This is a genomic window from Alsobacter sp. P4_H11, assembly GCF_056400925.1.
Genome location: NZ_JBFUKI010000002.1, coordinates 57,031 through 112,869, shown reverse-complemented (window position 1 = coordinate 112,869; position 55,839 = coordinate 57,031). Strand labels below are relative to the sequence as shown.

Annotated in this window: 53 protein-coding genes (2 of these 53 cut by a window edge); 25 read left to right on the top strand and 28 right to left on the bottom strand. The window is 69.0% G+C overall.

The features are described from left to right. Together AC1DSZ_RS03965 and AC1DSZ_RS03960 are read right to left on the bottom strand one after the other, a co-directional pair. A protein-coding gene (locus AC1DSZ_RS03965) for an XcyI family restriction endonuclease (protein WP_476837089.1) crosses the window boundary here: on the bottom strand, positions 1-431 show its start. Its footprint begins 529 nt before the window's first position; 431 of the gene's 960 nt are visible here — the first part of the coding sequence; it begins with the start codon at positions 429-431; the stop codon falls past the left edge of the window. 3 nt (positions 432-434) lie between these two features. Beyond that, positions 435-1,274, bottom strand: coding sequence for a DNA-methyltransferase (locus tag AC1DSZ_RS03960; protein WP_476837088.1), 840 nt, complete (start codon positions 1,272-1,274; stop codon positions 435-437). A 495-nt stretch (positions 1,275-1,769) separates the two neighbouring features. Here AC1DSZ_RS03960 and AC1DSZ_RS03955 point away from each other — a divergent pair, with 495 nt between their 5' ends. The 5 genes from AC1DSZ_RS03955 (at position 1,770) to AC1DSZ_RS03935 (ending at position 7,823) form a co-directional block, all read left to right on the top strand. Beyond that, positions 1,770-3,080: an MFS transporter gene (locus AC1DSZ_RS03955; RefSeq protein ID WP_476837087.1), complete on the top strand. Its 1,311-nt coding sequence runs from the start codon at positions 1,770-1,772 to the stop codon at positions 3,078-3,080. 83 nt (positions 3,081-3,163) lie between these two features. Continuing rightward, on the top strand, positions 3,164-5,884 hold the full coding sequence (mutS, locus tag AC1DSZ_RS03950; protein WP_476837086.1) for a DNA mismatch repair protein MutS: 2,721 nt from the start codon (positions 3,164-3,166) through the stop codon (positions 5,882-5,884). A gap of 80 nt (positions 5,885-5,964) precedes the next feature. Further along, positions 5,965-6,435, top strand: a complete 471-nt coding sequence (locus AC1DSZ_RS03945; RefSeq protein WP_476837085.1) for a pilus assembly protein N-terminal domain-containing protein — start codon at positions 5,965-5,967, stop codon at positions 6,433-6,435. A 156-nt stretch (positions 6,436-6,591) separates the two neighbouring features. Then, positions 6,592-7,176, top strand: coding sequence for a TadE/TadG family type IV pilus assembly protein (locus AC1DSZ_RS03940; RefSeq protein ID WP_476837084.1), 585 nt, complete (start codon positions 6,592-6,594; stop codon positions 7,174-7,176). Between the two features lie 11 nt (positions 7,177-7,187). Continuing rightward, positions 7,188-7,823 carry a TadE/TadG family type IV pilus assembly protein gene (locus AC1DSZ_RS03935; protein WP_476837083.1) on the top strand — a complete coding sequence of 212 codons (636 nt, stop codon included), beginning with the start codon at positions 7,188-7,190 and terminating at the stop codon, positions 7,821-7,823. Between the two features lie 707 nt (positions 7,824-8,530). Here the strand turns inward: AC1DSZ_RS03935 and AC1DSZ_RS03930 are convergent. The 6 genes from AC1DSZ_RS03930 to AC1DSZ_RS03905 form a co-directional block, all read right to left on the bottom strand. Then, the gene (locus AC1DSZ_RS03930; protein ID WP_476837082.1) at positions 8,531-10,030 is read right to left on the bottom strand and encodes a phosphomannomutase/phosphoglucomutase; all 1,500 of its coding nucleotides are present in this window, start codon (positions 10,028-10,030) and stop codon (positions 8,531-8,533) included. A gap of 87 nt (positions 10,031-10,117) precedes the next feature. Beyond that, positions 10,118-10,657 (bottom strand): retropepsin-like aspartic protease family protein, encoded by a 540-nt coding sequence (locus tag AC1DSZ_RS03925; RefSeq protein WP_476837081.1) that lies wholly within the window; start codon positions 10,655-10,657, stop codon positions 10,118-10,120. 104 nt (positions 10,658-10,761) lie between these two features. Continuing rightward, positions 10,762-11,667: a ribokinase gene (locus AC1DSZ_RS03920; RefSeq protein ID WP_476837080.1), complete on the bottom strand. Its 906-nt coding sequence runs from the start codon at positions 11,665-11,667 to the stop codon at positions 10,762-10,764. After that, complete coding sequence (locus AC1DSZ_RS03915; protein ID WP_476837079.1) at positions 11,664-12,311, bottom strand: 2-dehydro-3-deoxy-6-phosphogalactonate aldolase; 648 nt, start codon at positions 12,309-12,311, stop codon at positions 11,664-11,666. Before AC1DSZ_RS03915 ends, AC1DSZ_RS03920 begins: the two co-directional genes overlap by 4 nt. A gap of 22 nt (positions 12,312-12,333) precedes the next feature. Then, the gene (locus AC1DSZ_RS03910; protein ID WP_476837078.1) at positions 12,334-13,227 is read right to left on the bottom strand and encodes a 2-dehydro-3-deoxygalactonokinase; all 894 of its coding nucleotides are present in this window, start codon (positions 13,225-13,227) and stop codon (positions 12,334-12,336) included. Positions 13,228-13,294: 67 nt separating this feature from the next. Continuing rightward, complete coding sequence (locus tag AC1DSZ_RS03905; RefSeq protein WP_476837077.1) at positions 13,295-14,311, bottom strand: glucokinase; 1,017 nt, start codon at positions 14,309-14,311, stop codon at positions 13,295-13,297. Between the two features lie 345 nt (positions 14,312-14,656). Here AC1DSZ_RS03905 and AC1DSZ_RS03900 point away from each other — a divergent pair, with 345 nt between their 5' ends. Beyond that, complete coding sequence (locus AC1DSZ_RS03900) at positions 14,657-16,273, top strand: fumarate hydratase (RefSeq protein WP_476837076.1); 1,617 nt, start codon at positions 14,657-14,659, stop codon at positions 16,271-16,273. Beyond that, a complete protein-coding gene (locus tag AC1DSZ_RS03895) occupies positions 16,270-16,605 on the top strand; it encodes a hypothetical protein (protein WP_476837075.1) in 336 nt (111 codons plus the stop codon). The genes AC1DSZ_RS03900 and AC1DSZ_RS03895 overlap by 4 nt, the downstream gene beginning before the upstream one ends. Positions 16,606-16,885: 280 nt before the next feature. Here AC1DSZ_RS03895 and AC1DSZ_RS03890 read toward each other — a convergent pair whose 3' ends face one another. The 3 genes from AC1DSZ_RS03890 to AC1DSZ_RS03880 all read right to left on the bottom strand — a co-directional run bounded on the left by AC1DSZ_RS03890 (position 16,886) and on the right by AC1DSZ_RS03880 (position 20,627). Continuing rightward, a complete protein-coding gene (locus AC1DSZ_RS03890; RefSeq protein ID WP_476837074.1) occupies positions 16,886-18,082 on the bottom strand; it encodes a multidrug effflux MFS transporter in 1,197 nt (398 codons plus the stop codon). A 388-nt stretch (positions 18,083-18,470) separates the two neighbouring features. Further along, complete coding sequence (locus AC1DSZ_RS03885) at positions 18,471-19,184, bottom strand: M48 family metallopeptidase (protein ID WP_476837073.1); 714 nt, start codon at positions 19,182-19,184, stop codon at positions 18,471-18,473. A 126-nt stretch (positions 19,185-19,310) separates the two neighbouring features. After that, a complete protein-coding gene (locus AC1DSZ_RS03880; protein WP_476837072.1) occupies positions 19,311-20,627 on the bottom strand; it encodes a polyhydroxyalkanoate depolymerase in 1,317 nt (438 codons plus the stop codon). A 282-nt stretch (positions 20,628-20,909) separates the two neighbouring features. Here AC1DSZ_RS03880 and AC1DSZ_RS03875 point away from each other — a divergent pair, with 282 nt between their 5' ends. Together AC1DSZ_RS03875 and AC1DSZ_RS03870 are read left to right on the top strand one after the other, a co-directional pair. Beyond that, positions 20,910-22,262, top strand: a complete 1,353-nt coding sequence (locus AC1DSZ_RS03875; protein ID WP_476837071.1) for an ActS/PrrB/RegB family redox-sensitive histidine kinase — start codon at positions 20,910-20,912, stop codon at positions 22,260-22,262. Between the two features lie 73 nt (positions 22,263-22,335). Beyond that, entirely contained in the window at positions 22,336-22,908 is a 573-nt protein-coding gene (locus AC1DSZ_RS03870) for an ActR/PrrA/RegA family redox response regulator transcription factor (protein WP_476837070.1), read from the top strand. A 371-nt stretch (positions 22,909-23,279) separates the two neighbouring features. Here the strand turns inward: AC1DSZ_RS03870 and AC1DSZ_RS03865 are convergent, their stop codons facing one another. From AC1DSZ_RS03865 to AC1DSZ_RS03845, 5 genes are all read right to left on the bottom strand, one after another. Continuing rightward, positions 23,280-23,900, bottom strand: a complete 621-nt coding sequence (locus AC1DSZ_RS03865; RefSeq protein WP_476837069.1) for a 2,3-bisphosphoglycerate-dependent phosphoglycerate mutase — start codon at positions 23,898-23,900, stop codon at positions 23,280-23,282. Between the two features lie 24 nt (positions 23,901-23,924). Beyond that, positions 23,925-24,731 (bottom strand): 4-hydroxy-tetrahydrodipicolinate reductase, encoded by an 807-nt coding sequence (gene dapB, locus AC1DSZ_RS03860; RefSeq protein WP_476837409.1) that lies wholly within the window; start codon positions 24,729-24,731, stop codon positions 23,925-23,927. A 417-nt stretch (positions 24,732-25,148) separates the two neighbouring features. Continuing rightward, on the bottom strand, positions 25,149-25,601 hold the full coding sequence (locus AC1DSZ_RS03855; RefSeq protein ID WP_476837068.1) for a GNAT family N-acetyltransferase: 453 nt from the start codon (positions 25,599-25,601) through the stop codon (positions 25,149-25,151). Between the two features lie 5 nt (positions 25,602-25,606). After that, positions 25,607-25,924, bottom strand: a complete 318-nt coding sequence (locus tag AC1DSZ_RS03850) for a DUF1330 domain-containing protein (RefSeq protein WP_476837067.1) — start codon at positions 25,922-25,924, stop codon at positions 25,607-25,609. Further along, positions 25,921-26,223, bottom strand: a complete 303-nt coding sequence (locus AC1DSZ_RS03845; protein WP_476837066.1) for a DUF1330 domain-containing protein — start codon at positions 26,221-26,223, stop codon at positions 25,921-25,923. The genes AC1DSZ_RS03850 and AC1DSZ_RS03845 overlap by 4 nt, the downstream gene beginning before the upstream one ends. Before the next feature lie 344 nt (positions 26,224-26,567). On the opposite strand from AC1DSZ_RS03845, the gene AC1DSZ_RS03840 reads away from it, so the two are divergent. The 9 genes from AC1DSZ_RS03840 (at position 26,568) to AC1DSZ_RS03800 (ending at position 35,376) form a co-directional block, all read left to right on the top strand. Next, the gene (locus AC1DSZ_RS03840; protein ID WP_188516062.1) at positions 26,568-26,741 is read left to right on the top strand and encodes a Flp family type IVb pilin; all 174 of its coding nucleotides are present in this window, start codon (positions 26,568-26,570) and stop codon (positions 26,739-26,741) included. Positions 26,742-26,887: 146 nt separating this feature from the next. Beyond that, the gene (locus AC1DSZ_RS03835) at positions 26,888-27,397 is read left to right on the top strand and encodes an A24 family peptidase (RefSeq protein ID WP_476837065.1); all 510 of its coding nucleotides are present in this window, start codon (positions 26,888-26,890) and stop codon (positions 27,395-27,397) included. Between the two features lie 134 nt (positions 27,398-27,531). Further along, positions 27,532-28,317, top strand: coding sequence for a Flp pilus assembly protein CpaB (gene cpaB, locus AC1DSZ_RS03830; protein WP_476837064.1), 786 nt, complete (start codon positions 27,532-27,534; stop codon positions 28,315-28,317). Between the two features lie 26 nt (positions 28,318-28,343). After that, positions 28,344-29,789, top strand: coding sequence for a type II and III secretion system protein family protein (locus AC1DSZ_RS03825; RefSeq protein WP_476837063.1), 1,446 nt, complete (start codon positions 28,344-28,346; stop codon positions 29,787-29,789). An 11-nt stretch (positions 29,790-29,800) separates the two neighbouring features. After that, positions 29,801-30,577 (top strand): CpaD family pilus assembly protein, encoded by a 777-nt coding sequence (locus AC1DSZ_RS03820; RefSeq protein WP_476837062.1) that lies wholly within the window; start codon positions 29,801-29,803, stop codon positions 30,575-30,577. After that, positions 30,577-31,842 (top strand): CpaE/TadZ family protein, encoded by a 1,266-nt coding sequence (locus AC1DSZ_RS03815; RefSeq protein ID WP_476837061.1) that lies wholly within the window; start codon positions 30,577-30,579, stop codon positions 31,840-31,842. The genes AC1DSZ_RS03820 and AC1DSZ_RS03815 overlap by 1 nt, the downstream gene beginning before the upstream one ends. Before the next feature lie 68 nt (positions 31,843-31,910). Continuing rightward, positions 31,911-33,371, top strand: a complete 1,461-nt coding sequence (locus AC1DSZ_RS03810; protein WP_476837060.1) for a CpaF family protein — start codon at positions 31,911-31,913, stop codon at positions 33,369-33,371. 21 nt (positions 33,372-33,392) lie between these two features. Continuing rightward, a complete protein-coding gene (locus tag AC1DSZ_RS03805; protein ID WP_476837059.1) occupies positions 33,393-34,379 on the top strand; it encodes a type II secretion system F family protein in 987 nt (328 codons plus the stop codon). A gap of 13 nt (positions 34,380-34,392) precedes the next feature. Then, positions 34,393-35,376, top strand: a complete 984-nt coding sequence (locus AC1DSZ_RS03800; protein ID WP_476837058.1) for a type II secretion system F family protein — start codon at positions 34,393-34,395, stop codon at positions 35,374-35,376. Positions 35,377-35,524: 148 nt separating this feature from the next. Here the strand turns inward: AC1DSZ_RS03800 and AC1DSZ_RS03795 are convergent, their stop codons facing one another. Continuing rightward, positions 35,525-36,436, bottom strand: a complete 912-nt coding sequence (locus tag AC1DSZ_RS03795; protein WP_476837057.1) for a tetratricopeptide repeat protein — start codon at positions 36,434-36,436, stop codon at positions 35,525-35,527. A gap of 108 nt (positions 36,437-36,544) precedes the next feature. Here AC1DSZ_RS03795 and AC1DSZ_RS03790 point away from each other — a divergent pair, with 108 nt between their 5' ends. The 4 genes from AC1DSZ_RS03790 to AC1DSZ_RS03775 all read left to right on the top strand — a co-directional run bounded on the left by AC1DSZ_RS03790 (position 36,545) and on the right by AC1DSZ_RS03775 (position 39,512). Next, positions 36,545-36,736, top strand: a complete 192-nt coding sequence (locus AC1DSZ_RS03790) for a hypothetical protein (RefSeq protein WP_476837056.1) — start codon at positions 36,545-36,547, stop codon at positions 36,734-36,736. A gap of 117 nt (positions 36,737-36,853) precedes the next feature. Continuing rightward, complete coding sequence (locus tag AC1DSZ_RS03785) at positions 36,854-38,233, top strand: leucyl aminopeptidase family protein (RefSeq protein ID WP_476837055.1); 1,380 nt, start codon at positions 36,854-36,856, stop codon at positions 38,231-38,233. 74 nt (positions 38,234-38,307) lie between these two features. Next, entirely contained in the window at positions 38,308-38,658 is a 351-nt protein-coding gene (locus AC1DSZ_RS03780; protein WP_188516074.1) for a MarR family transcriptional regulator, read from the top strand. After that, a complete protein-coding gene (locus tag AC1DSZ_RS03775; RefSeq protein WP_476837054.1) occupies positions 38,655-39,512 on the top strand; it encodes a C40 family peptidase in 858 nt (285 codons plus the stop codon). Before AC1DSZ_RS03780 ends, AC1DSZ_RS03775 begins: the two co-directional genes overlap by 4 nt. Positions 39,513-40,154: 642 nt before the next feature. Here AC1DSZ_RS03775 and AC1DSZ_RS03770 read toward each other — a convergent pair. From AC1DSZ_RS03770 to AC1DSZ_RS03730, 9 genes are all read right to left on the bottom strand, one after another. Then, on the bottom strand, positions 40,155-41,099 hold the full coding sequence (locus AC1DSZ_RS03770) for a 2-hydroxyacid dehydrogenase (RefSeq protein ID WP_476837053.1): 945 nt from the start codon (positions 41,097-41,099) through the stop codon (positions 40,155-40,157). A gap of 76 nt (positions 41,100-41,175) precedes the next feature. Next, entirely contained in the window at positions 41,176-42,504 is a 1,329-nt protein-coding gene (gene deoA, locus AC1DSZ_RS03765; protein WP_476837052.1) for a thymidine phosphorylase, read from the bottom strand. A 10-nt stretch (positions 42,505-42,514) separates the two neighbouring features. Next, positions 42,515-43,282, bottom strand: coding sequence for a deoxyribose-phosphate aldolase (gene deoC / locus AC1DSZ_RS03760; protein WP_476837051.1), 768 nt, complete (start codon positions 43,280-43,282; stop codon positions 42,515-42,517). Further along, a complete protein-coding gene (locus AC1DSZ_RS03755; RefSeq protein WP_476837050.1) occupies positions 43,275-44,081 on the bottom strand; it encodes a purine-nucleoside phosphorylase in 807 nt (268 codons plus the stop codon). Before AC1DSZ_RS03755 ends, deoC begins: the two co-directional genes overlap by 8 nt. Positions 44,082-44,097: 16 nt before the next feature. After that, on the bottom strand, positions 44,098-44,532 hold the full coding sequence (locus tag AC1DSZ_RS03750) for a cytidine deaminase (protein WP_476837049.1): 435 nt from the start codon (positions 44,530-44,532) through the stop codon (positions 44,098-44,100). Further along, positions 44,532-45,503, bottom strand: a complete 972-nt coding sequence (locus AC1DSZ_RS03745; protein WP_476837048.1) for an ABC transporter permease — start codon at positions 45,501-45,503, stop codon at positions 44,532-44,534. The genes AC1DSZ_RS03750 and AC1DSZ_RS03745 overlap by 1 nt, the downstream gene beginning before the upstream one ends. 2 nt (positions 45,504-45,505) lie before the next feature. Next, entirely contained in the window at positions 45,506-46,612 is a 1,107-nt protein-coding gene (locus AC1DSZ_RS03740; RefSeq protein WP_476837047.1) for an ABC transporter permease, read from the bottom strand. Beyond that, positions 46,609-48,150 carry an ABC transporter ATP-binding protein gene (locus AC1DSZ_RS03735; protein ID WP_476837046.1) on the bottom strand — a complete coding sequence of 514 codons (1,542 nt, stop codon included), beginning with the start codon at positions 48,148-48,150 and terminating at the stop codon, positions 46,609-46,611. Before AC1DSZ_RS03735 ends, AC1DSZ_RS03740 begins: the two co-directional genes overlap by 4 nt. 359 nt (positions 48,151-48,509) lie before the next feature. Beyond that, a complete protein-coding gene (locus tag AC1DSZ_RS03730; RefSeq protein ID WP_188516084.1) occupies positions 48,510-49,505 on the bottom strand; it encodes a BMP family lipoprotein in 996 nt (331 codons plus the stop codon). 172 nt (positions 49,506-49,677) lie between these two features. On the opposite strand from AC1DSZ_RS03730, the gene AC1DSZ_RS03725 reads away from it, so the two are divergent. Both AC1DSZ_RS03725 and AC1DSZ_RS03720 read left to right on the top strand, forming a co-directional pair. After that, on the top strand, positions 49,678-50,577 hold the full coding sequence (locus AC1DSZ_RS03725) for a DUF1194 domain-containing protein (protein WP_476837045.1): 900 nt from the start codon (positions 49,678-49,680) through the stop codon (positions 50,575-50,577). A gap of 50 nt (positions 50,578-50,627) precedes the next feature. Next, a complete protein-coding gene (locus AC1DSZ_RS03720; RefSeq protein WP_476837044.1) occupies positions 50,628-51,026 on the top strand; it encodes a methylglyoxal synthase in 399 nt (132 codons plus the stop codon). A gap of 547 nt (positions 51,027-51,573) precedes the next feature. On the opposite strand, the gene hrpB is transcribed toward AC1DSZ_RS03720, so the two are convergent. Continuing rightward, the gene (gene hrpB, locus AC1DSZ_RS03715; protein WP_476837043.1) at positions 51,574-54,051 is read right to left on the bottom strand and encodes an ATP-dependent helicase HrpB; all 2,478 of its coding nucleotides are present in this window, start codon (positions 54,049-54,051) and stop codon (positions 51,574-51,576) included. Between the two features lie 508 nt (positions 54,052-54,559). Between hrpB and AC1DSZ_RS03710 the strand changes: the two genes are divergently transcribed. Further along, positions 54,560-55,216 (top strand): helix-turn-helix transcriptional regulator, encoded by a 657-nt coding sequence (locus AC1DSZ_RS03710; RefSeq protein WP_476837042.1) that lies wholly within the window; start codon positions 54,560-54,562, stop codon positions 55,214-55,216. Positions 55,217-55,222: 6 nt separating this feature from the next. Here the strand turns inward: AC1DSZ_RS03710 and AC1DSZ_RS03705 are convergent, their stop codons facing one another. Then, a protein-coding gene (locus tag AC1DSZ_RS03705) for an HAD family hydrolase (RefSeq protein WP_476837041.1) crosses the window boundary here: on the bottom strand, positions 55,223-55,839 show its 3' portion. It continues 1 nt past the right edge of the window; 617 of the gene's 618 nt are visible here — the last part of the coding sequence; the start codon is cut by the window's right edge — 2 of its three bases fall inside, at positions 55,838-55,839; it ends in the stop codon at positions 55,223-55,225.

The following is a 55,839-nucleotide window of genomic DNA, read 5'->3' as shown; positions in this document are numbered from 1 at the left end:
ATAATCTGCTCGTCCAACCCGTCCACCAGAGTGACGCCCGCCTTTGCCATTTCCTGGCAGAACACTATACAATCAGCATCCGTTACTCCTCTCCGATCACCTTTATCTTCCAGCCGTGCGAAACGGGCTAATGCTGTTCTCTTATGATAAAATTCCTTGCGACTAAAGCCGTACAGCAAGCGATAATATCCTAGCGTTTGAGGAGACGCAGACAAAACGATGGGGGTAGGAAAAACCAACTCACCACGAAGCCCAATCGACGCAAGTTTTGCAATTGCCTGCATGGGGACGATTTCGGCGAGTTGATTGTCGAGCTCCCGAATGTCCATGTCTTTGATTGAGCGCATAAGATTAGGTTGCAGGTAGAGGCTCTTAGCTCTTACTAGCGCCTGAGCGAAGCGAAGCTGTAAATTGGGAAATGGAATGTGCATTGTTTAAAGCCTCAGGAGATTAGGCGGGTTATCGACCAATCGACGTAATGAAATATCGATGTAATCAGGATTAAGTTCTATCCCAACATACCGACGACCCAACTTATTAGCAACAAGACCAACTGTGCCGGATCCAAAAAACGGATCGAGTATCAGGTCGTTGGCGCACGTTGAAGCTTTGATGCATGGCTCAACCAAAGCGCTTGGAAACGTGGCAAAGTGCGCCCCTTTGAAGGGCTGCGTGTTCACGTCCCAAACAGACCGCATGTTGCGTCCATTGCTGTCAAGCGTATCCACTTTATTATAAATATATCGTTCTGATTTCGACATCATGAATAAATATTCATGGGATCTAGTAGGCCTGTCGGCAACACTTTCGGGCATTGCATTCGGCTTATTCCAGACGATATCGGACCTTAGGTACCATCCGTTCCTCTGAAGGGCGAATGCGAGACGCCACGGAACGCCTATTAGGTCTTTGGACTTCAATCCAGCTGGTGTTGCAGGTCTCGTAGACATCGCTCTAGCGGGATTTTTTCTATCCGGCGCGCGCCAGGTACGATTACCACTAGTATAGCTATCACCGATGTTGAGCCAGAGGAGCCCGTCAGAACGGAGAACTCTCTTTGCTTGCTCAAAAACTTCTACAAGTGCGTCGATAAATTTGTCCAATTCTGCTTCAAGGCCAATCTGGCCATCGATTCCGTAATCACGCAATCCCCAGTATGGCGGAGACGTTATTATGCATTGGACCGAAGAGTCCGGTAGTTTTGAGATTGTTCGAAGTACATCGCCATTGATGACGATAGATTTACCCAATGAAATCAGGTCACTAATCAGCATAGTTTGTTCGGTCGGGAATCAGCATCGATAAAAAATATCCGACAATGCAAAAACGTCTACGAACCTGAGGTTGCATTGTCTGAAGCTCACCCATCCATCGCCGTGCGAGAACAATGTGCGTTGCTTTGTGATGGTGTAGCGCAGCTACGAAGCATTCGCAGGCGCTTGTTTCAGCGTTGCTGTACATCAACTCAGATTAGCGTACGGCTGTCCCAATGATTTGGGGGCAAGCGTTAGCGGAGAAGACGATTTCGGACTGAGGCCCGTCTGAGACACCAACCCACCCGCTCCGTCCCCGCTAGCCCCTCATCCGGTCCTTCGGACCACCTTCTCCCGGGGGGAGAAGGCGCCAGTCCAGCCCCGCGTGGCGCGCTCCGGTCAGTCTCCTTAACCCAGTCGCCCGCCCGGCGAGAACCGTTCGCCCGCCAGCGCATTCTCCATCCCGACCCACGCCAGATCCGGTCGCGGGCTGGCGCTGGCGTGGGATGAAACGGCATGACGGTGGTGGAAGGCGGCGCGCCCGGGATCGCGGGCGGCGGGTCTCGGGGGGTGGCGCGCGACAAGTCGTCTCGCGCCGGGCGGGCGCTGGACGCCGTGAACTTCACGCTCGCGGACGTGCGCGATGGGCTCGGGCCCTATCTGGCGATCTATCTCCTGGCGGTGCGCGGCCCGCAGGGCGGGTGGGACGAGGCCACCATCGGCCTCGTGATGACGGTGGCGGGGATCGCCGGGCTGGTCGCGCAGGCGCCGGCCGGGGCCTTGATCGACCGGACAACGGCCAAGCGCGCCGTCGTGATCGCGGCCGCGCTGGCCGTGACGCTGAGCTCGCTGGCGCTGCCCTTCATCAGCTCATTCGCGGCCGTGGCGGCGACGCAGTCGCTCGCGGCCGTGGCCGGGGCGGTGTTTCCGCCGGCGCTGGCCGCCATCACGCTCGGCATCGTGGGGCCGCGCAACTTCGCCCGGCGCATCGGCCGCAACGAGGCGTTCAACCATGCGGGCAATGCGGCTTCGGCTGCGGTCGCGGCCGGCTGCGCGGCGTTGTTTGGTCCCATCGTGGTGTTCTGGCTCATGGCGCTCCTGGCCGTGCTCAGCATCGGGGCGACGCTCACCATCCCGGCCGACGCCGTGGACGACGCCGTGGCGCGCGGGCTGGACCACGAAGCCGGCGAGCCGGCGGGCGCGCCATCGGGCTGGCGGACCTTGCTGGAGAACCGGCCGCTGCTGCTGTTCGCCGTGCTGGCCGCGCTGTTCCACCTCGCCAACGCGGCCATGCTGACCTCCGTGAGCCAGCTGTTGTCGCGCGTGGCCGGCAAGGAGAGCGCCACCTCGATGGTGGCGATCTGCATCGTGGCTGCCCAGGTGGTGATGGTTCCGGTCGCCATGCTGGTGGGGGCCAAGGCCGACCCGTGGGGCCGCAAGCCGCTGTTTCTGGCCGCCTTCGGCGTGCTGGCGGTGCGCGGCGCGCTGTATACGGCGTCGGACGACCCCTATTGGCTCGTCGCCGTGCAGTGCCTCGACGGGGTGGGGGCGGGCGTCTACGGGGCGCTGTTTCCCGTGGTGGTGGCGGATCTCACGCGCGGCGCCGGCCGCTTCAACGCCGCCCAGGGGGCCGTGGGGGCCGCCCAGGGGCTCGGCGCGGCGCTGAGCGCCACGCTGGCCGGGGTAATCATCGTGAGCTTCGGCTACGGCGCGGCGTTCTGGAGCCTCGCCGCCATCGCGGCGCTCGGGTTCGGGCTCTACGCCGTCCTGATGCCGGAGACGCGCGGGCGTGAAAACGCGGCGGCGGCCGCGAACGAGGCCGGCTGAAGAGCGCGGCCGGGCTGCAATTCCCGTGGACAAGCCGGGCCCGGGGCCGCGCCTTCCGGGGCGGGCTCTGGTAGCGTCCGCGCATGACCGTTCAAGGCCCCGCCCTGACCCTGCCGGACGCCGCGCCCGAGGCGCCGGACGCGCGCCTCACGCCCATGATGGCGCAGTATCTGGAGATCAAGCACGCCAATCCGGATTGCCTGCTGTTCTACCGGATGGGCGATTTCTACGAGCTGTTCTTTGGCGACGCCGAAATCGCGTCGCGCACGCTCGGCATCGTGCTGACCAAGCGCGGCAAGCACGCCGGCGAGGACATCCGCATGTGCGGCGTGCCGGTGGACCGCTCCGAGGACTACCTGCAACGTCTGATAGCGGCCGGCCACCGCGTCGCCGTCTGCGAGCAGCAGGAGGACCCCGCCGAGGCGCGCAAGCGCGGCGCCAAGAGCGTGGTGAAGCGCGGCGTCGTGCGCCTGGTCACGCCCGGCACGATCACGGAGGAGACCCTGCTGGAGCCCGGGCGCGCCAGCCTGCTGGCCGCCGTGGCGCGCGTGCGGGCCGGGGAGGGGTGGACCTACGGGCTCGCGGCCGTGGACATCTCCACGGGCGCGTTCACGGTGGGCGAGGCGCCCGAGGGCGCGCTGGCGGCCGAGATCGCCCGCCTGGAGCCGCGCGAGATCCTGGTCCCGGACGCGATCCTGGACGAGCCCGCGCTGCGGGCGCTGTGGCGCGAGACGCGCGCCCACGTCACCCCGCTCGCCCGCGACGGGCTGGACGCGAGCTCGGGCGAGCGGCGCCTGTGCGCGTTCTATGGCGTGAGCTCGCTCGCGGGCTTCGGCGCCTTCGCGCGCGCCGAGATCGCGGCCGCGGCGGCCGTGGTCGCCTATGTGGAGCGCACGCAGCTGGGCGCCCGGCCGCCCCTGTCCGCCCCCACCCGCGAGGCCGCGGACGCCTGCATGGCCATCGACGCGGCCACGCGCGCCAGCCTCGAGCTCACGCGCACGCTCGCGGGCGAGCGCGCGGGCAGCCTCCTGGCCGCGGTGGACCGCACGCTCACGCCCGCCGGCGGGCGCCTCATGGCCGAGCGCCTGGCGGGCCCGCTCACGGACGCGGGCGCGATCAACGCGCGCCTGGACGCGGTCGCGTGGCTCGTGGACGACCCCGCGGCCAGGTCCGCGTGCCGCCAGGCGCTAAAGCGCGCGCCCGACATGGCGCGGGCGCTGTCGCGCCTGACGCTGGAGCGCGGCGGCCCGCGCGATCTCGCCTGCCTGCGCGACGGGCTCGCGGCCGCGCGCGCGCTGGGCGCCGCCCTCGCGCTCGCGCCCGTGCTGCCGGCCGAGCTCGCGCAGGCGGGCGCGGTTCTGCGCGGCATGGATGGCGCGCTCGAAGCCGCGCTCGCCGCGTGCCTGGGCGAGGACCTGCCCCTGCACAAGCGCGACGGCGGGTTCGTGCGCGCCGGGCACGATCCCGCGCTCGACGAGGCGCGCGCGCTGCGCGACGAGAGCCGGCGCGTCGTCGCGGCCCTGCAGGCGCGCTACGCGGACGAGACGGGCGCCCGCACGCTGCGCGTGAAGCACAACAACTTCCTCGGCTACTTCGTCGAGGTCCCGCAGGCGGTGGGCGAGACGCTGGTGAAGCCGCCGCTAAACGCCACCTTCGTGCATCGCCAGACCATGCAGGGCGCCATGCGCTTCTCCACCGCCGAGCTCGGCGACCTGGAGAGCCGCATCGCCTCAGCGGCCGACCGGGCGCTCGCGCTGGAGCTCGCCCATTTCGACAGGCTCCGGGATATCGCGGTGGCGGCCGCCCCGGCCATCCGGGTGGTCGCGGACGCGATCGCGCGCATCGACGTCGCGGCCGCGCTGGCCGAACTCGCGGACGCCGGCGGCTGGGTGCGCCCCGTGGTGGACGACAGCCTCGCCTTCGCGATCGAGCGCGGGCGCCATCCCGTGGTCGAAGCCGCGCTGAAGCGCGACGGCCAGCCCTTCGTGGCCAACGACGCCGACCTCTCCGCCCCCGAGGGCGGCCGCGGCGGCCGCATCGCGCTGATCACCGGCCCCAACATGGCCGGCAAGTCGACCTTCCTGCGCCAGAACGCCCTGATCGCCGTGCTGGCCCAGATGGGCTCCTTCGTGCCCGCCGCCCGGGCCCATCTTGGCGTCGTCGACCGCCTGTTCTCGCGCGTCGGCGCGGCCGACGACCTCGCGCGCGGCCGCTCCACCTTCATGGTCGAGATGATCGAGGCCGCCGCCATCCTCAACCAGGCGACCCCGCGCTCGCTCGTGATCCTGGATGAGATCGGCCGCGGCACCGCCACCTTCGACGGCCTCTCGATCGCGTGGGCCACCATCGAGCACCTGCACGAGACCAACCGCTGCCGCTCGCTGTTCGCGACGCATTTTCACGAGCTCACCGCGCTGGCGCGCCGGCTGCCGCGGCTCCTGAACCTCACCGTGCGGGTCACCGAGTGGCAGGGCGACGTCGTGTTCCTCCACGAGGTCGCGCCCGGCGTGGCCGACCGCAGCTACGGCGTGCAGGTAGCCAAGCTCGCCGGCCTGCCGCGCGCCGTGGTGGACCGCGCCCGCGTGATCCTGGACGAGCTCGAGGCGTCCGAGCGCCAGGCCCCGGTGGACCGCATGGTGGACGACCTGCCGCTCTTCGCAGCGGCGCGCCCTTCGGCCGGCTTCGCCGAAGCCCCGTCCGGCCCGGACCCGCTGCGCGAGGCTCTGGACGCCGTGGACCCGGACGCCCTGTCGCCCCGCGAAGCGCTCGAGGCGCTGTACCGCCTCAAGGCCGCAGCGCAGTGACGGGCTCAACGCCACGCATTAGCTGAAAATTCACCAATCCCCATCATGCTCACCAAAAGGTTTACAGCGGGGATCGAGTGATGCTGGGCGCTTCCAAGACACTGCGCATGGGCGCGAAACTGGGCCTGCCGGTCGCCGCAGCCCTGCTGGTCTGCGCCTTCGCGGTCCCGGCCGTGGCGCTGGACAGCATCGTGGTGCAGACGGACCACGCCCAGGTGCTCAAGCTGCCGCCCAGGGCGACCACGATCGTGATCGGCAACCCGATGATCGCGGACGTCGCCGTTCAGAAGAACGGGTCGATGGTGCTCACCGGCAAGAGCTATGGCGAAACCAACCTCATCGCCCAGGATTCCACCGGCGCGGTGATCGGCGAGTCCAAGATCCGCGTCGAGGCGGCGTCGGAGAACATGGTTGTGGTCCAGCGCGGCATGGAGCGCGAGACCTATTCCTGCGCGCCGCACTGCCAGCCCACCATGTCGCTGGGCGACGTGCAGCGCCATTTCGAGAGCGTGGGCGCGCAGACGACCAACCGAAACCAGCTCGCGAAGTAATCGCGGCCGCGTACCTCGAATTTCGCCTGATGCGTTTGGCTTTGATTCATTATGCCCACAGGTTGTGCGCGCAATCGCGCTGAACCGAAACATACTCTCAACCGGTCCTGAGCGATCGTCGAAGGTGCGACGATAGTTCCGTATCGGAGATTGAGGATGCAAACGTCCACCTCGCCACAGGCGAAGCCTGGACCTGCCGGGCCGCGCAGGCGCCGCGGCGTCTTCGCACGTTTCGGTCGTGATCGGCGCGGCTCCGTCGCGGTCGAGTTCGCGATGCTGGCCATTCCGTTCATCAGCCTCGTCTACGCGATCTTCGAAACCTCCATGGTGCACATCACCGGCCAGGTGCTGCAGACCGCCGTGACGGACGCATCGCGCCTGGTGATGACCGGCCAGGCCCAGTCCGGCGGGTTCGATCAGGCCAAGTTCAAGACGGAAGTCTGCAATCGCGTGAAGGCGATGTTCGACTGCCCGACGCTCCTGAAGGTCGACGTCCGCGTTGCGACGTCGTTTGGAGCCGCCGATACGTCGCGGCCGCCGGTCAACTCCGGCAACCTGGACACGACCAGCTTCGCCTATTCGCCGGGCGGCCCACGCACCATCAACGTGGTGCGCGCCGTGATCGCATATCCGATCATCCTGCCGCTCATCGGCCAGACCTTCGTGAACCTGAACGGCAACAAGCTGCTGATCATGGGCACGGCGGTGTTCCAGACCGAACCTTTCGCGGCCACGCCATGATGAACCCGTTGATGACCCGCCTGCGGCGTCTTCCGGCTCTGCGCCGCGTTTTTTCGGCCGCGTCCGACACGAGCGGCGTCGCCGCCGTCGAGTTCGCCCTGATCCTGCCCGTGATGCTGGTGCTCTATATCGGCTCGGTCGAGGTGAGCCAGGGGCTCAGCGCCGATCGCAAGGTCGTGCTCCTCACCCGCACGCTCGCCGACCTGGTGACGCAAAACGACACCCTGAACGGCACGCAGGTGACCCAGATCATGTCGGCCGGCACGGCCGTGATGTCCCCGATGGCGTCCAGCCCGATCGAGATGCGGATCACCAGCGTGGCGATCTCGGACGTCTCCGGCAAGGAGGCGACGGCCTGCTGGAGCCAGGCCAGCGCGAACTGGTCCGGCACGCCGGCCAGCGCCTATCCGAAGGGCTACATCTTCAACACCATCCAGGTGCCGACGGCCCTGCGGGCCGACCCGGGAACCTCCGTGGTGCTGGCCGAGGTGCGGTATCCCTACAAGCCCGTGATGGGCTACGTGATCACCAGCACGCTGACGCTCAGCGAGCGCATCTTCATGCGCCCGCGCATCGCCGCCTATGTGAGCAACACGGACTTCGCCAACAGCGGCAAGCCCACGGCCGCAAGCGGCCCCTGCACCTGAGACCGCGGCCTCGATTTCCACCCTTCCCTTGAGGGGGAGGGGTGGCGCTCAGCGCCGTTCGGGAAGCCGCACTTCGTCAGCGAACCGGTCCGCTCGACTCTCTCCGTCATCCCCGGCGGCGCGCAGCGCCGGGAGGGGGATCCAGGGGTGAGCGCCTTTGCCCCTGGATCCCCTTCCCGACCTGCTGCGCAGGTCGCCGGGGATGACGGCGGAGAGGCCGGCGCAACGTCTGAGGGTCTGAGTACGGCAGTCCGACGGCGCGAACGGGAGCTTGCGCCACCCTCTTGTCATTGCGAGCGACAGCGAAGCAATCCAGTCTAGTGGCCGCGCCATTAGACTGGATTGCTTCGCCTCCGGCTCGCAATGACGGCGGAGAGGCCGGCGGAACGTCCGAGGGTCTGAGTACGGCAGTCCCGACAGCGCGCACAAAAGCTTGCGCCACCCTCTCGTCATTGCGAGCGAGAGCGAAGCAACCCAGTTTAAAAGCCGGGCCATTAGACTGGATTGCTTCGCCTCCGGCTCGCAATGACGGCGGAGAGGCCGGCGGAACGTCCGAGGGTCTGAGTACGGCAGTCCCGGCGGCGCGCACAAAAGCTTGCGCCACCCTCGCCGTCATTGCGAGCGACAGCGAAGCAATCCAGCCTAAAACCCGGGCCTCTAGACTGGATTGCTTTGCGTTCGGCTCGCAGAGCGTCGGGCCGGGCCCGTCAGATCGACTGGTTGTAGGCGCCGACCTCGGAGTTCTCGCGCAGCACGCCGTCCACGGCCTTGAACATCTCGCGCATGCGGGCTTCCGAGACCGGGCTTTCGATCACGACCACGAGCTCGGGCTTGTTGGACGAGGCGCGGACGAGGCCCCAGGTGCCGTCCTGCGCGGTGACGCGCACGCCATTCACCGTGACGATGTCGCGGATGGGCTGGCCCGCGATGGCCTCGCCGGCGGCCTGCATGGCCTGGAAGCGCTGCGTGACCCGCTCGGACACCTGGTACTTCACCTCGTCGGCGCAGTGCGGCGACATGGTGGGGGTGCCGTAGGTCTTCGGCAGGGCGCGGTAGAGGTCCGCCATGGTCTTGTCGGGGTTGCGGTCGAGCATGTCGAGCACCGCGATCGCCGTCACGAGGCCGTCGTCATAGCCGCGGCCGACCGGCGCGTTGAAGAAGAAGTGGCCGGACTTCTCGAAGCCCGCCAGCGCCTTCAGGTCGGCGACCCGGCGCTTGATGTAGGAGTGGCCGGTCTTCCAGTAGTCGGCCTTCACGCCGTTGGCCTGCAGCACCGGATCGGTCGCGAACAGGCCGGTGGACTTCACGTCCACCACGAAGGTCGCGCCCGGGTGCAGCGCCGACAGGTCGCGCGCCAGCATGACGCCGATCTTGTCGGCGAAGATCTCCTCGCCCTCGTTGTCCACCACGCCGCAACGGTCGCCGTCGCCGTCGAAGCCGAGGCCCACATCGGCCCCGTGCTCCTTAACGGCGTGCGCCATGGCGTGCAGCATTTCCATGTCTTCGGGATTCGGATTGTAGCGCGGGAAGGTGTGGTCGAGCTCGACGTCGAGCGGGATCACCTCGACGCCCAGCCGCTCCAGGATATGCGGCGCGAAGGCGCCGGCCGTGCCGTTGCCGCAGGCGGCCACGACCTTGAGCTTGCGCTTGATCGGCGCCCGGGTGGTGAGATCCGCGATGTAGCGCTCGGGGAAGTTCTCGACGAAGTTGTAGGAGCCGCCCTCGCGGGTTTCGTATGCGCCCGAGAGCACGATCTCCTTGAGCCGGCTCATCTCGTCCGGCCCGAAGGTGACCGGGCGCTGGGCCCCCATCTTCACGCCCGTCCAGCCGTTGTCGTTGTGCGAGGCCGTCACCATGGCGACGCAGGGCACGTCGAGCTCGAACTGGGCGAAATACGCCATCGGGGAGAGCGCCAGCCCGATGTCATGGACCCGGCAGCCGGCCGCCATGAGGCCGTTGATCAGCGCCATCTTGATGGCCGACGAATAGCCGCGGAAATCATGGCCCGTGACGATCTCGGGCTTCACGCCCATCTCGCGGATCAGCGCGCCGAGGCCCATCCCGAGGGCCTGCACGCCCATCAGGTTGATCTCTTTCTCGAACAGCCAGCGGGCGTCGTATTCCCGGAAGCCGGTGGGCTTCACCATCGGGAGGGTCTCGTAGCCATACGTATTCGTGTGGAGGAGGGGGACGGGTTTTGGGAACATGAGCCTGCCGATGATGTGCTGATCGTGCGCCACGCTGGCCCGAAAGAGGCAGCGCCGCAACGGTTTCAAAAGCGTTAGAGGACGAACTTACTGGGTGAGCACGAGGCGCCCTTGGGCGAATTCCATGCCTCCGAGCCGACGCAGGAAGGACATGCCCAGCAGCGTGCCTTCCAGCCGGCCGGCCGGCATCACCATGGCTTCCACGTCGCGCACCACGATGCCGTTGAGGCGCACCTCGGGCAGGCGCACCTGGGCGGCGCGGATCACCCCATTGGCGGTGTTCACCGGAATGCGGAAGTCGGCGCCGGTCGGAAACACGCCGACGCGCCGGGCGTCCTCGGCCGAAAGCGCGACCGTGGACGCGCCGGTGTCCACCAGCGTGCGCACGATGACGTTGTTGATCTGCAGGTTGGCGACGAAATGCCCGCGGGCGTCGGCCGCCAGCGTCACGGTGGCGCGGCCCTGGGCGTTGCGCGCAGGCGGCGCCGGCGCGGCCGACGCCGGCTCCGGCGTCACGGCGGTCTGCGCCGCCACGGCGGCCGTGGGCGCAGGCGGACGGCCCACGGATTTCACCGCGAACACGCTGACCAGAACGATGAATGCGGCGGCGGCGGCGATCTTCAGCATGACGTCTCCTTGGGGAGACCCTACACCGGCCCGTGTTCAGCCGGCGTTTGCGCCCGATCGTGGATTGCGCGCTTTGCCGTAACCGCTCGTTCAGCCTGTTTCGCTCAGGCCTGGAAGCCCGCCACGGCGGCGTCGATGGCCTCCCGGGTGGGGATGCTGGTCTGCGCCCCCTCGGCCGCGCAGGCCAGGCTGCCGGCGGCCGCGGCGCGCGCCAGCGCGGTGGTGAAGCCGAGCCCGCAATCCATCGCGGCCGCGAGTGCGCCGCAGAACGTGTCGCCCGCCGCCGTTGTGTCGACCGGGGTGACCGGCAGGGCCGGCGCGGCGCGGCGGAGGCCGCCCGTCCACCCCACCGCGCCGTCGGCGCCGAGCGTCACGATGGTCGAGACGCCGTGCCGGGCGTCGATGTCGCGCGCGATGGCGTCCGGCTCGCCCGCGATGTCGAGCCCGGCGCCCACGATCACGGCCTCGTGCTCGTTGACGATCAGCAGGTCGAGGCAGGCCAGCAGGGCGGGGTCGAGCCGTCCCGCCGGCGCGGCGTTCAGGATCACGCGGGCGCCGGCCGCCTTGGCGATCCGGGCGGCCGCGAGCGCCTCGGCGTCCGGAACCTCGCGCTGCAGCAGGAGGGTGTCGCGCTCGCCCATCGCGAGCCCGTCGAGCTGGCTGGCCCGCACATGCGCGTTGGCGCCGGCCGCCACCACGATGGCGTTCTCGCCGCCGTCCGAGACACTGATGAAGGCCGCGCCCGTGGGCGCCTCCACCTGGGCGACGCGGCTGAGGTCCACCCCGTCCCGCTCCAGCAGCGACAGCGCGAGCGGGCCGAAAGGGTCGCGCCCCACCGCGCCGACCAGCGTCACCTCCGCGCCGGCGCGCCGGGCCGCGAGCGCCTGGTTGGCGCCCTTGCCGCCCGGGATCACCGCGTAGCCCGGACCCAGGATGGTCTCGCCTGGCCCGGGGATGCGCTCCACCCGGGTGACGAAATCGACATTGACCGAACCGAACACCACGATCATGCGCGCGCCGCCTTGAACCCGTCGTAAGCCTGCAGGAATGCCCGGGCCTTGTCGCCGACCTGCGTGGCCGTGTCGCCCGGCTTGAACAGCGCCGAGCCGAGCCCGAAGCCGCTCACCGGCCCGTCCGCGTAGCGCGGGAGCGTGTCGGGCGTGATCCCGCCCACCATCACGAGCGTGGCGCCTTTGGGCAGCACCGCCCCCATGGCCTTGGCGCCGGCCGGGCCGATGAGCTCGCCGGGAAAGAACTTCAACACGTCCGCGCCGGCGTCCAGCGCCGCATAGGCCTCGGTGGGGGTCATCACGCCCGGCGCCGAGACGAGGCCGAGCGCCTTGGCGCGGCGGATCACGTCCTGGTTGGCGTTGGGCGAGACGATCAGCGTGCCGCCCGCCTGCGCGACCGCGTCAACGTCGGGGACGCGCACCACCGTGCCCGCGCCCACCACGGCGCGGCCGTGCAGCGCCTTCGCGAGCCGGCCGATGCTGTCCAGCGGCTCGGGCGAGTTCAACGGCACTTCCAGAATAGTGAAGCCCGCTCCCGCCAGCGCCTCGCCCACCGCCACGGCCTCGTCGGGCCGCAGCCCGCGCAGGATCGCGATCAGCGGGCAGCGCGCATAGGCGGCGTGGAAGGCGGCTGTGTGGGACATGGCTCGCGCCTTTCGGTTGGGATCAGACGGCCGCGAGCCGGCGCAGGCCGGCCACCACGGCGTCCTCTGGGTCGATGAGCCGGCAAGCCCGCCCGCGCGAGGCCAGCGCGGCCGTGTAGGACTGGGCGAAGACCCCGTCCGCCACCAGGGCGATGGCGGCCGCGTCGCCCGCGCCCGCCAGCCCGGCGTCGATCTCGGTCCCGATCAGCAGGCCGGAGAGGTAGGGCCCCACTTGCGCGGGCGGCAGCTCGCCCATCAGCACCAGCGTGCGGGCCGAGAACGCCACATGGGTGAGCCCGCCCGGCCGGCGCGCGGCGTCCAGGCCTCGCGCGAAGCCCGCCGGGTCGGCCGGCTCCTCGGCGAGCTTGCCCAGGATGGTGTGGTCCTTCAGCGCGCCGAAGAAGTCGCCCGTCATGAAGGTCGAGAAGCCCTCGATCCGGCCGCCCTCGATGCGGGCCCATTTGGAGTGCGTGCCCGGCATAACGACGAGCCCGTCGGCGACGCCGCAGCCCGCGATCTTTGTTTCCTCGCCGCGCATCACGTCGGGCGCTCCGGCGGCGTCGCGGGCCGTGAGCCCCGGCACGATCATGGCGCGGCGGCCCTCGCCGGCGTCCACCACCGCGAAGGCGCGCGCCAGCGCGTCGATCCCGACCGGGCAGGCGAGATAGGGCGCCTCGACCCAGCCGTTGCGGCTGCCCACCATGCCGGCCATCACCACCGGCGCGTCGGGCCAGCGATGGAGCCAGGCGCCGAGGTGGCGGCGGAATACGGCCGGAAAGCCGCCCGGCGGCACCGCCATGATGCCGTCGTCGCCGGTGACGCGGTCCAGCACCGCGCCGGAGCCGTCCACCAGCCAAGCCCGCAGCCGGGTGGTGCCCCAGTCCACGGCGATCATCGCTGGATCCTGCGCGCTCATGCTGATTGTTCCGGCTCTCGTCGACGGGCGGACCCTATTGGGTTTTTGCGCGCTTTCAAGCCGCCGCTCAGGCGCTCCACAGCCGCCGGTCGTAGTCCACCGCGTAGCGCTCGGGATGCGACGCGATCGCGGCCATCCCGTGCAGCACGGCGTCCGGCGAGGTCACCATGCGGGTGGCGATGCGCTTTGGCAGGCTCTCCACCGGCTCCTTGCGCTCGAAAGCGGCCCGGAACGCGGCCGGGTCCAGCAGCGGCCGGATGCGCGGCAGGATGCCGCCCGCCAGCGTCACCCCGCCCGTGCCGCCAAACACGATCGCCATGTCGCCCGCGAACCGCGCCAGCACGCGGATGAACATCCGCACGGTGTCGGCCTCGGCGCTCGCATGGTCGGCCAGCGCGGCGTTCACGATCGCGACGCCGTCGAGCCCGTCCGGCGTAGCGGTTCCAGCCGCCGCCATGCGGGCGTGATGCAGCGCCACGAGGCCGGGACCGGACAGGATGGCCTCGGCGGTGAGCCGGCCTTCCACCCGCCGCACATGCGCGAACACGCGCTCCTCCTCCGCGTCGAAGGGCGCAAAATCCACATGGCCGCCTTCGCTGGGCAGCGGCGCGAAGCGGCCCGCCACCTCCACGAGCGCGCCGACGCCGAGCCCCGTCCCGGGCCCGAGCACCACGCGCGGCCCGATGCCCGGCGCCACGGTCCCGATCGACTCGACGACGCCGTCCGGCAAGGCCGGCAGGGCGAGCGCCTGCGCCTCGAAGTCGTTCAGCAGCAGGCCCTCGACGGCGCCGCCGAGGCGCACGATCTCGGGCCCGTCGATCACCCAATGCGCGTTGGTGAGGCGGCAGACCCGGTCGTTCACCGGCCCGGCCCCGCACAGGATGGCGGAGCGCGGCTTGCGCGAAGCCGGCGTGGTCGCGGCCGCGAGCGCCAGCGACACGGTGTCGAAATCGGCCGTGCGAAAGCGGCCGAGCATCGCCAGAGGTCCGTCCGGCTCCTCCTGCACGGCGAAGCGGGCGTTGGTGCCGCCGATGTCGCCGACGATCACCGGGTATGGAAAAACGGTAGGGGAAAAGCTCGACACGGGCGTTCCTGGTTCCACGCGCCGCCATCTCGCCGGGGGCGCTTGCCGCTGTCAACGCGGGAGGCGGCGGCGGGATGCGGGTCTTCCTTCTCCCATCGGGAGAAGGTGTCAGCGAAGCTGACGGATGAGGGACTGACGACAGGTAGCTAGCCGCTCTACGGGAACAATCCCGATCATTAGTCCCTCATCCGGCCCTTTGGGCCACCTTCTCCCGGGGGGAGAAGGGATACGCGCCTAGCGGGCGAACCCGCCCACCCAAGCCTAGACCATTTTCGGCCTGCCCTCCGGCGCGAAATCGGCTAAAAGCGCGCCGAACCTTCATGCACACGCCCAGCGGGAGCCGCCATGTCCAGCGCCGCCTCGAGCCTCTTTCCGATGGCCCAGGATTCCACCCCCTATCGCAAGCTGGACGTGCCGGGCGTTTCGGTCGAGACGGTCGGCGGGCGCGAGTTCATCAACGTCTCGGCCGAGGCGATCCGGGCGCTCGCCAAGCAGGCGCTGATCGACATCAACCACCTGCTGCGCCCCGGCCACCTCGCCCAGTTGGCGAAGATCCTCGACGATCCGGAAGCGACCTCCAACGACAAGTTCGTCGCATATGACCTCCTGAAGAACGCCAATATCGCGGCCGGCGGCATCCTGCCCATGTGCCAGGACACCGGCACCGCCATCGTGATGGGCAAGAAGGGCCGCTTCATCTGGACGGACGGAACCGACGAGGACGCGCTCTCGGACGGCATCCGCGACGCCTATTTCGAGAAGAACCTGCGCTATTCGCAGCTCGCGCCGCTCTCGATGTTCGAGGAAAAGAACACCCGCAACAATCTGCCGGCGCAGATCGACATCTACGCGGAGGGCGACGACGCCTACAAGTTCCTGTTCGTCGCCAAGGGCGGCGGCTCGGCCAACAAGACCTTCCTCTACCAGGCTACGCCCTCGCTCCTGACCAAGGACCGTATGATGGCGTTCCTGAAGGAGAAGATCCTGACGCTCGGCACGGCCGCCTGCCCGCCCTACCACCTCGCCATCGTGATCGGCGGCACCTCGGCCGAGCTCGTTATGAAAACCGTGAAGCTCGCCTCGACGCGGTATCTCGACGACCTGCCCACGCAGGGCTCGGAAGCCGGCCATGCGTTCCGCGATCTCGGGATGGAGGCGGAGGTCCACAAGCTCACGCAGCAGCTCGGCGTCGGCGCGCAGTTCGGCGGCAAGTATTTCTGCCACGACGTGCGCGTCATTCGCCTGCCGCGCCACGGCGCGTCCATGCCGATCGGGCTCGGCGTGTCCTGCTCGGCGGACCGGCAGGCCAAGGCCAAGATCACCCGCGACGGCGTGTTCCTGGAGGCGCTGGAGACGCACCCGGCGCAGTACCTGCCGGAGGTGGACGAAAGCACGCTCGGCGGCGCGGTGGTGCAGATCGACCTGAACCGCCCGATGTCGGAGATCCGGGCCTCGCTCAGCCAGCATCCTATCCGCACCCGCGTGTCGCTCACCGGCCCCATCGTGGTGGCGCGCGACCTCGCGCACGCCAAGATCCGCGAGCTGCTGGATAGCGGCCAGCCGATGCCGGACTACATGCGCAACCACCCGGTCTATTACGCCGGCCCGGCGAAGACGCCGGAGGGCATGCCGTCCGGCTCCTTCGGGCCGACCACGGCGGGGCGCATGGATTCCTATGTGGACCAGTTCCAGGCGGCCGGCGGCAGCTTCGTGATGCTCGCCAAGGGCAACCGCTCCAAGGAGGTCCGCGACGCCTGCCAGAAGCATGGCGGCTTCTATCTCGGCTCCATCGGCGGCCCGGCGGCGCGGCTGGCGCAGGATTGCATCAAGAAGGTCGAGGTTCTGGAATATCCCGAGCTCGGCATGGAGGCGATCTGGCGCATCGAGGTGGAGAACTTCCCGGCCTTCATCGTGGTTGACGACAAGGGCAACGACTTCTTCAAGGAGCTGAACCTCGGATGAGCCTCCGCGTCCTCGCATTGGCCGGCGCCTGCGTGACCGCCCTGGCTGCGCCCGCCGGCGCGGCCGGGCCGAACTCCCCCGAATGCAAGCGCGACCTCCTGGTCGCCGACAGCCTCGTGCGCACCAGCCGCGACCGCCTGGTCGCAGCCTCGGGCGCGCCTCTGGCCAACCAGTGCGCGATCTGGCGCGAGCACGTCAACGCCGCCCGCCAGGCCAACGCCATCCAGGGCCGCTGCCAGACCGGCATCGGCAAATCCGTGATCCAGGCCGAACTGGTGAACACCGCCACGGAGTTCGAAGCCCAGATCAAGGCGCGCTGCAAGGGGCTGTGACGGGGCTCAACTCTCACCGTCATCCCCGGCGGCGCATAGCGCCGGGAAGGGGATCCAGGGGTGAGCGCCTTTGCCCTGGATCCCCTTCCCGACCTGCTCCGCAGGTCGCCGGGAATGACGGCGAGGTGTTGGAACGGTTGTGACCACCTCCCGTCATTGCGAGAAGCGAAGCGACGAAGCAATCCAGGCGCCGGGCGAAAGGCTGCTCGCCCACTGGCCCAGCATCAGCTGGATTGCTTCGCTGCGCTCGCAATGACGGAGAGGGGACGCCCGAGGGAGACTAAACCCCGCTCGCGCGCAGCCGCCTCGTCGCCCAGAACAGCCCGGCGGCGAGCAGCCCGAGCGTCGCCACCGCGAAGGGGAGCGGCCAGGCGCGGCCGCCGAGCGCGAGACCCAGCGCGGCGCCGACAACGGCCGCGGACGTCATCTGGATCAGGCCCAGAAAGGACGACGCCGCGCCGGCGCGGTCCGGGTAGGGCTGCATGGCGGCCGCCATGGCCTGCGGCATCACGAGGCCGACGCCGCAGCAGTAGAGCGCCATCGGGATCGTGATCGCCAGCGAGCTCGCGACGCCGGCCGCCACCAGGGCGGCCATGAGGACGCCGCCGGCCGACAGGCACGCGACCCCGATCCCGATCACCCCGTCGAGCCCGCGGCTCACGACGAGGCGGCGCGCCAGGATGGTGCCGGCGATGAAGCCCAGCACGGGGCCCGCGAAGGACAGCGAATACGCGATTTCGCCCAGCCCGTAGGAGCCCTGGAGCACGAAGGACGAGCCCGAGATGAACGAGAACAGCCCGCCATAGGCGAGCGAACTCAGCCCCACATAGACCCGGTAGCCGCGATGGCCGAGCAGCGTGAAGAAGCCGCGCAGGATGCCGACCGGCGACAGCGACGCCTGGCTGCGGCTGCGCAGCGTCTCGGGCAGCAGGAATACCACCGCGCCCACCAGCGCGAACCCGCCCAGCAGCGCCACGATGAAGCTGGCGCGCCAGCCGAAACTGGTCTGCAGCACGCCGCCGAGCAGCGGCGCCAGCGCCGGCACGAGCCCCATCACGGTGCCCATGCGGGCAAGCTCGCGCCCGGCGCGCGGCCCCTCATACAGGTCCCGCACCACCGCGCGCGCCAGCACGATGGGGCCGGACGCCCCGAAGGCCTGCAGGAAGCGGGCGGCCGTCAGCATCTCAATGGAGGTCGAGAAAGCGCAGGCCGCAGTGGCGACAAGGTAGATGGCCAGCCCCGCCAGCAGCACCGGCCGTCGGCCGAACCGGTCCGAAAAGGGCCCGTACACCACCTGCCCGGCCGCGAAGCCGAGCAGAAAGAACGACAACGTCAGCTGCGTCTGCGCCGTGGTGGCGGCGAGCTTCACCGAAATGTCCGGCAGGGAAGGCAGGTACATGTCAGTTGAGAGCGGCCCAAGGGCCGTCAGCAGGCCGAGCAGGGCCGTCAACGCGAAGGTGTCTGGGCGCAGGCGCATGGGGGCTCGCTGGTTCGTGGCGACGCTTATGAAGGAACCCCGGCGGGCTTTCACGCTGTTTCTGCGATCTGGAGGCCACCCTCCCGTCATCATATCAGTAGCGAAAGGCGCAACTCTCTCCGTCATCCCCGGCGGCGCGAAGCGCCGGGAAGGGGATCCAGAGGTGAGCGCCTTTGTCCTGGATCCCCTTCCCGACCTGCTGCGCAGGTCGCCGGGGATGACGGCCCGTAGAGCTAAGCTTTGCCTGCAGAATTCTCCGTCATTGCGAGGAGCGAAGCGACGAAGCAATCCAGGCGCCGGGAAAATGCGCGCGATCTGGCCCGGCGCCTGAATTGCTTCGCTGCGCTCGCAATGACGGGAGGATGGCCAGTGCGGCTCGTGAACGCCGCTACCTGAACCGGTGCAGCCCCGCGCCGTGGCGTTTCAGCCAGGCTTCGGCGTCGTCGGTGCGCTGGCAGAGGCGGTGGACGATGCGCCAGAAGCGCGCCGAGTGGTTCATCTCGCGCAGGTGCGAGACCTCGTGGGCGGCGAGGTAGTCCAGCACGAAGGGCGGCGCGAAGATGAGCCGCCAGGAGAAGTTCAGCCGCCCGGTGGACGAGCACGATCCCCAGCGGCTGCGGGTGTCGCGCAGCGTCATCTTGCCGGGCTTCACGCCCAGCGCGGTCGCATGGAGCGCCACCGCGGCCTCGAGGTCCTTCTTGGCCTCGCGCTTCAGGAAATCCAGCACCCGCCGGTGGGCGTGCTCGGCCGCGCCCGCGACCACCAGCAGGGGAGGGCCGTCCGCGCCCTGCTCGACCCAGACTGTGCCGCGCGCCGACGGGCGATGGACGATGCGGTGGTCGACGCCTCGGAAGGGCACGATCGCGCCGGGAACCAGCGGCGCCTCGTCGGGCAGGCGCGCGATGCGGGCCGCGATCCAGCCGCCATGCCGCGAGGCGAAATCGACGGCGGTGTGAAGGTCGGCGCGGGCCGGGAGGCTCAGCACCACGCCGCCCGTGGCGGCGCTGACGCGCAGCGTGAAGCGGCGCGCGGCCGGGACGCGCCGCACGGCGACGCGGAACACGTCGCCGTTGTGGCGCACCTCGATATGGGAGGGGTCCATCTGCCGCGCCGGGGGGCGGGCGACTCGCAGGCCGAGAATCATCCCGCGAGCGTGCTTGAGCGCGGGCGGGTTGTCACGCGCCCAGCCTGCGGCGTCGACGCCGCAGGCCCGAGACTTTGGCGGGTGTTACTGCGCCGCCGCCACGCGGGCCGCCTTGCCGCCCCGGATGGAGGTGAGCGACGCCTTGCCCTGCTGCTTGCGGAAGCGCTGCTCGCAGTTCTGGATGAAGTCGGCGATGCGCGGCGCGATCTCGGCGCGGAAGCGCGAGCCGTTGAACACGCCGTAGTGGCCGACGCGCGGCTGCACGTAATGGGCGCGCAGCTCGTCCGGGATGTTGGTGCACAGATGGTGCGCCGCCTCGGTCTGGCCGACGCCCGAGATGTCGTCCTTCTCGCCTTCCACCGTCATCAGGCCGCAGCGCTTGACCTTGGTGAGATCCACCGGGAACTCGCGGTGCATCATCTCGCCCTTGGGCAGGGCGTGGCGCACGAACACGGTGTCCACCGTCTGCAGGTAGAACTCGGCCGTCAGGTCCATCACGGCGAGGTACTCGTCGTAGAAGTCGCGATGCTTCTCGGCGGAGTCGCCGTCGCCGTCGACCAGATGCTTGAACATCTCGCCATGCGCCTCGAGATGACGGTCGATGTTCATCGCCATGAAGCCCGAAAGCTGCAGGAAGCCCGGGTATACGTCGCGCATAAAGCCCGGGTTCGGGAACGGCACCTTGAAGATGCAGTTGCGGCGGAACCAGTCGATGCCGCGGCGCTCGGCCAGCAGGTTCACCTCGGTGCGGCTCACGCGTGTATCGATGGGGCCGCCCATCAGCGTCATGGAGAGCGGCGCCTTGGGGTCGCCCTCGGCTTCCATGCGGGCGATGGCGGCGATCACCGGCACGGACGGCTGGCACACCGCCATGACGTGCACGTCCGGCCCGAGCTGGTGCAGCATCGAGATGACGTAGTCGATGTAGTCGTCGAGATCGAAGCGGCCTTCGCTGAGCGGCACCGTGCGGGCGTCGATCCAGTCGGTGATGAACACCTCGTGCGAGGGCAGGAACGCCTCGACCGTGCCGCGCAGCAGCGTCGCGTAGTGGCCCGACATGGGGGCGACGATCAGCAGCTTCGGATGGTTGGGCCGGCGCGCGCCGAGCGCGCGGTCGAAATGGACGATGTTGCAGAACGGCTTCTGCCAGACGACCCGCTCGTGCACGGCCACGCGCTCGCCGCCCACCAGCGTGGTGTCGAGCCCGAAGATCGGCTTGCCGTAGCGGCGGGTGGTGCGCTCGAAGAGCTCGCAGGCGGCCGCCACCGAGCGGCCCACCGGCGTCTTGGACACGGGGTTGAGCGGGTTGTTGTAGAACATCCGCGTGGAATCGGCGAGCGCGCGGGCCGGTCCGAGCATGGCGTGCGCCGCCTCGTACCACATGTAATAGGGAAGCTGCATGGCTGGACTCCCTCGCCGAACCGCGCCCGCAAGGCCCGGCGTGAGGGCAATGCTGCATTGCGGCAAACCCTGACCTTACCGATCAGGCTTTGAGAAACAATTAGCCGAAGGTGAAACTCACCGCGGCTTTCGGCGGCCTGTGTCGCAAAAGTGACGCTCGGCCGCACAACTCACAACCGCCAGCATCGCGCGGCGGTTCCCGCACTGCACAATCCTGCGTCATCGGCGCACCCTGGGCCGCGCCCGCCTTCACCTGAGCGCGCCGGACCCTACATTCCACGCATGCCCGACCTGGGAGACATCGATCTGCGGCGCAGTCCGCTGGCGACGAGCGGCAGCCGCCTGCGGCTGGACACGCTCGTGCGGCTGCGCTGGCTCGCCATGTTCGGGCAGGTCGGCGCCATCGCGGTGGTGGCGTGGTGGCTCGCCTACCCGATGGAGTTCGAGGCCTGCCTCACCGTGATCGCGGTGTCGGTGGCGTTGAATCTGGGCCTGCGCTTCAGTTTTCCGGTCAGCTATCGGCTGAGCGACGGCGCCGCGACCGCGCTGCTGGCCTACGACATCCTCCAGCTCGCCGCGCTGCTCTACCTCACGGGCGGATTGCAGAACCCGTTCTCGATGCTGGTGCTCGCGCCCGTGATGATCTCGGCCGCGTCGCTGCCGCCGCGCCGCACCTTCGGGTTGGGCGTGCTGGCCATCGCGGCCTCGACGTTGCTGCTGTTCGCCTACCACCCGCTGCCCTGGGCCAGCGGCGAGGAGCTGCATTTCCCGCTCACCTACCGGGCCGGCATCTGGTGCGCGATCCTCCTTGGTCTCGCCTTCATCGGCGTTTATGCATGGCGGGTGACCGAGGAGGCTCGGCAGCTTGCATATGCGCTTGCCGCCACCGAGCTGGTCCTGGCGCGCGAGCAGCATCTGTCCCAGCTCGACGGCCTCGCGGCGGCGGCCGCGCATGAGCTCGGGACGCCGCTCGCCACCATCGCGCTCGTCGCCAAGGAGCTCGACCGCATCGGCCCCAAGGAGGGCCCGATCGCGGAAGATATCGCGCTGCTGCTCGAGCAGGTGGCGCGCTGCCGCGGCATCCTGGGCAAGCTCACCTCGCTGGGCGAGGACCAGGGTCCGCTCGGGACCATGCGGCTCAGCCATCTCATCGAGGAAATCGCCGGGCCCCAGCGGCCCTTCGATCTCGCCATTGACGTGGAGACGCGCGGCGCCGGCCCCGAGCCGGTCTGCCGCCGCAATCCGGGGCTGCTCTACGGCCTCGGCAACCTCGTCGAGAACGCCGTCGACTTCGCGCGCGACCGGGTCCGGATCACCGCGCGCTGGGACGACGACGCCGTTGCGGTCACGATCCGGGACGACGGTCCCGGCTTCGCGTCCGATGTGCTTGGCCGCCTGGGCGAGCCCTACGTCACCACGCGCGGCGGCGCGCGGGCGGCGGAGGAGAACTCCGGCGGCATGGGCCTGGGCCTGTTCATCGCCAAGACGCTGCTGGAACGCTCCGGCGCGACCCTGTCGATGCGCAACGCCCTCGTCCCCGAGACGGGCGCCATGGTGACGGTCACCTGGCCCCGCCTCGCATTCGAGCGCGGCCTGGTCGCAGAGCCCCCGGCCGAACCTGCTTTTCCGCTCTGAACTTCGGGTCCCGCGCCGCCGAGTGAACCAAACGGTTTGCGGTGCGTAGACTCTCGTGGAGGCTGTGGAATCCATGCTGGACCAATTATCCCCCCGTGCGGCCGGCGCCGCGCTCTCGGCGACCGAAGCGTCGCTCTTGATCGTGGACGACGACCGCCCTTTCCTCACCCGTCTGGCCCGCGCCATGGAGGCGCGCGGCTATGAGGTGACGACGGCCGAATCCGTGCAGGACGGCGTCGCGGCGATCCGCCAAAAGGCCCCGGCCTTCGCGGTGATCGATATGCGGCTGGCCGACGGCAACGGCCTCGACGTGCTGGCCGAGCTCAACGAGCGCCGGCCGGAGGCGCGCGGCATCATCCTGACAGGCTACGGCAACATCGCCACCGCGGTGACGGCCGTGAAGCTCGGCGCCTATGACTACCTGGCGAAACCCGCCGACGCCGACGAGATCGACGCCGCCCTCAAGGCCACGGGCGAAGCCCGCGCCGAGCCGCCCGCCAACCCGATGTCGGCAGACCGCGTCCGCTGGGAACACATCCAGCGCGTCTACGAACTGTGCGGCCGAAACGTCTCCGAGACGGCCCGCCGCCTCGCCATGCACCGCCGCACCCTGCAGCGCATTCTGGCCAAGCGGGCGCCGCGGTAACGGGTTCGACAGGGCTCGACGCAGCGCGAAGCGCCACCCTCCCCTTGAGGGGGAGGGTCGCCGCGAAACGGCGGGGTGGGGTGCGGCCGGGCGAAGATCTCCCGGGCGCCGCGCTCGTCCCCGACATCACCCCACCCCGCCGGGCTCCGCCCGTCGACCCTCCCCCTCAAGGGGAGGGTGGGCGCTGCGGCGCTTAGGCCAACGACCGGGCTCACCCTCTCCGTCATCCCCGGCGGCGCGCAGCGCCGGGAAGGGGATCCAGGGCAGCCGCGCCCATGGCCCCTGGATCCCCTTCCCGACCTGCTTCGCAGGTCGCCGGGGATGACGGCGAGGGGGTGGACCTTTGCGTTATAAACCCAACCAGCGCCCGCTCAGGCGCCCAGCACCTGCTTGCTGTCGACGGTGGAATCCGCGTTGAGGCGGTAGACCAGCGGCACGCCGGTATCGAGCTCCATGGACGGGATGGTCTGCGGCGTCAGCCGGTCGAGCACCATCACGAGGGCGCGCAGCGAGTTGCCGTGGGCGGCGACCAGCACGCGCTCTCCGCGCAGCACGCGGGGGAGGATCTCCTGGCAGTAGTAGGGCAGCACGCGCGCCACCGTGTCCTTCAGGCTCTCGCCGCCGGGAGGCGCGACGTCGTAGCTGCGGCGCCAGACATGCACCTGCTCCTCGCCCCACTTGGCGCGGGCGTCGTCCTTGTTGAGGCCGGAGAGGTCGCCATAGTCGCGCTCGTTCAGCGCCTGGTCGCGGATCGTCTCCAGCCCGGGCTGGCCGAGCTGCTCCAGGATCAGCGTGCAGGTGTTCTGGGCGCGCGACAGGTCGGACGTGAACGCGATGTCGAACGACAGCCCGAGCGCCTTCAGGCGCTGGCCCGCAGCCGTGGCTTCGCCGACGCCCTTTTCGGTCAGGCCCGGGTCCTTCCAGCCGGTGAACAGGTTCTTGAGGTTCCAGTCGCTCTGGCCGTGGCGGACGAGGACGAGCAGGCGGTCCATGAGGCTTTTCTCCAGTCGAGGGGTTCAGATGTCGGCGAGGCCGAGAACGTCGTCCATGCCGTAGAGCCCGGGCTTGCGCCCGCGGCCCCACAGGGCGGCGCGCAGCGCGCCGCGCGAAAACAGGCTGCGGTCCTCGGCGAGGTGGCTCAGGACGATGCGCTCATACGGCCCCGCGAAGACGACGCTGTGCTCGCCCACCACGGTGCCGCCGCGCAGGGCCGCAAAGCCGATCGCGCCCGGCTTGCGCGCGCCCGTGATGCCGTCGCGGCCCCGCTCGGAATGGTCGGCCAGCGCGATCCCGCGGCCTTGCGCGGCGGCTTCGCCCAGCAGCAGGGCCGTGCCTGACGGCGCATCCACCTTGTTGCGGTGGTGCATTTCCACCACCTCGATGTCGAACTCCTCGCCCAGCGTCGCCGCCACCTTGCGGGCGAGCGCGGCCAGGAGGTTGACCCCGAGGCTCATATTGCCGGACTGGATCACGACGGCATGCCGGGCGGCGGCCTCGAGCCGTCCCATGTCGGCGGCCGCGAGCCCGGTTGTGCCCACCACATGGACGATGCGGGCCTGCGCGGCGAGCTCGGAGAAGTGGGTCGTCGCCTCCGGCGACGTGAAATCCAGCACGCCCTCCGCCTTGGCGAACACCGGCAGCGGATCGTCCACGATCTTCACGCCCGTCTCGCCGATGCCGGCCAGCAGCCCCGCATCCTGCCCGAGCGCGATGGAGCCCGCATGCTCGATAGCCCCGCACAGCGTGGCGCCGGGCGTCTCATGGATGGTCTTCACCAGCATGCGCCCCATGCGCCCGGCGGCGCCGACGACGACGAGACGCATTTCCGACATGACGCACTCCCCTGGCCGGCCCGAGCCCAAGCCGGCGCCCGCTATACCGCGCCCTGCCGATAGACGGAAGCCGCCCGATGTGGAGCGGGTTCACGACCAATCCAGCGCCCCGCCGTCATTGCGAGCCGGAGGCGAAGCAATCCAGCCTAACGGCCGGGCATTAGACTGGATCGCTTCGCTGGCGCTCGCAATGACGGCGAGGGTCACGACCGTTCTGCACAACTGTGCGGCATCGCGTCTCCAACTCTCCGCTGTCATCCCCGGCGACCTGCGTAGCAGGTCGGGAAGGGGATCCAGAGCAGCCGCGCCCATGGCCCCTGGATCCCCTTCCCGGCGCTGCGCGCCGCCGGGGATGACGGAGAGAATTGCGCCAATTGCAAGCCAGGGTGAGTGAGAAGCCGCCAAACCCTACAGCTTCTTCGCCACCACGGCCTTGCCGTGCCCGAGCCGCGACACGGCATCCGGCAGGCGCCCGGCGTCCAGCGCCAGGTAGCCGCGGCGGAACATGAAATCGGCGGCGTCGGCGTCCTGCGGCACGGCCAGCACGGAGGCGTAATAGGCCCAGCGGGCATATTCCTCCACGGTGGTGACCAGCGCCGAGCCGACGCCCTGCCGGCGCGCCGCCGGCAGCACGGCAAGTGTTTCCACTGTCATCATGCCGTCGAGGTCGCCCACGGCGGCGACGCCGAGGCGCTCGCCGTTGTCCCGGGCGGCGACGAATACGCGTCCGGCGATCGCGAGCGCTTCCAGCAGAACGAGGTCGGCCGGAAAGCCGGCCTCGGCCGCGAGCCCGAACAGCGCGTCGGCCTCGCCATCCTCGGCGTAGCGGATTGCGATGCCGTCGGCGAGTTCGCGCCTCACCCGGGCTACCGCGCGCCGCCGGGCTGCGGGCCGTCATAGCCCTGCACGATGATCAGGTCCGAGAAGGCCGCGTCCTTGCGCAGCGACTTGGCGTGCTGGTACTCGGGCGAGTGGAAGCACGCGACGGCCTGGTCGTAGCTGTCGAACTCGATCACGACGTTGCGGCTCTTGGCTCCGCCCTCGGCGAGCTCGAAGGCGCCGCCCCGCACCAGGAACCGCGCGCCATATTTGGCGAAGGGCGCCGCGTTGGCCTGGCGGTATTGCTCATAGCCGGCCGGGTCCGTGACCTCGACGCGGGCGATCCAGTATCCCTTGGCGCTCATGGCTGGGCTCCATCATAGCCTTCCACCACCACGAACTCGCCGGTGCTGATGGGGGCGCGGAACTCGCGCGCCTTCCGGTATTCGGGCGACGCGAAGTAGCGCTTGGCGGTGTCGAAATCGTCGAACTCCAGGATCACGTTGCGCTGCCGCGCCGGTCCTTCCAGCGCCTCGCTGCGGCCGCCCCGGGCCAGGATGCGGCAGCCGTGGATGCGCATGGCTTCCAGCGCGCCCTTGGCGTAGAGCGCGTATTGATCCGCATCGTCCACGTCCACGCGGGCGATGATGTATCCCTTGGGCATTGTTCTTCTCCTGGGGCGATCCCGGTCCGCAGCGAACCCGATCGGGCCCGCGGGGTCAACGCCCGCCGCGCGGCCATTCCGGTGACGGTTCAGCATCGCCGCCACCAGCGCGCGCCGCGTCCGCGCCCGAAAGTCATCGCGTCAAATGCGCTGGAAAAGGGGGCGGGCCTGGAAAGCTGCCGTTAACCCACATTCGGGACACACGCAGAAATTGTATTTTCGCGGCGCCGATTAACCCGTCTGCAACTCGCTGCAACCTATGGTCGTACTCGGTTCTGGCGGGTCGGGTGACCGCAAACAAGAATAGCCAGACGGGTGCAACAGTGTTCGCAAGGAGCAAATCGATGAAGACCCTTTTCTCGCGTTTCGTGAAGGACGAGTCCGGCGCCACCGCGATCGAGTACGGCCTGATCGCCGCCATCATCGCGGTCGGCATCATTGCCGCCCTGCAGGGCGTCAAGAGCAACCTGAACACGACCTTCAACAAGGTTTCGACTGCGGTTTCGACGGCCAACTGATCGGCCTGATCGCGTCAACCTGACGGAAAACGGCTCCGGACCTGTTCGGAGCCGTTTTCGATTCGGTGGAGATAACCGCCGGTCAATCTATTTCCGGCATGAATGGTCCGCGCGGCGTTGGCCGCCTCGATCCAGGATGCTTTGCGATGACCGTAACCGATATGGCGCTGCTGCTGCTGTTTCCCTGCCTGATGGCCTATGCGGCCTGCAGCGATCTCCTGTCGATGCGGATCTCCAACAAGGTTTCGCTGCTCGTCGTCGCGGCCTTTGTCCCGATGGCCTTCGCGATGGGGCTGGGCTGGCAGGACTGGTTGATGCATGTCGCCGCCGGCGGCCTGACGCTGACCATCACGTTCGGCCTTTTCGCGGCCGGATGGATCGGCGGCGGAGACGCCAAGCTGGCGGCCGCCACGGCGCTGTGGATGGGTTGGGGAACGCTGCTCGAATACGCCGCGGTGTCGTCAGTATTCGGCGGCGTGCTCACGCTCGCGCTGCTGCAGATGCGGACCGTGCCGCTGCCCGGATTTGCATGCTGGCCCTGGCTGGTGCGCCTGCACGACCAAAAGACCGGCATCCCGTACGGCATCGCGCTCGCGGCCGGTGCGCTGGCGGTTTACCCGCACAGCACGATCTGGAAGATCGCGATCGGCGCTTGATACAACTTTAACGCGTCAATAACTTTCCCGACCTCCAGACCTCTTCTTACGATTTCTTAACCATGAAGCGTTGATGATCCGGGTGAATTTCAGGCCGGGTCATGTTGTCCCGGTCCAGACCTGGACAGGCGCCCATGACTCCTGCACGCCTTGCAATTCTCGGCGTCGCTCTCGCGGCTGGCGGCATTGCGTTCTACCTCGCCTCCGGCACGGAACAGCCGGCCCCGGCGCCTGTCGTGCTCGCCCCTCAGGTCCGCAAGGTCGAGGTGCTGGTCGTGGCCGCGGACGTGCCGCTCGGCGGCATCGTGGGCCCCAAGGATCTGAAATGGCAGCCCTGGCCGGATGACGGCGTGGCGCCCGGGATGATCACCCGCCAGGCGACGCCCACGGGCGTCGAGGAGGTTTCGGGCTCCATCGCCCGCGCCACCATGCTGGGCGGCGAACCGGTCCGCCGCGAGAAGCTGGTCAAGACCGACTCCACGGGCGTGATGTCCGCCCTGCTGCCGGCCGGCTCCCGCGCTCTCGCGATCACGATCGACAACCGCGGCGCCAACACGGCGGGCGGCTTCATTCTCCCCAACGACCGCGTCGACGTGATCCGGATCTACCGGGACGAGCAGGCCTCCAAGGTGCAGGGCTCCGACGTCGTGGTGAGCGAGACGCTGCTGCGCAACGTCCGCGTGCTGGCGATCGGCCAGAACATCCAGGAACGCAACGGCGAGAAGGTGGTGGTCGGCGAAACCGCGACCCTCGAGCTCGACCCGCGCCAGGTCGAGACCGTCACGCTGGCCCAGCGCATGGGGCAGCTCTCGCTGTCGCTGCGCAGCCTGCAGGACGTCTCCAAGACCGACGATCAGATCGTGAAGTCGGAGGACGTCGGCGTCACCGTCGTCCGCTACGGCACGGCGTCCCAGCGGTGACCAGGTCAGGCAAGGATATTTCGATCATGGCCATCTTCAATCCCCATCGGCGCCGGACCTGGCTGCCGGCCGCGGCCGCGGCGGCCCTCTCGCTGCTTCTGGGCTCGCCGGCTCTGCCCCAGAGCGTCACGCCCTCGACGCTGAGCATCACGGATGCGGATGGCGGCCAGCCCCGCCGCGTCGACCTCGGCATCGGCAAGTCGGTGATCGTCGACCTGCCGCGCGACGCCAAGGAAGTGTTCGTCGCCAACCCGAAGGTGGCCAACGCCATCGTGCGCTCCACCCGCAAGATCTTCGTGATCGGCTCGGCGGACGGCCAGACCAACGTGATCGCGATGGACGCCGAGGGACGCCAGATCGCCAATCTGGACGTCAACATCGGCCGCGACCTCAACGTCCTGCGCCGGCTGCTCAAGACCGCGATGCCGACCAGCGAGGTGAATGTGGTCGCCGTGCAGGACACCATCGTGCTCACCGGCGCGGTGTCGTCGGCGGGCGACGCCTTGCAGGCCATGGACATCGCCAAGGGCTTCGTCGGCGCCTCGGCGGTCGGCGCCAATGCGGTGGCCGGCACGGTGATCAACTCCATCACCGTGAAGGGCCGCGACCAGGTGATGCTGAAGGTGACGGTGGCCGAGATCCAGCGCTCCGCGCTGAAGCAGCTTGGCCTCAACATCACCGGCGACTGGCAGATGGGCAACTTCGCCGGAAAGCTGCTGTTTGATAACCCGCTCACGCTTCAGCGCCAGGCGCTCTCCGCCAACGCGCTCTCGGCCACCATCAACGGCACCAAGCTCACGCTCAACGCGGCCGAGCGCGCCGGCGTCATGCGCACCCTCGCGGAGCCGACGCTGACCGCCATCTCGGGTGAGAGCGCCAAGTTCATGGCCGGCGGCACCATCCCGGTCCCAGGCAGCTACAGCTGCGACGCCGGCACCGCCCGCTGCACCTACGGCGTGGAATACAAGCCGGTGGGCGTGGCGCTGAACTTCACTCCCATCGTCCTGTCGGAGGGCCGCATCAGCCTCCACGTCTCGACTGACGTCACCGACATCGACTACGGCAACCAGCTCACCATCGGCAACAGCACGCAGGCTCCGGCGTTCAAGACCCGCAAGGTCGAGACCACCGTGGAACTGCCGTCCGGCGCCTCGCTGGCCTCCGCGGGCCTCATCCAGACCCGCAGCGGCCAGGTGATCAACGGCTTCCCGGGCCTCATGAACCTCCCGGTGATCGGCGCCCTGTTCCGCTCGCGCGACTACCAGCGCGAGGACAGCGAGCTCATCATCACCGTCACCCCCTATATCGCGAAGCCCACCAACGCCCAGGAAATCGCGCGCCCGACCGACGGTTTTGCGGACTCCAGCGATCCGCAGGCCATCTTGCTGGGCCGTCTGAACCGCATCTACGGCGTCAACAGTGGCGCGGGCCGGGCCAACTACAAGGGCCGGGCCGGCTTCGTGGTGGATTGAGGAGAGCGCCAGTGTTCAAGCAGCAGTTCAACCGCCGTCGCGGCGGCATCGCCTCCTCCCGGTCCGTTCCGGCCTCCCGCCTCGCCTTGCTGGGCGCGACGGCCGCGGTCGCCCTCGCGCTTGCAGGCTGCAAAAGCGATAGCGGCGTCACCGGCTCGATCGTGCCGACCGACTACCGTGTCCGTCACCCGATCGCGCTCACCTACGCGCCGACCACGCTCGACGTGTTCCTGAGCCGCAACATGGCCGGCCTCGACGCTCGTCAGGCCGAGGACGTCCGCGCCTTCGCGGCGGACTACCGCCGCACAGGCCGTGGCCCGCTCACCATGCTGGTGCCGAACGACCCGACGGCGGGGGCCGCCTCGCAGCGCGCCGCCGCGGCCGTTCGCTCGGCCCTTTCGGCCGCCGGCGTCGGGCCCGCCTTCCTGCAGGTGCAGCGCTACCCGGGCGGCGCCGATGGCCTCGCCAATCCGATCCGCCTGTCCTACGCCAAGATGCAGGCCAAGGTGACGTCCGAATGCGGAACCTGGCGTTCCGACATCAGCGGAAACCCTGCGTCAACCGAAGGCTGGCAGAATACGCCGCATTATGACTTCGGCTGCTCCTACCAGACCATGCTGGCCAACCAGGTCGAGGACCCGATCGATCTCCAGCGCGCGCGCCAGGAAGATCGCGCCGACGTGCTGCGCCGCATGAAGGTGTTCGACGACGCCCGCAAGGGCCAGGACCCGAGCACGAGCTGGAAGACCGAAGCCGCCAAGGTCACCGGCAGCAGCGGAGGCAACTGATGCATTCGGGAATCGCCACGATGCAGGACTCCGCCGAGCTCGGCCAGGCGCACCACCTCGCGAACGTTCCGCGCATCGCCATCCAGGCGTTTTGCGAGACATCCGAGATCGCCTCGATGATCGAGACGTCCGCGCGCGACCGGCGCATGGACAAGGTTCATCTCAAGGTCCAGATGGGCGGGGCCCATGCGGCCGCCGAAGTCTATCGCACGGCCGCGACGCCGAACCTCATCGTGCTCGAATACGCCCAGGGCGACGGCCGCAAGCTGCTTGCGTCCCTGGACGAGCTGGCCGAGTCCTGCGACTCCGGCACGAAGGTGGTGGTGATCGGCCACGTTAACGACGTGGTGCTCTATCGCGACCTGCTGCGGCGCGGGATCAGCGACTACCTGATCGCGCCCATCAGCCCCATCGATTTCATACGCGCCGTCTCAGAGCTGTATCACGCTCCGGGCGCCGACCCGGTCGGGCGCACCATCGCGGTGATCGGCGCCAAGGGCGGCGTCGGCTCCTCGACGATCGCGCACAACCTCGCCTGGGCGATCTCGCGCGGGTTGTCGACCTCCACGGTGATCGCCGACCTCGACCTGCCCTTCGGCACGGCCGGGCTCGACTTCAACCAGGACCCGCCACAAGGCATCGCCGAGGCGGTGTTCTCGCCCGAGCGCCTTGACGCGGCCTTTCTCGACCGCCTCCTGTCGAAATGCTCCGAGCAGCTCAGCCTGCTCGCCGCGCCCGCGACGCTGGATCGGCTCTACGATTTTGGCGAAACGAGCTTCGACGCCGTGATCGACATTCTGCGGGCGTCCATGCCCTGCATCGTGCTCGACATGCCGCACCAATGGACGGCCTGGTCCAGGCGCGTCCTGATCGGCGCCGACGACATCGCGATCGTGGCCGCGCCCGACCTCGCGAACCTGCGCAACGCCAAGGTGCTGATGGACAATCTGCGCCACGCGCGCATCAACGATCGTCGGCCCAAGCTCGTGCTCAACATGCAGGGCATGCCAAAGCGTCCCGAGATCTCGGCGGCGGAGTTCGCCAAGGCGCTCGATTGCGACGCGGCCGCCATCATCCCGTTCGATCCGCAACTCTTCGGAACGGCCGCCAACAACGGCCAGATGATCGCCGAAGTGCAGGCGAACGGGAAAGTCGCGGACAATTTCCAGGAGTTGGCCCGCATGCTGGTCGGCAAGGGCGAGACCAAAAAGACGAGCAAGTCGCTGCTGGCGCCCCTGCTCAGTCGGTTGAAGGCAAAAGCTTGACCCCGGGCAGGTCCGGCCCGCCGCAAGGCGGCCGCCGGGCTTCGTTACAGGCGGCATGAGGACGCGGTATGTTCGGTAAACGCAGCAATCCTGGAACAGCGAATCCGCCGACGCTTCGGCCGGCTGCGGCGCCGGTGCGAACCGAATCGACGGCCCTCTCCGTTCCACAGCTCGAGGTGAACTCCGGCCATCACGCCAAGGCGCCGCCTCCGGCGCAGGCTGACAGGACCCGGTCGGACGACTATTACCAGACCAAGAGCACGATCTTCGGCGCCCTGATCGAGGCGATCGACCTGTCGCAGCTGAGCAAGCTCGACAGCGACGCGGCGCGCGAGGAGATCCGCGACATCGTCAACGAGATCATCTCGTTGAAGAACCTCGTGATGTCGATCGCCGAGCAGGAAGAGTTGCTCGACGACATCTGCAACGACGTGCTGGGCTATGGACCTCTCGAGCCGCTGCTGGCGCGCGACGACATCGCCGACATCATGGTCAATGGGCCCGAGAAGACCTACATCGAGGTCTCGGGCAAAATCCAGCTGACCAGCACGCGCTTCCGCGACGCCGCCCAGCTGATGAACATCTGCCAGCGCATCGTCAGCCAGGTCGGTCGCCGTGTGGACGAATCGTCGCCCATCTGCGACGCGCGCCTCCCGGATGGCTCCCGCGTCAACGTGATCGCGCCGCCGCTCGCCATCGACGGCGCCGCGCTCACGATTCGTAAGTTCAAGAAGGACAAGCTGACGCTGGAGCAGCTGACCAAGTTCGGCTCGATCAGCCCCGAAGGCGCGCAGATCCTGCAGATCGCCGGTCGCGTGCGCTGCAACGTGGTGGTGTCGGGCGGTACGGGTTCCGGCAAGACCACCCTGCTGAACTGCCTGACGCGCTACATCGAGGATGACGAGCGCATCATCACCTGCGAGGACGCCGCCGAGCTGCAGCTCCAGCAGCCGCATGTGGTGCGCCTCGAAACCCGTCCCCCGAATCTGGAGGGCAACGGCGCGGTCACGATGCGTGATCTCGTGAAGAACTGCCTCCGCATGCGGCCCGAGCGGATCATCGTCGGCGAGGTGCGCGGTCCCGAGGCGTTCGACCTTCTGCAGGCGATGAACACGGGCCATGACGGCTCCATGGGAACGCTGCACGCCAACTCGCCGCGCGAAGCCCTGTCGCGTATCGAATCCATGATCACGATGGGCGGCTTCGCGCTGCCCTCGCGCACCATTCGCGAAATGGTGTGCTCGTCGGTGGACATCATCGTCCAGGCTGCGCGCCTGCGCGACGGCTCGCGCCGCATCACGCACATCACCGAGGTGATGGGCATGGAAGGCGACACCATCATCACCCAGGACATCATGGTCTACCGGATCCTCGGCGAGGACGCGAACGGCAAGCTCATCGGCCGCCACGAGTCGACCGGCATCGGCCGGCCGCGCATGTGGGAGCGGGCGCGCTACTACAACGAGGAAAAGCGGCTTGCCGCCGCCCTCGACGCCATGGAAGTCACCGACGACGCCAAGCTGGCCTGATCCTCGAGCAAGGCGCACCCGATGGAACTCGACGTCAACAAGCTCGCCGTTGGACTGCTGGCCGCACTTGCGGTGGGCGGGGCCGCCTATGCGCTGATCTATCCCTATCTGACGGGCGACGTCCGGGGCGAACAGCGGCAAAAGGCGCTCGTGGCCACGGGCCGCAACGTCCGCTCTGGCCAGACAGCTTTGGCCGGCGCGGCGCGGCGCGACAAGGTGACGGCGAGCCTCAAGGAGATCGAGGCGCGCCAAAGCGAGGCGAGCAAGCTGACCCTCGACAAGATCATCGCCCAGGCAGGGCTCGACTGGAGCAAGCAGAAATTCATTCTCGTCAGCGCCGCCGCGGGGGCGGTCTTCGCCGCCGTGCTGTTCTATGTGACGGACTACCCGATCGCGGCCGCGGTTGGCCTTGTCGTGGGCGGCCTCGGGCTGCCGCGTTGGACCATGAGCTTTCTGCGCAAGCGTCGCATCAAGAAGTTCGTCGACGAGTTGCCCAACGCCATGGACGTCATCGTTCGCGGCATTCGATCGGGCCTGCCGCTTGGAGACTGCATGCGGATCATCGCGACTGAGTCGGCTGAGCCCGTCCGGAGCGAATTCCGCCAGGTCGTAGAAGCCCAGGCCATGGGCGTGACGGCCGGTGAGGCCGTCTACAAGATCTACGAGCGCGTCCCAGTTCCGGAGGCTAACTTCTTCGCCATCGTGATCACGATCCAGCAGAAATCGGGCGGTAATCTCTCGGAGGTGCTCGCCAACCTGTCCAAAGTGATCCGCGAGCGCAAAAAGATGCGCGGCAAGATCCAGGCGATGGCCATGGAGGCCAAGGCCTCCGCCTACATCATCGGCTCACTCCCGATCTTCGTGGGCGCCTCAGTCTATGCGACCACGCCGGAGTACATCTCGCTGCTTTGGACCACGATCCATGGACGCATGTTCATGGGGCTCGGCGCCTTCATGATGACCATGGGCGCCCTGGTCATGCGCAAAATGATCAACTTCGAAGTGTGATGGGCAGCGCAGCATGTTGACCGCCATCTTTGTCAAGTTCACCGATCCGAAGTTCATCATGATGGTGTGCTTCGCGATCTTCGCCGCCGCGGCGGTGATCACGGTCGCGATGCCGTTTCTCGAAACGGACAGGCTTCAGAAGCGGATGCGTTCCGTTTCGGTCGAGCGGGACGCCATTCGCCAGCGTGAGCGCGAAAAGCTCGGCAAAGGCGGGGGCGGCTCGAAGGCTTCGCTGCGGCACACGCCCAAAGCATACATGAAGCAGGTCGTCGATCAGTTCAGCCTCGACAAATGGCTGGGCACCGAGGATGCGCGGCTGCAGCTGAGCCGCGCTGGTTACCGGGGACCCCAGGCCGAGATCGCGTTCCTGTTCTTCCGCCTGGTAATGCCGATCGTCGGCCTGGTCGGCGCCGCCTTCTACGCTTTCGTGCTTGGCGATCCCACTCAGACTCTCCTGGTTAAACTTGGCATCTCGATCGCGGGCGCCTATGCGGGCATCAAGGCGCCGGAGGTTTACATCCGGAACATGATCAACAAACGCCAGGCGAGCATGCGGCTGGCTTTCCCGGACGCCCTGGACCTCTTGTTGATCTGTGTTGAATCCGGAATGTCGCTCGAGCATGCCTTCCGCAAGGTCGCCCAGGAGGTAGGGTCGCAATCCGTCCCGTTGGCGGAGGAATTCACCCTCATGACGGCCGAGTTGTCCTACCTGCCCGACCGTCGCCAGGCGTTCGAGAACCTCAGCAACCGCATGGGCCTCGAAGTCGTCAAGAGCGTCGCCACCGCGCTCGTTCAGGCGGAGAAATACGGCACGCCGCTGGGCCATGCCCTGCGCGTGCTGGCTCAGGAAGGGCGCGATGAGCGCATGAACATCGCCGAGAAGAAGGCCGCCGCGCTGCCGCCCAAGCTCACTGTCCCGATGATCCTGTTCTTTCTGCCCGTGCTGCTGATCGTGATCCTGACGCCGGCGATCATCAAGGTCTACGAGTGGAATTGACCGGCGGGCGCGAGGGCGGCCCGGCCGCCTAGGCGTGACTGCGTCAGCGCGCTACCAGCGGTTCTGGGTTCCAAAACAAGCAAAGCCGCAGACCCGCCCTCAGGCTGGCTGCGGCTTTTCCGCTTGGTGGGGCAGCGGCGTCTTGCGCCTATTCGGCAGGCTGGGTCGCCTGGGCGGTGAGGTCGAGCGGCCGCGTCCCGCCGGCAGGCTTGGCGGCGACGCTGCCAGCGGCCGCCGGGTGGGGCCCAGGGCGTCCGGCGGTCTTCTTGGCGTCGCCGTTGCGGATCTGCGCCCAGTTGTTCGGCTGAGCCACCATCTGCCGCATGGCGGCGACGCTCTGCGCCGCATCGATGGGCGCAAGATCCTGGCTCGCCACCTTCTCGGCCTCCGCGAACTTGCCCTGCAGGCCGAGCACGAGGGCGAGGTTCTGGCGCACGCGCTGGTCGGCGCCGGGCGCCTGCGCGGCCTGGCGCAGGGTCGCCTCCGCCTCGGGCAGGCGCTGCGAGAGCGCGTAGGACAGGCCCATATTGGCGAGCACGCCCGGGTCGTTCGGGCGCAGGCGCAGCGCGGCCTCGTAGAGCGACTGCGCCTCCGCGTGCTGCCCGAGCTGATCCGCGACCGCGCCCTGCGCGGACAGCACGCGCCAGTCCGGGCGCTCGGGCGTGTGCGCGCGCGCGAGCACGTCCCGCGCCTGCTCCAACTGCCCCACCTCGCTCAGCGCCTTGCCGTAGGCGGCGAGGATGTCGGTGTCCTTGGGGGTCTTGAGGGCGGCGGTCTGGAGCACCGCGACGGCCTGCTGGCGCTGGTCGATCATCCGCAGCGCGTGGGCGTAGTTCAGGCTGATGGTCTTGTCGCCCGGCTTGGCGTCGAACTTGCGGCCCCACTCCTCCGAGGAGGCCCGCCACGCTTCCGTGCTGCGCGGCCCGGAGGAGGCCGAGAGCGAGCCCGTCGAATCGGGACCGTCCTTCTTGCAGCCGGCGAGCCCCAGGCCGAGCACGGCGACGCAGGCCAGCAGGAGCAGACGCAGCGGCGGACGGGCGGTGGGGACATAAACGCGCATGACGCTCTCCAGGCCGGGGGTGGTCGGCCCTCTCGTCAATAGCTTGTTAAGGCTAATGCTTGGTTAATTGCCCCTCGAAGCCGCAGCCGCCCGGCGTGATGGGCGCCAATGTTCCACAATGACGCTCAAGCGCACTGGAACACTTTCAACGTATCCGTTGTTGATGAAACGAGTGAAGCCCTGATTTCCATGCTGTGGAACAGGAGGCGTAAAATGATCATCGGCGTCCTTTGCCTGATCTGCACGGCGATATTCATCGAAATCGCCGCTCATGCGCCGATGCTGGACGGTGCGGACTAGCGCTTTATTGCGTTGCACAAAACCGGCGCAAAAGCCGCAAGCAGAACGGACGGGAGAGCCTTGCGCTTGAAGGGCCGTCCTCGCGTGGTATGAGCGGTGGCCGCTGGAGCCCCGCCGATGATCGAAATCCTGCCGTCCTCGACCGCCGACAAGGCCGTCCCGATCCTGCTCGTCACCGCCGCAACCTGGCGCGACGCCGCCGTGGGCTTCGGCGCGCAAGCCGCAGCCTTCGCGCAGGCGAGCGGCTACACGGGCGCGGCCGGAAGCGCGTTGGCGGTTCCGGCGCATGACGGCGCGCTGGCGGCCGTGCTGTTCGGCGACGACGCGGGCGCGGCGCGGCGCGACCCCTTCCACATGGGCAAGCTCGCGGCCGCGCTGCCGCCCGGCCTGTTCCGTCTGCCCCCGGGAACGGGCGAACTCGCCTGCCTGGCGTTGCGCCTCGGCTCCTACCGCTTCGGGCGCTACCGGCAAACCACGCCGCCGACCGCGCGCGTGATCGCGCCCGAAGGCGTCGACGCCGCCGAAGTCGACCGGATCGCTGGCGCGGTCGCGGCGGGACGCGATCTCATCAACACGCCGGCCAACGACCTCGGGCCCGAGGAGCTCGAGCAGGCCGTGCGCACCCTCGCGGGCCGCCATCGGGCGGGCGTCAAGGTCGTCACCGGCGACGACCTGCTCGCGCAGGGCTTTCCGATGGTGCATGCGGTGGGGCGCGCCTCCAGCCGCGCGCCGCGGCTCATCGACATGACCTGGGGCGAGAGCTTCAACCCCAAGGTGACGCTGGTCGGCAAGGGCGTCTGCTTCGACACGGGCGGGCTCAACATCAAGCCGGACGCCTCCATGCTGCTGATGAAAAAGGACATGGGCGGCGCCGCCACCGCGCTGGCCATCGCCCAGATGGTCATGGAGGCGCGGCTCAAGCTGCGGCTTCGGGTCATCATCCCGGCCGTGGAGAACAGCATCTCGGGCTCGGCCTTCCGGCCGGGAGACGTGCTCCAGAGCCGCAAGGGCCTCACGGTGGAAATCGGCAACACGGACGCGGAGGGCAGGCTCATCCTGGCCGACGCGCTGGCGCTGGCCGACGAGGAGGAGCCCGAGCTCCTGTTCGACTTCGCGACCCTGACGGGGGCGGCCCGCGTGGCGCTCGGGCCGGAGCTGCCACCCTTCTACACGGATGACGACGCGATGGCGGCCGACGTTGCGCAGGCCGGCGACCGCGTCAACGACCCGGTCTGGCGGCTGCCGCTGTGGAAGCCCTACCGGTCGATGCTGGACAGCAAGATCGCCGACATCAACCACATCGGCGGGTCCTTCGCCGGGTCCGTCACGGCCGCGCTGTTTCTGCGCAGCTTCGTCGAGAAGACGGCCGCGCACGCGCATTTCGACATCTATGGCTGGGTTCCGTCCGCCAAGCCGGGCCGGCCGGAGGGCGGCGAGCCGCAGGCGGCGCGTCTCGTCTACGACATGCTGAAGCGCCGCTATGGCTCATCTGCTTAACCCTCCCGCGAGCGCGCGCTTGCCGGACGTTCGCATTGCGCCGATAGTTCGGACCCGAAACGATCGGGTCCCGCATGTCAGCCGTCCTTCGCCCCATCCAGGCCCTGAAGCTCTGGCATGACGTCACCCTCGAGCAGGTGCGCGATGGCGAGCAGGATCTCTCTGCGCGCCAGACCGCGATCCTGCTCTCGATCTATCTCGAGGCGCCGCCCCACACGGTGCGGGGCCTGGCCAAGAAACTCGGCGTCACCAAGCCGGCCATCACGCGGGCGCTGGACACGATGGGCAAGATGGAGTTGGTCAGCCGCAAGCGCGACGACGCAGACCGGCGCAACGTCATCGTGCAACGAACCGTAAAAGGCGCCCTTTATGTTGAAAGGCTCGGCGACGTGATCGTCGCCCGCGCAAAGGATCTGCCCCGATGACGCAACTGGACCGGCGCATCACCCCCGTGCGGCCTGACCTGGCCGCCGAAAGCCTGCGCGGGCAGGTGGACGCCCCGCGCTTCGCCGAGCCCCGGCCGATGCGCCTCGTCGCGCCCGCCGCCTGGATCCGCCGCTCGCCGACCCCGGACGCGCCGGCCGACACGCAGGCGCTGTTCGGCGAGAGTTTCGACGCCTACGAGATCACCGACGAGGGTTGGGCCTGGGGCCAGCTGGCCACCGACGGCTATGTCGGCTGGATGTCGGCCGAAGCGCTCGCGCCCGCCGCGGCCGAGCCCACCCACCGGATCGCGGTGCTGCGGACCTTCGTGTATCCGGGCCCGAGCATCAAGATCACGCCCGTGGAGGCCTTGTCCATCGGCTCGCGCATCGCCGTGGAGCGCCTGCAGGGCGCCTTTGCCGTCACGGCGTCTGGCGGCTTCATCTTCGCCGACCACCTCGCGCCGCTCGACGCCGCCGAGGACGACTTCGTCGCCGTGGCCGAGCGCTTCGTCGGCGTTCCCTATCTGTGGGGCGGCCGCACCAGCCTGGGGCTCGATTGCTCAGGGCTCGTGCAACTGTCGCTCGCCGCCAGCGGGCGCAAATGCCCACGCGACAGCGACATGCAGGAAGCCGGGCTCGGCGCGCCCATGCAGAACTGGGAAGCCGAGCCGCTGCGGCGCGGCGACTTCGTGTTCTGGAAGGGCCATATCGGCGTCATGCAGGACGCCGAGCGCCTCCTCCACGCCAACGGAACCCACATGCTGGTGGTCTCCGAGCCCTTCGCGGAAGCGCGCGCCCGCATCCTCGAAAAGACCGGCGCCGACGTGACGAGCGTCCGCCGGCTGGTTGAGTGACCGCCGCGGGTGTGTCCCTCGCCGTCATTGCGAGCCGGAGGCGAAGCAATCCAGTCTAATTGCCCGGCGGTTAGACTGGATTGCTTCGCTCGCGCTCGCAATGACGGGAGGGTAGCCCCAGCCTTTCATCTCTCCGCCGTCATCCCCSGCGACCTGCGGAGCAGGTCGGGAAGGGGATCCAGAGCAAAGGCGCTCACCCCTGGATCCCCTTCCCGGCGCTGCGCGCCGCCGGGGATGACGGAGAGAGTCGTGCTTTTACCGCTTCCCGCAATCCACCAGCCTCCTCGCCGTCATTGCGAGCCGGAGGCGAAGCAATCCAGCCTGATGCCGGGCCGTTAGACTGGATTGCTTCGCTCGCGCTCGCAATGACGGGAGGGTGGCCCTACCGTGCCGCACAACTGAACGGCGTTCTTCCGCTATCTTCCGCCGTCATCCCCGGCGACCTGCGCAGCAGGTCGGGAAGGGGATCCAGAGCAAAGGCTCTCACCCCTGGATCCCCTTCCCGGCGCTGCGCGCCGCCGGGGATGACTGAAAGGCGCACGCGCTGCACCGCCCCCTCTGTCGGCTTCGCCGACATCTCCCCCGCTGGCGCGGGAGAGAGTTGCGCGCGGGTTATCGGGCTTACGAACTCGAACTTAGCCCTCAGTACCCCGTTTTCCGGTCGACGACGTGCTCCAGCGGGTGGCCGGCTTCGTAGCGCAGGATCTGCTGGGCGATCAGGCCGATCACGGCTTCGGGTTCCGACATGGCGGCGTTATGCGGCGTCACCGTGACGCGCGGGTGGGTCCACAAGGGCGAATCCTGCGGCAGAGGCTCGGTTTCGAACACGTCCAGCGTCGCGCTCGCGAGCGTTCCGGCGTCGAGGCAGGCCAGGATGTCGGCTTCCACCTGCAGCCCGCCGCGGCCGGCGTTGATGAGGTGCGGGCCCCCGACCCGGCCGTCGCGCGCCAGGCCGTCCAGCATCGTGCGGTTGATCACCCCGCGGGTGTCGTCCGTGAGCGGCAAAAGGCTGACGAGGATGTCGGTCCGGGCCAGAAACGCCTTTAGCCCGTCCTCGCCCGCGAAGCTCTGCAACCCGTCCACCGACTTCGGGCTGCGGCTCCAGCCAGCCACGTCGAAGCCCATGACCTGCAGCTTGCGGGCGGCGTCCTGGCCGAGCACGCCGAGCCCCAGCATGCCGACCCGCACCGAGCGGGCGGCGGGCTGGTTGTCGTCGTCGTCCCACACGCGCTCGTTCTGCTGGCGCACATAGCGCATCTGCTGCCTGAGGATCTTCAGGCAGTGCAGCACCACATATTCGCTCATCCGGTTGGTGAGGTCCGGGTCGACCACGCGCAGGATCGGCACGTCGGGGAGCTTCGGGTCGCCGAGCAGATGGTCGACGCCGGCGCCGAGCGAAAAGATCGCCTCGAGGTTGGGCAGTCCCGAGAACGAGCCCGGCGGCGCCTTCCAGGCCACCGCGTAGTGCACGGCGCGCCGGTCGAACGGGTCGCCCGGGATCACGATGGGCCGCCCCGGCAGCTTGGCGGCCAGCCGGGCCGTCCATTGCTCCACGTTCCAGCCCTTGATGGCCGCCAGTATGGTCATGCTCGTCGCCCCTGCGCGGACGGTCGTCTTGCCGCCGTCGTCACTTTTTCTGGGCGCATGATTGCGTTGGCTCAGCTCAGGGTCCAGCGCTTTCCGCAGCAAAACGCGCCAAAACCGACGGCGAGGCCTCGGGAGCCTCGTCGCCGAGCGCATAAGCGCGCGTCAGCGCCGCCGCGGCCGCATCCGCGGCGTCCTCCGTCCGGGCGTGCACGACGCCTATGACGGCGTCCGGCTCAAGGCGCTGGCCGAGCGAGGCCAGGTCGGTGAACCCGACCGCATGGTCCACGGCGTCCTGCGGGCGGGTGCGCCCCCCGCCGAGGCCCACCACGGCGACGCCGATGCCGCGCGTGTCGATGCCCGACACGAAGCCGGCGCGGCCGGCCCTGATCTCGCGGCGCACCGGTGCGGCCGGCAGGTGATCGTCGACGCGCGATAGGAAGTCCGTAGGCCCGCCCAACGCCGCCACCATGCGGCCGAAGAATTCGGCGGCCTGGCCCGACTGGATGGCGGCGTCGATGCGCGCCCAGCCGTCCTCGACCGACTCGGCGAGGTCGCCGAGCAGCAGCATCTCGCCGCCCAGAGCCACCACGACTTCGTGCAGCCGCTCGTCGCGGTGCTCGCCCGTGAGGTAGCGCACCGCGTTGCGCACCTCCACGGCGTTGCCCGCGGCGCTCGCCAGCGGCTGGTCCATGGCGGTGATCAAGGCCGTGGTGGGCAGGCCCGCGCCGGTCGCGACCTCGGCGAGGCTTTCGGCCAGCTCGGCCGAGCCCTCGAAGCTGTCCATGAAGGCGCCGTTGCCGGTCTTCACGTCCATCACGAGGCCTTCCAGGCCGGCCGCCAGCTTCTTGGACAGGATCGAGGCCGTGATCAGCGGGATCGACTCCACCGTCGCGGTGACGTCCCGGATGCCGTAGAGGCGCTTGTCCGCGGGCGCGAGGTCGGCCGTTTGGCCGATGATCGCGCAGCCGATCTCGGCCACGACCTTGCGAAAGAGCTCGCTGTCTGGCTGGGACGCGTAGCCCGGGATGGAGTCGAGCTTGTCGAGCGTGCCGCCCGTGTGGCCGAGGCCGCGCCCGGAAATCATCGGCACGAACCCGCCGCAGGCCGCCACGGCGGGCGCCAGCATGAGGCTGACATTGTCGCCGATGCCGCCCGTGGAATGCTTGTCGAGCACCGGGCCGTCAAGATCCGGCCACACCATGGTGACGCCGGAATCCACCATCGCGCGGGTGAGCGCGACGCGCTCGTCCATGCTCATGCCCTGGAAGAACACCGCCATCGCGAAGGCGGCGGCCTGCCCTTCCGTGACCGCGCCGCTCACGAGCCCGCGGATCAGAAACGCGATCTCGTCGGCGCCGAGCGCCTCGCCGTCGCGCTTGCGACGGATGATTTCCTGCGGGATCACGGTGCTGTCCTCAGTAGGCGTTGGACGCGGACGGGGCGGCGGCGCCGTCGATGGCGGCGAGCAGCGCCGCATGGAGGCTGCTGGCGCCGATGCGGAAGGTCGTCGGCGCGGCCCAGCCGGCGCCCATGATCCGCTCGGCGAGCGCCAGATACGCGCCCGCGTCCTTGACGGTGCGGATGCCGCCGGCCGCCTTGAAGCCCACCGGCCTGCCAGACGCCTTGATGGCCTGCAGCATCGTCTCGGAGGCCGGCGGCGTCGCCGAGACGTCGATCTTGCCCGTGCTGGTCTTGATGAAGTCCGCGCCGGAATCGATGGCGAGGCGGCTTGCCTCCGCGACGCTGGGCTGGTCCGGATAAGCGCCGGTTTCCAGGATCACCTTGAGCTGCTGGTCCCCCTGCAGCACCGCCTTGGCCTCGCGCACCATGCCGGCCGCGATGTCTGCCTCGCCGCGCAGAAAGGCGCGGTAGGGCAATACGAGGTCGATCTCGTCGGCGCCGTCGCCCAGCGCCTCGCCCATGTCGTCGAGCACGCGTTCCAGGTCCTCGCCGCCGGCCGGGAAGTTCACCACGGTGGCGATGCGCACGCCCGTGTCCTTCAGCGCGCGCGCGGCCTCGCCGACAAATTGCGGCCAGAGGCACACGGCCGCCACCGACCCCTGCGGCGACACCGCCTTCTGGCACAGCGTCCGGATGTCCGCCGGGCCGCAATTGGGTTCCAGGTTCGTCAGGTCGAGCAACCCCAGCAGTCGGCGGGCGAGCGCCGCATGCGCGTCAGACATCTTCGAGGCCTTTCAGGAACGAGAGCAGGAGGCGCTTCAGGGCGATGCCGCCCGTGCCGGCCACCTTCTTGGTTTCGGCGTGTGAGGGCGAGGACCCGTCGATGCCGGCCGCATAGTTCGTCACCACCGAGATGGCCGCGACGTCGATGCCGAAGCGGCGCGCCATGATCACCTCAGGCACGGTGGACATGCCGACGAGGTCCACCCCGATGAGCTTCATCATCTTGATCTCGGCGGGCGTCTCGAAGCTCGGGCCCGACACCCAGCAATACACGCCCTCGTGGATGCGCACGCCCGCCTGGGTGGCGGCGCGCTTGAGGCGGGCCCGCAGCCGCGGCGAATAGGCGTCGGTCAGCGACACGAAGCGCCCATCCTCGTGGTCGCCCACCAGCGGGTTCACGCCCGAGAGGTTGATATGGTCGCAGATGAGCGCGAGCTGGCCCGGGCTCATGTTCTTGTCCAGCGCGCCGGCCGCATTGGTGAGCACGATGGTGCTGACGCCGAGCCGTCGCAACGTCTCGATCGGCGTGCGCATGATCGCCGGGTCGCCATGCTCGTAGTAATGCGCGCGGCCCTGCATCACGGCCACGCGGCGGCCCTCGATCTTGCCCACCACGAGCCGGCCCTTGTGGCCCGACACGTTGCTGTCGGGAAAGCCCGGGATGTCCGCGTAGGGGATCTCGACCGGATCCGCCGCGAGGTCCGCGAATGCGCCGAGCCCGGTGCCGAGCACCACGGCCAGGTCCACGGGGCCGCCGATCAGCGGCTCGAGATAGGCGACGGCGGCTTCGACTGACATGGCGGGACCCCTCGGTTCAGCGTTCCGGCTCCGGGGCCATCGCGAGGGGACCGAAGGCATGGGGCAGGATTTCATCAGCGGTAAAGCGCCGCCTGAATCCATGCAAGTCCGCAGCCCAGATCGCCGCCCCGGGGCCGCCGAACTCGAAGATGCGCTGCCGGCAGGCGCCGCACGGCGTCACCAGCGCGCCGCCTTCCGCCACGACGGCGATCTCGACCAGCGACGTGTCGCCGCCCAGCACCATGGCCGAGATGGCGCCGGCCTCCGCGCAGGTCCCGACCGGATAGGCGGCGTTCTCGACGTTCGCGCCCGCATAGACCCGGCCGGACGCGCCGCGCGCCGCGGCTCCGACCTTGTATTTCGAGTAGGGCGCATACGCGGCTTCGCGCGCCGCGAGTGCGGCCGCCAGGAGGTCGTCCGGGCCTATGATCGGGTTGGGGTTGGCGGCCATCACCGCTCCTTGACGTAGGGCAGGCCGGAGGCCCGCGGGGGAATCGCCCGGCCGATGAAGCCCGCCAGCAGCACCACCGTCAACGCATAGGGCAGGGCCTGGATGGCCTGCACGGGCACGAGGCCGATCCCCGGCAGGCTGACGCCCTGCAGGCGGATCGAGATGGCGTCCAGCAGGCCAAACAGGAAACACGCGCCCAGCGCCGGCCAGGCCCGCCACTTGGCGAAGATCAGCGCCGCCAGCGCGATGAAGCCCTTGCCGGCCGTCATGCCGGGCAGGAAGCCGGCCGCCTGCGCGAGCGACAGGTAGGCTCCGCCGAAGCCGCACAACACGCCCGCGATGATCACGGCCGCATAGCGCAGGGCCGCCACCGAGATGCCGGCGGTATCCACGGCGGCCGGGTTCTCGCCCACCGCGCGGATGCGCAGCCCGAAGCGCGTGCGCTTCAGCGCCACGGCGGTGAGCAGCGTCGCCAGCAGCGCGCCATAGACCAGCACGGTGTGGCTCGACAGCACGTCCGCGTAGAGCGGGCCCAGCACCGGCACGGCGCGCGCCGCCTCCGCGCCCGGCAGCGTGATGGGCTGGAACCGCGCCGCGCCGTCCAGCGGCGGCGTCCGGCCGCCCTGCGAGTACCAGGCGTTGCCCACCAGGGCGGTGAGCCCGGCCGCCAGCATATTGATGGCGACGCCCGAGACGATCTGGTTGCCCCGCTGCGAGATCGCCGCGAACCCGTGCACGAGCGCGAACGCCACCGACGCGCCGACGCCTGCCAGGACGCCGATCCAGGCGCTGTGGGTCGCATGGGCGGCGGCCGCGGCCGCGAAGGCGGCGACCAGCATCTTGCCCTCGAGCCCGATGTCGACCACGCCGGAGCGTTCCGACCACAGCCCCGCCAGGCAGGCGAACAGCAGCGGCACGGAGAGCCGCACGCCCGAGTCGAACACCGCGATCGCGATCGAGAGCGCGTCCATGCTCACGCGTCCCCGCGCCGGCGCGCCGCGAAGAAACGCCCGAGCGGCGCCCGGAACACGCCGTCCAGCGCGCCCGCGAACAGGACCACCAGCCCCGAGATGGTGACGATCATGTCGCGCGTGATGGCGGGCTTGTCGAAGGCGAGCTCCGTGCCGCCCTGGTAGAGGACGCCGAACAGCAGCGACGCCAGCACGATGCCGACCGGGTGCGACCGGCCCATCAGCGCCACCGCGATGCCGATGAAGCCGTAGCCGCCCGTGAACTCCAGCAGCAGCCGGTCCTGCACGCCCATGATCTCGTTCACGGCCAGCAGGCCCGCGAGCCCGCCCGAGATCATCATGGCGATCATCGTGATGCGGCTGATCGAGATGCCCGCATACACGGCCGCCGACGGGTTCGCCCCAACGGTGCGGATGGCGTAGCCGAGCCGCGTGCGCCAGATCAGCAGCCACACGCCGAAGGCTGCGGCGAGCGCGAGCAGGAAGGAGCCGTTGAGCGGCGTGGTCGGGATCGCGACCCCGAACCGGGCCAGGATCTCGTGCAGGAACGGCACGTGCGCGGCCGGAACGAAGGTGCGGGTTTCGGGCGACATCGAGCCCGGTCGGCCCATCACGTTCACGAGCAGGTACACCAGCAGCGCCGAGGCCAGCATGTTGAACATGATCGTGGTGATGACGATGTGGCTGCCGCGCTTGGCCTGCAGGTAGCCCGGAATCAGAGCCCACAGCGCTCCGAACGCGGCCGCCGACAGCGCGCCCAGCGGCACGAGCAGCCAGCCGGGCAGGCTCTCGAACTGCAGGCAGACCAGCGCCGCCCCGAGCCCGCCCAGCGTCGCCTGGCCCTCGCCGCCGATGTTGAACAGCCCGGCGTGGAACGCCACCGCGACCGCAAGCCCGGTGAAGATGAAATTCGTCGCGTAGTAGAGCGTGAAGCCGACGCCCTCGCCGGTCGCCAGGGCGCCGCGCAGCAGGATGGCGGTGGATTCAAGCGGGTTCTCGCCGATCGCCAGCACCACCAGCCCGGCAATCACAAAGGCGGCCACCACCGCGAGCGCCGGCACGAGCAGGTAGTCGGCCCAGCGCGGCAGTTCGATCGGGGCCGCGCTCATGCGGCGCGGTCCGAGACGCCGGCCATCAGCAGCCCAAGGTCGCGCTCGTCGGTGCGGTCGGGCAGCCGCTCGCCGGTGATCAGCCCGCCGCACATCACCACGATGCGGTCCGACAGGGCCGTGATCTCCTCCAGCTCCACGGACACCAGCAGGATCGCCACGCCGGCGTCGCGCAGCGCGATCAGCCGGCGGTGAATGAATTCGATGGCCCCGATGTCGACGCCGCGCGTCGGCTGGCCGACCAGCAGCACCTTGGGGCCGCGCTCGATCTCGCGCGCCAGCACGATCTTTTGCTGGTTGCCGCCCGAGAACTTGGCGGTCTTCAGCAGCGGCGCGCGCGGGCGCACGTCATAGGCCTCCATCTCGGCCAGCGTGTGCGCCACGATGGCGCCCCGATCGAGCAGCGCTCCGACGCCGTAGCGCTGTTCGTCCTGGAAGCCCAGCATGGCGCTTTCGCAAGCCTCGAAGGAGGGCACCAGCCCGGTGCGCAGCCGGTCCTCCGGCACGTGCAGCAGCCCCAGCCGCCGCAGCTGCGCGGGGTCGCGTTCCGCCGCCGCCAGCGGCGCGCCGTCGAGCGCGATGGAGCCCGCCGCGATCGGCCGCATGCCCGCAATGGCCTCCAGCAGCTCGCTCTGGCCATTCCCCGCGATGCCGGCGACGCCCACGATCTCGCCGGCCCGCACCTGGAGCGACACGCCGTCCACCCGCGCGGTGCCCTGGGCGTCGCGCACCACGAGGTTCTCGACCATGAGCGCAGGCGCGCCCGGCCGGGCCTCGTTCTTTTCGACGCGCAGCAGCACGCGGCGGCCCACCATCAGCTCGGCCAATTGCGCGGGGGACGTCGCGGCAGTGTCGAGCGTATCGACCATCTCGCCGCGCCGCATCACCGAGACGCGGTCGGTGATCGCCATGATCTCACGCAGCTTGTGGGTGATCAGGATGACGGTCTTGCCCTCGTCGGCCAGGATGCGCAGCAGCCGGAACAAGCCGTCCGCCTCTTCGGGGGTGAGCACCGCGGTGGGCTCGTCGAGCACCAGCACGTCGGCGCCGCGCACCAGCGCCTTCACGATCTCGACGCGCTGCCGCAGCCCCACCGGCAAGTCGCCCACCACGGCGTCGGGGTCCAGCGTCAGCCCATAGTCGCGCGCCAGCGCGGCGAGCTTGGCCCGCACCTCCCGCGCGCCGGCGGCCAGCCGCGGCCCGCCCTCGGCCCCCAGCATCACGTTGTCGGTCACCGACAGAGGCTCCACCAGCATGAAGTGCTGGTGGACCATCCCGATCCCGGCCGCGATCGCCTCGCCGGGCGAGCGGATTCGGCGGGGCGCGCCGTCGACCCGGATCTCGCCGGAATCGGCCTCGTAGAAGCCGTACAGGATCGACATCAGGGTCGACTTCCCGGCCCCGTTCTCGCCCACGACGCCGTGGATGCTGCCCTTGCGCACCGCAAGATCCACGCCCTTGTTGGCGTGCACCTCGCCGAACCGCTTGTGGATGCCGACGAGCTGAATGGCGAGGGGAGAGGTCGGTAAGGCGTTCATGCGCGGATCGTCATCTCAGAAGCCGACTTGCAACCGACCTGGTGCCGAACAAGCGAGCGAACGCCACCCTGAACACCCTCAGCCCGAGAGCCTGGCCGAGAAATCATTCGCAAACCCTCGATACCCTCATCCTGAGGAGCAGGCCGTTTTTCGGCCTGCGTCTCGAAGGACGAGGGACACCAGCTTGCACGACGCTTTCAGCCCTCTGGAGTCCCTTGTCCTTCGAGACGCCATGCGAAGGTCGCATGGCTCCTCAGGATGAGGGGCGTTGAGCAGATGATCGGCCAAGCTCCTTCAGGAAGGAAGGGCCCGGCTTGCCCGTCAAACGCGCAGGCGCGAAGCGGAACGACGAAGCGCCCTCACGGGCACTTCTGGTCCGACATGTAGTCGTGCACCTTTACGGCGCCGCTGACGATGTCGGCTGCGGCCTTGTCTGCGGCGGCCTTCATGTCGGGCGTGATCAGGCTCTTGTTATTGTCGTCCAGCGCCCAGGCGACGCCGTTCTCCTTCAGCCCCAGCACGGTGACACCGGGTTTCCAGGTCCCGTCCTTGGCGGCCTTGAAGCTGTCGATCGTGGCCACGTCCACGCGCTTCAGCATGGAGGTCAGCACCTTGCCGGGATGCAGCATGTTCTGGTTGGAGTCGACGCCGATGCCGAGCTTGCCGGCGTCCGCGGTGGCGCGCAGCACGCCGATGCCGGTGCCGCCGGCCGCGTGGTAGATCACGTCCGCGCCGCGGTCGATCTGCGCCTTGGCGAGTTCCGCGCCCTTCACGGGGTCGTTCCAGGCCGCGCCCGTGGTGCCGGTCATGTTCTGCAGCACTTCGGCCGACGCGTTGGCGTATTTCACGCCCTGCACGTAGCCACACGCGAACTTGCGGATCAGCGGGATGTCCATGCCGCCCACGAAGCCGACCTTGCCGGTCTTGGACGCCTTGGCGGCCAGGAGGCCGACCAGGAACGAGCCCTCATGCTCCTTGAACACGATGGACTGCACGTTGGGGGCGTCCACCACCATGTCGATCAGCGTGAATTTGCTGTTCGGGAATTCCTTCGCAACCTTCTCGAGCGCGCTCGCCTGGCTGAAGCCCACCGCCACGATGGGCGAGAAGCCGTCGCGCGCGAAGCGGCGCAGCGTCTGCTCGCGCTGCGCGTCGTTCTGCAGCTCGAAGTCGCGGTATTCGACGCCGGTGTCCTTCTTGAACTGCTCGGCGCCCGTGTAGACGCCCTCATTGAAGGATTTGTCGAACTTGCCGCCCAGATCATACACGATGGCGGGCTTGATCGCCTGCCCCTGCGCGAGCGCCGTGCCGCCCAACGCAATCGCGGCGGCGAGCCCCATGATCATGGTCCGCATGGAAAAACCCCTCTGTTCAAATCCGGCCTTTGAGCAAGCCGTTGCGCTCGCAGGATGGCATGGCCTTCACCCGAGGTGAAGCGCGCAAACACCGCAGGCGGAAGAGCTTGGCGACCCCGTGCGCCGGTGGCATGCTTCAACTTTAGGGGGACCTCCTTCAAGGGAGCGCTCTATGCCGTGTCGCCGCCCGCCCACCCGCCGTGGGCTTCGCGCCCGCCTCGCCGCAGCCTGGACCGCGCCCGCGGGCGTTCTCCTCGCGACCGCGCTCGCGCTTGGGGGGCCCGCTCCCGCTGCGGCCCGCGACGGCGCCAATGAGGTCGACGTCGAGCTCGTGCTGGCGGTGGACATCTCCTACTCAATGGATCCCGAGGAGCAGGCGCTGCAGCGCCAGGGCTACATCGAGGCGCTGCGCTCGCCCGAGGTCATCGACGCCATCCGCAAGGGCGTGAACGGCAAGATCGCGGTCACCTATGTGGAATGGGCCGGCATCAACACCCAGGAGGTCGTGGCCGACTGGATGGTGATCGACGGCAAGGAGAGCGCCGCCGAGTTCACCGCGCAGCTCGCCGCCAAGCCGATCCGGCGGCTGTACCGCACCTCGATCTCGGGCGCGCTCGACTTCGCGGTGCCGCTCTTCGACAAGAACGACTATCACGGCCTGAAGCAGGTCATCGACGTGTCGGGGGATGGCTCCAACAACCAGGGCCGGCCCGTGACGGCGGCGCGCGACGACGCGCTCGCCCGGGGCATCACGATCAACGGCCTGCCGATCCTGCTCAACAGGCCGAATGGCGGGTTTCCGGAGGTCGAGAACCTCGACGAATACTACCGCGATTGCGTGATCGGCGGCCCGGGCTCGTTCATGATCCCGATCCGCGAGCGGGCGCATTTCATCGAGGCCATCCGCACCAAGATCCTGCTCGAAGTCGCGCTCGCGCCGCCGCCGGCATGGCCTGTGCGCGTGATCCCGGCCAGCGCACTCGGCGGGGAGGTGCTGCGCGCGCAGGGCGCGGAGCAGAAGACGACCTGCATGTTCGGCGAAAGGCAGTGGCAGCAGCGCTGGGGCAATTGAGGCGCGCCACGCTCCCGCTATGATCCGGGACCGTCGCCCCGAGTCCAGCCATGGCCCGCTTCCGCCTCGCCCTGATAGCGCACGACCAGAAGAAAGCCGCCATGGTGGCCTGGGCCGAGCGCCACCGCGCCGCGCTCGCGCGCTGCCAGCTCTACGCCACCGGCACAACCGGCTCGCGCATCAAGGAGCGCTGCCCGGACCTCGACATCACGCTCATGAAAAGCGGCCCGCTCGGCGGCGACCAGCAGATCGGCGCCCTGATCGCCGAGGAGCGGCTGGACGGGCTGGTCTTCTTCGTCGACCCGCTCTCGCCCCACCCGCACGACGTGGACGTGAAGGCGCTGACCCGGCTGGCGCTGGTCTACGACATCCCGATGGCGTGCAATCTCTCCACCGCCGACCTCGTGGTGGCGGGTTTCGAGGCGATGCGTCGAAGGCCGTCTTCGTGAGGCTGAAGCTGCGTTGTTGACTGGGCAGTGCGCGCCCGAGCGGGGACCATGCTCCCGTCGTCACTTATTGGGGCGCAACCCTCTCCGTCATCCCCGGCGGCGCGCAGCGCCGGGAAGGGGATCCAGGGGTGCGCGCCTTTGCTCTGGATCCCCTTCCCGACCTGCTCCGCAGGTCGCCGGGGATGACGGCCGATAGAGCCGGACATTGCTTTGCAACAGCCCACGCCACCCTGCCGTCATTGCGAGCGCAGCGAAGCGATCCAGCCTAAAAGTCTGGCCTTAAATTGGATTGCTTCGCCTCCGGCTCGCAATGACGGGAGCGGGGCCTTAAGATTGTGGGGAGAGGCCAATCCAACACGCCCTTCATCCTGAGGAGCAGGCCGTCTGCGGCCTGCGTCTCGAAGGACGAGGGGTCCAGTGTCCTCAGCCGTGGTCACGGACTGGAGTCCCTCGTCCTTCGAGACGCATCGCCGAGGGGCGACGCTCCTCAGGATGAGGGGATCGGGTTTGTGGCCGACGTCTGAACGACGGTGAGGGTGGTCGACGCTCACGTCCCGCGCGGCTTTGCGCGGGCCGTGGGGGCGGCGGCGGCGGGGTCGTCCGGCCAGGGGTGGCGCGGGTAGCGGCCCTTCATGTCGGCCTTCACGGCCGCCCAGGAGCCGCGCCAGAAGCCCGGCAGGTCGCGGGTGATCTGGATGGGGCGGTGCGCCGGCGACAGGAGGTGCAGCACCAGCGGCAGCCGGCCGTTGGCGACGGCGGGGTGCTGCTTCAGGCCGAACAGCTCCTGCACCCGGATGGCCAGCACCGGGCCTTCCTCGGCCTCGTAGTCGATGGCGGCGTTGTTGCCCGTCGGGGCGGCGAAGTGCGTCGGCGCCTCGGCGTCGAGCCGGCGCGCCATGTCCCAGGGCACGAGCGCCTTCAGGGCGCGGTCGAGGTCGTCGGCGGTGATCTGCGCCAGGCTGGCGCGGCCCTCGATGAAGGGCGCGAGCCACTCGGCAGCAGAGGCCGCGAGCGCTTCGTCCGAGAGGTCCGGCCAGCTCGGATCGGCGCGCCGCAGAAACATCACCCGGTTGCGCCATTGCGCCAGCGCCTTGCTCCAGGGCAGGCGGGTTATGCCAAGGCCGGCGATCCCGCGCGCCAGAACCTGCGCGGCTTCGGGCATCGCGGGAGTCGGCAGCGTCTTTTCCGACAGCGTGATGGCGTGCAGCCGCCGCACGCGCCGGGCTCGCAGCGCCGCCGCCTGGCGGTCGAAGGCGAGATCGTCGGTGGTCTGGATATGGCTCGCGAAGGCGGCCTCGATGGTTTCGGCGTCCAGCGGCGCGGCGAGCAGGATGCGGGCTGATGCGGCCCCGCCCGCGATCTCGGCGACCGCCAGGAAAGGCTCGCGCGCCAGCGCGTCGTGGGGCTCCACCTGTGCGCCGCGGCCGTTCGCCATCACGAAGGCTCCGGGCGCGCCGCGCGCCTTGGCGATGCGGTCCGGATAGGCCAGCGCCAGCACCGCGCCGGCCTCGGCGACGTCGCCCGGGCGGAACGGCGCGCCCACCGCCTCGCACCAGCCTCGCGCCAGCCGGCGCATGTCCTCGGCGCGACGGCCCCGGTCGCGCCGGAAGGCGTCGAGGCGATGCCCGAGATGCGCCGCGTCGCCGCCGAGCCCGCGCTCGGTGATCACGGCCGCGATCTCGGCCGCGAGTCCTGCCTGGCCTTGCGCCGCGGCGCTCGCCACCATGCGGGCGAGCCGGGGCGGCAGTGGCAGGCCGCGGATCAGCTTGCCTTCGGACGTCAGGCGACCCTGCGCGTCGATGGCGTCGATCTCGGTGAGCAGCGCCCGCGCCCCGGCAAGCGCCGGCCGCGGCGGCGGATCCAGGAAGGGCAGGGCAGTGGGATCGCTGACGCCCCAGGCGGCGCAGTCCAGCACGAGGCCGGACAGGTCGGCGCTGAGGATCTCGGCCGGCGCGAACGGCTCCATCGCGCCCGTGGCGGCCTCCTCCCACAGCCGGTAGCAGACGCCCGGCTCGGTGCGGCCGGCGCGGCCGCGTCGCTGGTCGGCGGCGGCGCGCGACACGCGCACGGTTTCGAGCCGGGTGAGCCCAATGGCGGGCTCGTAGCGCGGCACGCGGGCGAGCCCGCTGTCCACCACCACGCGCACGCCCTCGATGGTGAGCGAGGTTTCGGCGATGGAGGTCGCCAGAACCACCTTGCGGCGGCCCGACTTCGCCGGCTGCACCGCGAGATCCTGGTCGCGCTGGTCCATGGCGCCGTAGAGCGGCGCGATGTCGACGGCCGGGTCCTTGACGCGCTCGGCCAGCATGGCGGCGACGCGGCGGATCTCGCCCTGCCCGGGCAGAAACGCCAGCACGGAGCCGGGCTCGGCCCGCAGGGCGGTGAGGATGAGGTCCGCCACCTGCTCGTCCGTGCGCCGGCGCGGGTCGCGGCCGACATGGCGCGTCTCCACCGGAAAGGCGCGGCCCTCGCTGCGGATCACGGGCGCGTCGCCGAGCAGCTTCGCCACGCGCGCGCCGTCCAGCGTCGCCGACATCACGAGGATGCGCAGGTCCTCGCGCAGGCCCGCCTGGGCGTCCAGCGCCAGCGCGAGGCCGAGATCGGCGTCCAGCGAGCGCTCGTGATACTCGTCGAACAGCACCGCGGCGACGCCCGCAAGCTCCGGGTCGTCCAGGATCATGCGCGCGAACACGCCCTCGGTGACCACCTCGATGCGGGTGCGCGGGCCGATCTTGGAGCCGAGCCGCACCCGCAGGCCCACGGTCTCGCCGACCTGCTCGCCCAGCGTCGCCGCCATCCGGCTCGCGGCCGCGCGTGCGGCCAGGCGCCGCGGCTCCAGCAGGATCAGCTTGCCGGGGCGGCCCGCCAGTGTGGTCCACGCCTCGTCGAGCAGCGCCAGCGGCACGCGCGTGGTCTTGCCCGCGCCCGGGGGCGCCACCAGCACGGCGTTGGGACGCCCCGCCAGCGTGGCGGCGAGTTCGTCCAGAACGGCGTCGATCGGGAGCGGGGTGTCGAAATGGCGCATGCGCGAGGATGTGGCCGACGGCTGATCCGGGCGCAAGCCCGGCCGCAAGTCTCGCGCGCGATCGGCAGGCTCCGGCGCCACCTGCCCATTATGCCAGATTGTCACAAATCCGACATTCCCTTGATGATGTCCGTCAACGGGGAGGCTCAATTGAATTCAAAAAACACGGATACTTCAACGCTCATCTACGTCATCGGCTGTCTGCATTTCTGTTCCGAAACCCTCGACGCTCTTGGGCAGAGAGACTGCGCCGACGAACTCCGGAAGACTTGCGACAAGTTGGCCGGAAATATCAGGCGCGCCGAAAACCATCAGTTGAAGGTTGTCGTCTCGAACGACTAACCGGGCGCGATGCATGGTCAAGCTTGTGCTATGATCGAAAGATTAGTGGACCGCCACGCCTTGGCGGCGGCGGTCCACACTCTTTCGTTTCAGGGCCCCCGCAATGACAGTCATGCACAGGGACTATTCCGTTCCCAGTCCAGCTGAAGTCGCCATCGACAACCGCATGGCGACATTCACCAAGTCTCACGATCTCACGCACTACGCCTATCATGTTCGTCTCGTTCCGGGCGAGATCGAGCGCGATGTTGTGCTGTATACGAGCTATCCGCTGGACTGGGTCCAGCACTACATGGATCACGACTACTTTCAGTTCGATCCGGTTGTCAAGCTCGCGCAATTCCACATCATGCCGATCGACTGGGACGATTTCGACCAGAGCGATCCCAAGGTGACCCAACTGGTGCGCGAACGCCTGGAGGTCGGCATCGGGCCGCACGGCCTGACGGTGCCGATTCGCGGCGCAGTGGGCGATTTCGCGCTGTTCAGCGTCACGAGCGACGGCTCGCGCGACGCCTGGCGCGCCCGTCTGCCGGGCCTCGTCGGCGAGGTCGTGGTCGCCGCCTACGCGTTCCACACCGCCGTGATGGACATGTGGGTGGCGGGCGACCAGGCGACGCGCCCGCTCTCCACCCGCGAGCGGCAGGTGTTGACGCTGGCCGGCCAGGGCATGCCGCACAAGTCGGTGGCCTTCGCGCTCGCGATCTCGGAAAGCGCCGTGAAGCTCTATCTCGACAGCGCCCGCAACAAGCTGGGCGCCCACAATACCGCCCAGGCGATCGGCTACGCGGTGTCGCGCCACCTCATCGCCAGCCCGCCCTGAGGTTTTTCACACCGGGAACCCGTAGCGCCGCAGGTCGAGCGCCAGCTGGTCGGCCGTGGTGAAATGCACCGCGTGCATCCCGACCGCACGCGCGCCCTCGACGTTCTTGGGCGAGTCGTCGATGAACAGGCAGTCGGCCGCGTCGAGGCCGTTGCGGTCGAGCAGCACGTGGTAGATCGCCGGGTCTGGCTTCAGGAGCTTCTCCTCGCCCGACACCACCACGTCGCGGAAGCCGTCCAGGAACGGCCAGCGCCGGCGCGCGATGGCGAATTTCTCGTGCGAGAAATTGGTGATCGCCCAGGTCGGCACGCCCTGCTGGCGCAGCCGCTCCAGAAGCGCGACGCTGCCATGGACCACGTCCGCCACCGTCTCGACCCAGCGCTCGTCGAAGGCGCGGATTTCCTCCGCGAGGTCGGGATGCCGCTCGGTCAACAGCGCGACCGCATCCGCGAAGGGCCGTCCCCGGTCCTGCTCGATGTTCCAGGCGGGCGTACACACCTCGCCCAGAAACCACTCCATGCGGTCCTGGTCCGGGATGATCTTGCGGTAGAGATAGCGCGGGTTCCAGTCGAGCAGCACTTCGCCGATGTCGAAGACGACCTGCGTGGGGTTCTGCGACGCCA

Coding starts and splice junctions, on each gene's coding strand:
- AC1DSZ_RS03785 (WP_476837055.1), top strand. CDS start 36,854: ATGATCGAAATCCTGCCGTCCTCGACCGCCGACAAGGCCGTCCCGATC.
- AC1DSZ_RS03725 (WP_476837045.1), top strand. CDS start 49,678: ATGCCGTGTCGCCGCCCGCCCACCCGCCGTGGGCTTCGCGCCCGCCTC.
- AC1DSZ_RS03730 (WP_188516084.1), bottom strand. CDS start 49,505: ATGCGGACCATGATCATGGGGCTCGCCGCCGCGATTGCGTTGGGCGGC.
- AC1DSZ_RS03775 (WP_476837054.1), top strand. CDS start 38,655: ATGACGCAACTGGACCGGCGCATCACCCCCGTGCGGCCTGACCTGGCC.
- AC1DSZ_RS03710 (WP_476837042.1), top strand. CDS start 54,560: ATGGCGACATTCACCAAGTCTCACGATCTCACGCACTACGCCTATCAT.
- AC1DSZ_RS03780 (WP_188516074.1), top strand. CDS start 38,308: ATGTCAGCCGTCCTTCGCCCCATCCAGGCCCTGAAGCTCTGGCATGAC.
- hrpB (WP_476837043.1), bottom strand. CDS start 54,051: ATGCGCCATTTCGACACCCCGCTCCCGATCGACGCCGTTCTGGACGAA.
- AC1DSZ_RS03805 (WP_476837059.1), top strand. CDS start 33,393: ATGGAACTCGACGTCAACAAGCTCGCCGTTGGACTGCTGGCCGCACTT.
- AC1DSZ_RS03720 (WP_476837044.1), top strand. CDS start 50,628: ATGGCCCGCTTCCGCCTCGCCCTGATAGCGCACGACCAGAAGAAAGCC.
- AC1DSZ_RS03750 (WP_476837049.1), bottom strand. CDS start 44,532: ATGGCCGCCAACCCCAACCCGATCATAGGCCCGGACGACCTCCTGGCG.
- AC1DSZ_RS03945 (WP_476837085.1), top strand. CDS start 5,965: ATGCTGGGCGCTTCCAAGACACTGCGCATGGGCGCGAAACTGGGCCTG.
- AC1DSZ_RS03915 (WP_476837079.1), bottom strand. CDS start 12,311: ATGTCCCACACAGCCGCCTTCCACGCCGCCTATGCGCGCTGCCCGCTG.
- AC1DSZ_RS03790 (WP_476837056.1), top strand. CDS start 36,545: ATGTTCCACAATGACGCTCAAGCGCACTGGAACACTTTCAACGTATCC.
- AC1DSZ_RS03795 (WP_476837057.1), bottom strand. CDS start 36,436: ATGCGCGTTTATGTCCCCACCGCCCGTCCGCCGCTGCGTCTGCTCCTG.
- AC1DSZ_RS03835 (WP_476837065.1), top strand. CDS start 26,888: ATGACCGTAACCGATATGGCGCTGCTGCTGCTGTTTCCCTGCCTGATG.
- AC1DSZ_RS03875 (WP_476837071.1), top strand. CDS start 20,910: ATGCCCGACCTGGGAGACATCGATCTGCGGCGCAGTCCGCTGGCGACG.
- dapB (WP_476837409.1), bottom strand. CDS start 24,731: ATGCGTCTCGTCGTCGTCGGCGCCGCCGGGCGCATGGGGCGCATGCTG.
- AC1DSZ_RS03900 (WP_476837076.1), top strand. CDS start 14,657: ATGTCCAGCGCCGCCTCGAGCCTCTTTCCGATGGCCCAGGATTCCACC.
- AC1DSZ_RS03740 (WP_476837047.1), bottom strand. CDS start 46,612: ATGAGCGCGGCCCCGATCGAACTGCCGCGCTGGGCCGACTACCTGCTC.
- AC1DSZ_RS03810 (WP_476837060.1), top strand. CDS start 31,911: ATGTTCGGTAAACGCAGCAATCCTGGAACAGCGAATCCGCCGACGCTT.
- AC1DSZ_RS03910 (WP_476837078.1), bottom strand. CDS start 13,227: ATGAGCGCGCAGGATCCAGCGATGATCGCCGTGGACTGGGGCACCACC.
- AC1DSZ_RS03870 (WP_476837070.1), top strand. CDS start 22,336: ATGCTGGACCAATTATCCCCCCGTGCGGCCGGCGCCGCGCTCTCGGCG.
- mutS (WP_476837086.1), top strand. CDS start 3,164: ATGACCGTTCAAGGCCCCGCCCTGACCCTGCCGGACGCCGCGCCCGAG.
- AC1DSZ_RS03920 (WP_476837080.1), bottom strand. CDS start 11,667: ATGATCGTGGTGTTCGGTTCGGTCAATGTCGATTTCGTCACCCGGGTG.
- AC1DSZ_RS03885 (WP_476837073.1), bottom strand. CDS start 19,184: ATGGACCCCTCCCATATCGAGGTGCGCCACAACGGCGACGTGTTCCGC.
- AC1DSZ_RS03850 (WP_476837067.1), bottom strand. CDS start 25,924: ATGAGCGCCAAGGGATACTGGATCGCCCGCGTCGAGGTCACGGACCCG.
- AC1DSZ_RS03960 (WP_476837088.1), bottom strand. CDS start 1,274: ATGCTGATTAGTGACCTGATTTCATTGGGTAAATCTATCGTCATCAAT.
- AC1DSZ_RS03890 (WP_476837074.1), bottom strand. CDS start 18,082: ATGCGCCTGCGCCCAGACACCTTCGCGTTGACGGCCCTGCTCGGCCTG.
- AC1DSZ_RS03865 (WP_476837069.1), bottom strand. CDS start 23,900: ATGGACCGCCTGCTCGTCCTCGTCCGCCACGGCCAGAGCGACTGGAAC.
- AC1DSZ_RS03925 (WP_476837081.1), bottom strand. CDS start 10,657: ATGCTGAAGATCGCCGCCGCCGCCGCATTCATCGTTCTGGTCAGCGTG.
- AC1DSZ_RS03745 (WP_476837048.1), bottom strand. CDS start 45,503: ATGGACGCGCTCTCGATCGCGATCGCGGTGTTCGACTCGGGCGTGCGG.
- AC1DSZ_RS03935 (WP_476837083.1), top strand. CDS start 7,188: ATGACCCGCCTGCGGCGTCTTCCGGCTCTGCGCCGCGTTTTTTCGGCC.
- AC1DSZ_RS03735 (WP_476837046.1), bottom strand. CDS start 48,150: ATGAACGCCTTACCGACCTCTCCCCTCGCCATTCAGCTCGTCGGCATC.
- AC1DSZ_RS03800 (WP_476837058.1), top strand. CDS start 34,393: ATGTTGACCGCCATCTTTGTCAAGTTCACCGATCCGAAGTTCATCATG.
- deoC (WP_476837051.1), bottom strand. CDS start 43,282: ATGTCTGACGCGCATGCGGCGCTCGCCCGCCGACTGCTGGGGTTGCTC.
- AC1DSZ_RS03770 (WP_476837053.1), bottom strand. CDS start 41,099: ATGACCATACTGGCGGCCATCAAGGGCTGGAACGTGGAGCAATGGACG.
- AC1DSZ_RS03755 (WP_476837050.1), bottom strand. CDS start 44,081: ATGTCAGTCGAAGCCGCCGTCGCCTATCTCGAGCCGCTGATCGGCGGC.
- AC1DSZ_RS03840 (WP_188516062.1), top strand. CDS start 26,568: ATGAAGACCCTTTTCTCGCGTTTCGTGAAGGACGAGTCCGGCGCCACC.
- AC1DSZ_RS03930 (WP_476837082.1), bottom strand. CDS start 10,030: ATGTTCCCAAAACCCGTCCCCCTCCTCCACACGAATACGTATGGCTAC.
- cpaB (WP_476837064.1), top strand. CDS start 27,532: ATGACTCCTGCACGCCTTGCAATTCTCGGCGTCGCTCTCGCGGCTGGC.
- AC1DSZ_RS03825 (WP_476837063.1), top strand. CDS start 28,344: ATGGCCATCTTCAATCCCCATCGGCGCCGGACCTGGCTGCCGGCCGCG.
- AC1DSZ_RS03955 (WP_476837087.1), top strand. CDS start 1,770: ATGACGGTGGTGGAAGGCGGCGCGCCCGGGATCGCGGGCGGCGGGTCT.
- AC1DSZ_RS03845 (WP_476837066.1), bottom strand. CDS start 26,223: ATGCCCAAGGGATACATCATCGCCCGCGTGGACGTGGACGATGCGGAT.
- AC1DSZ_RS03880 (WP_476837072.1), bottom strand. CDS start 20,627: ATGCAGCTTCCCTATTACATGTGGTACGAGGCGGCGCACGCCATGCTC.
- AC1DSZ_RS03940 (WP_476837084.1), top strand. CDS start 6,592: ATGCAAACGTCCACCTCGCCACAGGCGAAGCCTGGACCTGCCGGGCCG.
- AC1DSZ_RS03895 (WP_476837075.1), top strand. CDS start 16,270: ATGAGCCTCCGCGTCCTCGCATTGGCCGGCGCCTGCGTGACCGCCCTG.
- AC1DSZ_RS03815 (WP_476837061.1), top strand. CDS start 30,577: ATGCATTCGGGAATCGCCACGATGCAGGACTCCGCCGAGCTCGGCCAG.